The organism is Kitasatospora cinereorecta (assembly GCF_024172095.1).
GTDB lineage: Bacteria > Actinomycetota > Actinomycetes > Streptomycetales > Streptomycetaceae > Kitasatospora > Kitasatospora cinereorecta.
The window spans coordinates 1,119,288-1,160,779 of sequence record NZ_JAMZDX010000004.1; the positions used below are offsets into that span (position 1 = coordinate 1,119,288).

Consider the following 41,492-nt stretch of genomic DNA (forward strand, 5'->3'; position numbering starts at 1 on the left):
TACGCCGCCTTCCGCGGCCGCTCCGTCCTGGTCGTCCCGGCCCACGACGCGGTGATCCCGTCCGGTGTCACCACCCGCATCGAGGACGCCCTCCGGCAGCGCTCGACGTACTCCCGGCTGACCTTCCCGAACTCCCCCCACCAGCTCGCCACCTGGCTCGCCGACCATCCCGCCGACCGCGACCACCTGGTCGGGCTCTCCCTCGCCCCGGCGGACGGCCGCCCGCAGGGCTGACCGCGCCCGAGGACGCGGACGCCGCCGCACCGGGGTCGGTGCGGCGGCGTTCCGGCCGGTCAGAGCGCGGCGGCCAGGCGGGTGCCCTGGTCGATGGCGCGCTTGGCGTCGAGTTCGGCGGCGACGTCGGCGCCGCCGATCAGGTGGGGCTCGAGGCCGCGGTCGCGCAGGTCCTGGTACAGGTCGCGGCGGGGCTCCTGGCCGGTGCACAGGACGACGGTGTCGACCGGGAGCAGCTGCGGCTCGCCGTCGACGGTCAGGTGCAGGCCGGCGTCGTCGATGAGCTCGTAGGTGGCGCCGGCGACCATGGTGACGCCGCGGTGCTTGAGCTCGGTGCGGTGGATCCAGCCGGTGGTCTTGCCGAGGCCGGCGCCGACCTTGCTGGTCTTGCGCTGGAGCAGGTGGACCTGGCGCGGGGAGCGGCGGCGGACCGGCCGGGCGAGGCCGCCGGGGGTGGTGTGCTCGGTGTCGACGCCCCACTGCTCGAAGAAGACGGCGGGGTTGCTGCTGGCCTGCTCGCCGGGGTCGGTGAGGTACTCGGCGACGTCGAAGCCGATGCCGCCGGCGCCGAGGATGGCGACGCTGTCGCCGACGGCGGCGCCGTCGCGCAGCACGTCGAGGTAGCCGAGCACCTTGGGGTGGTCGATGCCGGGGATCTCGGGGGTGCGGGGGGTGACGCCGGTGGCGAGCACGATCTCGTCCCAGCCGCCGTCCGCGAGGGTGTCGGCGGTGACGGCGGTGTTCAGCCGGACGTCCACGCCGTGGGCGTCGAGCTGGTGGCGGTAGTAGCGCAGGGTCTCGTCGAACTCCTCCTTGCCGGGGACGCGGCGGGCGATGTTGAGCTGCCCGCCGATCCGGTCGGCGGCGTCGAAGAGGGTGACGGCGTGGCCGCGTTCGGCGGCGGAGACGGCGAAGGCGAGGCCGGCCGGGCCGGCGCCGACGACGGCGAGGCGCTTGCGCAGGCGGGTCGGGGAGAGCACGAGTTCGGTCTCGTGGCAGGCCCGCGGGTTGACCAGGCAGGAGGTGATCTTGAGGCTGAAGGTGTGGTCCAGGCAGGCCTGGTTGCAGCCGATGCAGGTGTTGATGGCCTCGGGGGTGCCGGCCTTGGCCTTGGCGACGAAGGCGGGGTCGGCGAGCATCGGGCGGGCGAGCGAGACCAGGTCGGCGTGGCCGTCGGCGAGGAGCTGCTCGGCGAGTTCGGGGGTGTTGATGCGGTTGCTGGTGACCAGCGGGATCGAGACCGCGCCCATGACCTTCTTGGTGACCCAGGCGAAGGCGCCGCGCGGGACCGAGGTGGCGATGGTGGGGATGCGGGCCTCGTGCCAGCCGATGCCGGTGTTGATGATGGTGGCGCCGGCCGCCTCGATCTCCTTGGCGAGCTGGACGACCTCCTCGAGGGTGGAACCGCCGGGGACGAGGTCGAGCATGGAGAGCCGGTAGATCAGGATGAAGTCGAGCCCGACCCGCTCCCGGACCCGGCGGACGATCTCGATCGGGAAGCGCATCCGGTCGGCGTAGGCGCCGCCCCAGCGGTCGGTGCGGTGGTTGGTCGGGGCGGCGATGAACTCGTTGATCAGGTAGCCCTCGGAGCCCATGATCTCCACGCCGTCGTACCCGGCCGCCTGGGCCAGGGCAGCGCAGCGGACGAAGTCCTCGATCGTTCGCTCGACCTGCTCGTCGGTGAGCTCGTTGGGGACGAAGGGGCTGATCGGGGCCTGGAGCGGGCTGGGCGCGACCAGGTCCTGGTGGTAGGCGTACCGGCCGAAGTGCAGGATCTGCATGGCGATCCGGCCGCCCTCGCGGTGCACGGCGTCGGTGATGACGCGGTGCTCGGCCGCCTCCTCCTCGGTGGTGAGCATCGAGCCGCCCTCGAACGGCCGGCCGGCCTCGTTGGGGGCGATGCCGCCGGTGACGATGAGGCCGACGCCGCCGCGGGCGCGCTCGGCGTAGAACGCGGCCATCCGGTCGAAGCCGCCGGGCGCCTCCTCCAGGCCCACGTGCATCGAGCCCATGATCACGCGGTTGGGCAGGGTGGTGAAGCCCAGGTCGAGCGGGCTCAGCAGGTGGGGGTAGGTGCTCATCCGGGGCCTCCAGGCACGGGGGTGGTCATGCCTACGGTAGGGCCGGATACCCACGGGTTGCAACTAGTTGCATATCGCGGATGTCCGGCCCCACCGCTTACGCCGGGCAGCCGCTGTCGGCGATCACGAAGTACCCGGCCGAGGTCTCCTCCAGGGTGTGCGTGGTGTAGAGGTTCCACAGGCCCATGCTCTGGTTCGAGCCGTTGGCGTAGGCGTACCCGCCGCTCTGGTGCGCCCGCCCGGCCGCCACCTGGTTGTAGTTGTTGTCGGTGTGGCAGGTGGGCCGGAAGCCGGTGGTGGTCGCCGTCACCGCCGCCGACCGGGCCCCCTCCGCGCCGGTGGAGTCCACGGCCGCCACGGTGTACGCGTACGCGGAGCCCGCGGCCAGCCCGGTGTCGGTGTACGCCGTCCCGGTCGCGGAGCCGACCCGGGCGGAGCCGCGGTAGACGGCGTACGAGGCCGCGCCGGCCACCGCCGACCAGCTCAGCGAGGCGGTGGTGTCGGTGGCGCCGGTGACGCCCAGGCCGCTCGGGGCGGGCAGGCCGGTGGTGCCGCCGCCCGGGGCGGAGCCGTCGAGGCCCCAGAACAGACCGGTCCGGTACGTCGAGCAGATGGTGTCCAGGTAGTACGTGCCGGTCGCGCCGCACTGCCCGGTGCCGCTGCCCGGGTCCACCGCGAGGCCGTGCGCCATGCCGGCGATCGAGTACAGCTCGACCGCGGGCCGTCCGGCCGCGTCGTCGTACTCGCTGAGCGTGGTACCTCCGTTCAGGCTGAGGGTCGCGGACGCGGTCTGCCCGATGCCCCACACGTCGGTCCACTGGTCGCGCAGCTCGGTGCCGTTGACCGGTTTCACGGTGGTGTCGGCGGTGCCCTGCCAGATCGCCACCCGCGGCCACGGCCCGCTCCAGCCGGGGTACGAGCCGCGCACCTTGTCGCCCCACTGGCGCGGGGTCAGGCCCTGGTCGTTGTACTGGCAGCCGGACGCCGCCGTGGAGGAGGTCGCGCACTGCGCCGGGATGCCGGAGTCGACCGCGCCGCCGGCGAACACGTCCGGGTAGTCGGCCAGCAGGTCGGCGGCCATCCCGCCGCCCGCCGACAGGCCGGTCACGTACACCCGGCCGGGGTCGCTGCCGTACAGCGCGAGCGCCTTGTCGACCATCTGCTTCACCGACAGCGCCTCGCCGTTGCCCCGGGTGGACTGCGCCGGGTTGAACCAGCGGAAGCAGGACAGTGCGTTGTTCGCCGAACTCGTCTGCGGGTAGACCACCGCGAAGCCCCACTGGTCGGCGTACTGCGCCCAGCCCGCGTGCCCGTGGTAGTCGCTCGCGCTCTGCGAGCAGCCGTGCAGGGCCACCACCAGCGGGCGCCCGCTCGCCAGGCCGGTCGGCGCGTAGGCGTACATCGCCAGGTTGCCGGGGTTGGAGCCGAAGCCGGTCACCTGGGTCAGCGCGGCGGCCGAGGCGGTCGGCGCGGTGGCGGTGAGCAGCCCGGCGGCGAGCGCGAGGGCGCCGACGGCGGCGGAGATGAGTCGGTGGAGGCGGCGGGGTCCGGTCCGAGATGCCATGGGGACGCTCCGGGGTGGGGGTGGGGGTTGTGACGTGCATCATCGGAGCCCCGCCGCCCACCCGGTAATGGTCGTGCGATCCATCTCGCACTCCGCTCACATGTGACGCTCCGCCACCGCCCGGCGCCGCGGCCGGATCCCGCCCAGCGCCAGACCCGCCGCCGTCCCGAGCAGGGCGCCGCCGAACGCCAGGGCCGACGCCGCCGACCAGCTGGGCACGGTGCCGTGGGCCCACAGCAGGTACGGCGCCAGGGCCGCCGCCCCGAACACCGCGCCGAGCAGCACCGGCCCCGGGGAGGGGCGGCTCAGCCCGCCGAGTTCGCGCCACAGCAGTCCCAGGAACAGGAGCAGCCACAGCGACAGCACGGACACCACGGCGAGCGTCAGCGCGCCCGGCACCCGCCAGTACAGCCACGCCGCCAACATCCAGGCGAGCAGCAGCGCCTCACTGAACGCCAGGCCGCCGGCGAACCGGCGGCGGCGGTCGGGCGGTGCGCTGCGCACCCGGCGGGCGCCGACGGCGGCGAGAGCGGCTGCCCAGCCCACGGTGACGGCCACCGGCAGGCCCCTCCCCCAGTCGCGCGGTACGGCTGCGACGGCTGGGCGCTTCGGGTACCGCCGCACCGACCAGGAGCCGTCCGGCCCGCGGACGGCCAGTCCCCACCCCGGGTACTGGGCGAGCACGAACTCGCCGCCGTCGGTGTCGACCAGCAGCACCTGTGCCGGTCGCAGGTAGTCGCGGAGGGTGTCGTCCCACTGCGGACGGTCCGGATCGGCCGAGGTGCCCGTCGAGGTCGGCGCCGGGTGGGGCCTGGCCGGGGAGAGACCCCACGCGGGGAACGGGTCGAAGGCGGGCTGCCAGCTCGCCCCGCCGTCCTCGCTCACCTCGACCGCCGAGTGGTCGTCGAGCAGCCGGTAGCAGCGGGTCACGAGGGTCCGGGAACAGTGGCCCGCGGCGGGCGGCGGGCTGTCGTCCCGCGGGCCCGGGTCCTGCTCCAGCAGCGTCCAGGTGGTGCCGCCGTCGTCCGTGGTCCACCGGTCCTTGTCGACGTCCAGCACCGGGCGGCCCGCGGCGCTCCACAGCTCGTAGTGCTTGGGTATCTCGGAGGTGGCCGCCATCGCCAGGACCGCCAGCGGGACCGCCACCACCGCCAGCGACTCCCGCCAGCGGGCGGGGCGGCGGCTGCGCCGCCACAGCCACCAGGCCACCGCGAGCAGCGGAAGGGCCATCAGATCGGCCGGATCGCCCTTGATCCGACTGGGGACGCCGCTCGACGACCAGATCGCGGAGGCGATCGCACCGCCCGCCGGCCCGGACTTGGCCAGCGTGAACGCCACCGCCGTACCGGCCACGCCGAACAGCGCCGGCCCGTCGCCGCGCAGCCGCAGCAGGGGCGTGACCAGCAGCGCCAGCATCGGCGGCGCGACCAGCATCCACGCCAGGTCGCTGAGCTTGCCGGTGACCGCGCCCGGCCACCGCTCCTTGCCCACCCCGTCGTTGAACAGCAGCACCAGCACCGCGAGCACCGTCCCCGGCTGCCCGCTCCAGCGCAGCACCGCCCGGACCGCGGCCCATTCCCCCGTCGTCGCCATGGCGTACGAGTCTCCCGCTCCCCGATCACGCTTCCGGCACGCCGAGGTCCCGGTCCGCTTCCGTCCGGGTGGACCTCGGCGGGTGGGCGCGAGTGTTGCCGCCGCCTTCGGGCGGCCGCGGCCGATGGTGGTCGATGGTGGTCGACGATCCGCCACCGTCCGGAGGTCGCCATGCGCATCCTGTTCCTCGTCAGCGCGTTCAACAGTCTCAGCCAGCGGCTCCATGCCGAACTGCGGGACCTGCGGCACACCGTCGAGGTCCACGTGGCCGGGGACGAGGGGGCGCTCCGCGCGGCGCTCGACCGGTTCGGGCCTGACCTGGTGCTGGCGCCGATGCTGAAGTCGGCCGTCCCCGAGGACGTCTGGTCGGCGTACACCTGCCTGATCGTCCATCCGGGCCCGCCGGGCGACCGGGGTCCTTCCTCGCTCGACCGGGCGGTCCAGGACGGGGTCGCCGAGTGGGGGGTGACGGTGCTCCAGGCGGAGCGGGAGATGGACGCCGGACCGGTCTGGGCGTCCGCGTCCTGTCCGCTGCCGCCGGGATGCGCCAAGAGCGACCTGTACCGGGGCGAGGTGGCGGACGCGGCGGTGGCGGCCGCGCTGCTCGCCGTGGAGCGCTTCGCCGCCGGCGGGTACCGGCCGCAGCCGCAGCACGGCCCCGGCTGGCGGGAGCCGATCCGCACCCGGCCGTACCTGCGCCAGGAGCAGCGCCGGATCGACTGGTCCGCCGACCCGACCGAAGCCGTGCTGCGCCGGCTGCGCGCCGCGGACTCCCAGCCGGGCGTGCTGGACGAGCTGCTGGGCGCCGAGTGGTACCTGCACGGCGGGCACCCGGAGCCGGAGCTGCGCGGCCGCCCGGGCGCACTGCTCGCCACCCGGTCCGGGGCGGTGTGCCGGGCCACCGCGGACGGCGCGGTGTGGATCCCGGAGCTGCGCCGGCGGCGCACCCCGGGCGGACCGGAGACCTTCAAACTGCCCGCGGTGACGGCGCTCGGGGCGCTGCTGCCGAGGGTGCCGGAGGTACTGGCCCCGCTGATGGGGGCCGAGGGCCGCGCCCCGGCCTGGACGGACATCGGCTACCGCGAGGAGGGCCCGGTGGGCTTCCTGCGCTTCTCCTTCCCGGGCGGCGCGATGTCCACCGACCACTGCCGGCGGCTGCTGGACGCGTACCGCTTCGCGCTGGGCCGGCCGACCTCGGTGCTGGTGCTGGGCGGCGGGCGGGACTTCTTCTCCAACGGCATCCACCTGAACGTGATCGAGGCGGCGGCCGACCTGGCCCGCGAGTCCTGGGCGAACATCACCGCCATCGACGACCTGGTGGCGGAGGTGCTGACCACGACCGACCGGCTGGTGGTGGCGGCGCTCGGCGGCAACGCGGCGGCCGGCGGGGTGATGCTGGCGCTGGCCGCCGACGAGGTGTGGTGCCGTCAGGGCGCGGTGCTCAACCCGCACTACCGGCTGATGGGCCTGTACGGGTCGGAGTACTGGACGTACAGCCTGCCGCGCCGGGTGGGGGCGGCCGAGGCGGAACGGCTGACCGAACGGGCGCAGCCGGTGTCGGCCGAGGCCGCGCACCGGATCGGCCTGGTGGACCGGGTGCTCGCCTGTGCGCCGGCGGACTTCGGTCCGACGGCGGCCCACCTGGCGGGCCTGCTGGCGGCCTCGCCGACGGTGCAGGACCGGATCGCCGCGAAGAAGGCGGCCCGCGACGCGGACGAGCGGGCCCGGCCGCTGGCCGCCTACCGGGAGGAGGAGCTGGCGGTGATGCGCCGCCAGTTCCGCGACCCCGCCGCGCCGTACCACGCCCTGCGGGCCGCCTTCGTCCGCAAGCGCCCGGCACCCGCCGGGGCGGCCGCCCTGTGCTCCGGGGAGCACTGACCCGAACGGCCCCGCCGGGTTGCGTCCCTTCGGGCGACCCCTTCGGCTTTCCGGACCGGCGTTCGATCCGAAGCGTTGCTATGACTGTCTTTGAGCCATTTCGTCCGGCTCCCATCCCCGAGGAGGCATCCTCATGGGTGCTGCAACAACCGACACCGACGTGGTGCACATTCTCTGGATCAACGCGGGGCTCAGCTGCGACGGCGACTCGGTCTCCCTGACCGCCGCCATGCAGCCGAGCATCGAGGAGATCGTCACCGGCGCACTGCCCGGCCTGCCCAAGGTCGCGGTGCACTGGCCGCTGATCGACTTCGAGTGCGGCCCGGTCCAGGGCGCGGACAACTTCGTCGAGTGGTTCTTCAAGGCCGACCGCGGCGAGCTGGACCCGTTCGTCCTGGTCGTCGAGGGGTCCATCCCCAACGAGAAGATCAAGAAGGAGGGCTACTGGTGCGGGTTCGGCGACGACCCGGCGACCGGTCAACCCATCACCACCAGTGAGTGGCTGGACCGGCTCGCCCCAAAGGCGACCGGGGTGGTGGCGATCGGCACCTGCGCCACATACGGCGGTATCCACGCGATGGCCGGCAACCCGACCGGCGCGATGGGCGTGCCGGACTACCTGGGCTGGAACTGGAAGTCCAAGGCCGGCCTGCCGATCGTCTGCGTGCCGGGCTGCCCGATCCAGCCCGACAACTTCGCCGAGACGCTCACCTACCTGCTGTACCAGCTGGCCGGCTCGGCGCCGATGATCCCGCTGGACGACAAGCTGCGGCCGGCCTGGCTGTTCGGGGCCACCGTGCACGAGGGCTGCGACCGCGGCGGCTACTACGAGCAGGGCCAGTTCGCCACCGACTACGGCACGCCCGAGTGCCTGGTGCGGCTCGGCTGCTGGGGTCCGGTCGTCAAGTGCAACGTCGCCAAGCGCGGCTGGATCAACGGCGTCGGCGGCTGTCCGAACGTCGGCGGCATCTGCATCGCCTGCACCATGCCGGGCTTCCCGGACAAGTTCATGCCCTTCATGGACCCCCCGCCCGGCTCGCGGGTCTCCTCCGGCGCCAGTTCCGTCTACGGGTCGCTGATCCGCCGGCTCCGCGACATGACCCAGAAGACCGTCGACAAGGAACCGAAGTGGCGCCACACCGGCGGCCGGCTGACCACCGGTTACCGCCCGCCCTGGTGACGTCCGAGGGCCGCACGCCCACCGGCGTGCGGCCCGTCGCCGCCGACCTCCCCCACCCGTAGAGAAGGGCACGACACAGACGATGGCAACGACCACCCCGGCGGCCGGCGACGGCAGCGGCCTGACGGAGATGTCCTGGGACCCGATCACCCGGATCGTGGGCAGCCTGGGCATCCACACGAAGATCGACTTCAAGCAGAAGCGGGTCGCGGAGTGCTACAGCACCTCGTCCGTGTTCCGCGGCTACAGCGTCTTCATGCGCGGCAAGGACCCGCGCGACGCCCACTTCATCACCAGCCGCATCTGCGGCATCTGCGGCGACAACCACGCCACCTGTTCGGTCTACACGCAGAACATGGCGTACGGCGTGAAGCCGCCGCACCTCGGCGAGTGGATCATCAACCTCGGCGAGGCCGCCGAGTACATGTTCGACCACAACATCTTCCAGGAGAACCTGGTCGGGGTCGACTACTGCGAGAAGATGGTCCGCGAGACCAACCCGGGCGTCCTGGAGCTGGCCGAGCGCACCGAGGCGCCGCACGCCGGCGACCACGGGTACAAGACCATCGCCGACATCATGCGCTCGCTCAACCCGATCGAGGGCGAGTTCTACCGCGAGGCGCTGCAGGTCAGCCGCTACACCCGGGAGATGTTCTGCCTGATGGAGGGCCGCCACGTGCACCCCTCCACGCTCTACCCGGGCGGCGTGGGCACGGTGGCCACCGTCCAGCTGTTCACCGACTACCTGACCCGCCTGATGCGGTACGTGGAGTTCATGAAGAAGGTCGTGCCGCTCCACGACGACCTGTTCGACTTCTTCTACCAGGCCCTGCCCGGCTACGAGGAGGTCGGCCGCCGCCGGGTGCTGCTCGGCTGCTGGGGCAGCCTCAACGACCCCGACCACTGCGACTTCACCTACCGCAACATGACGTCCTGGGGCCGGAAGATGTTCGTCACCCCGGGCGTGGTGGTGGACGGCAAGCTGGTCACCAACGACCTGACCGAGATCAACCTCGGCATCCGGATCCTGCTCGGCAGCTCGTACTACGAGGACTGGCAGGGCAAGGAGATGTTCGTCACCCACGACCCGCTGGGCAACCCGGTCGACCCGCGCCACCCGTGGAACCAGCACACCATCCCGCAGCCGCAGAAGCGCAACTTCGACGACAAGTACAGCTGGGTGATGTCGCCGCGCTGGTTCGACGGCAAGGACTACCTCGCGCTGGACACCGGCGGCGGCCCGATCGCGCGCCTGTGGTCCACCGCCCTGTCCGGCCTGGTCGACATCGGCTACGTCAAGGCCACCGGCCACAGCGTCGTGATCAACCTCCCCCGCTCGATGACCAAGCCCGAGGTCACCTTCGAGTGGAAGATCCCGCAGTGGAGCAACGCCATCGAGCGCAACCGCGCCCGCACCTACTTCCAGGCGTACGCGGCCGCCGCCGCCCTGCACTTCGCCGAGAAGGCGCTGGACGAGGTCCGGGCCGGGCGCAGCCAGACCTGGGAGCGGTTCGAGGTGCCGGACGAGTCGATCGGCTGCGGCTTCACCGAGGCGGTGCGCGGCGTCCTCTCGCACCACATGGTGATCCGCGACGGCAAGATCGCCAACTACCACCCGTACCCGCCGACCCCGTGGAACGCCAGCGTCCGCGACAGCTACGGCACCCCCGGCCCGTACGAGGACGCGGTGCAGAACACCCCGATCTTCGAGGAGAACTCCCCGGAGAACTTCAAGGGCATCGACATCATGCGCGCGGTGCGCAGCTTCGACCCGTGCCTGCCCTGCGGCGTGCACATGTACGTCGGAGGCGGGCGGACCGTACAGACCATGCACGTGCCCACCGGCCTGAGCGGGCTGACCGCATGACGGCGGAGCAGACCGGGCTGCGGATCCAGGAGGCGCTGGACGCCCTGGCCGGCAGCGGTGCCGAGGAGGCCGGCGAGCAGCTGGTCCGCGACCTGATGGCGTTCTACGGCGAGGGGCTGGCCCGGCTGGTGCCGGCGGTGCCCCCGCCGACCCTGGCGCGGCTGCTGGACGATCCGGCGGTGGCCGGGCTGCTGCTGCTGCACGACCTGCACCCCGAGGACCTCGACGCCCGGATCTCCCGGGCGCTCGACGCGCTGCCGGAGCAGGTCGAGCGGGTCGGCTTCGACCCGGCGAGCGGCACGCTGCGGCTGCGCCGGACCGCCTCCGGCTGCGGGTGCGGCGAGCAGGAGGTGGAGGCCGCGCTCGCCTGCCACGCGCCCGAGGTGACCGCCGTCGAGCTGGAGCGCGGTCCCCAGCTGCTGCAGATCGCCACCCGTCCGCCGCTGGCCGCGGAGGCCCGATGAGCACCCGTCACATCTCCCGCGCGGGCACCTCGCTGCTGCGCCGGCTGCGCGAGCCGGCGCCGCCGCAGCCGGAGCGCTGCGAGTTCTGCGGCCGCGACCTGCCGCCCGGCCACCGGCACCTGGTGGACACCGAGGAGCGGGCGCTGACCTGCGCCTGCACCGCCTGCGGGCTGCTGTTCCAGCAGGCGGGCGCGGCCGGCGGCCGCTACCGCAGCGTGCCCGACCGCTACCTCACCGACCCGGACCGGGTGCTGGACGAGCGGGCCTGGTCGGTGCTGGGCATCCCGGTCGGCACCGCGTTCCTGTTCCGCAACGCCCGGCTGGAGCGGCTGGTCGCCCTCTACCCCGGTCCGGCCGGTGCCACCGAGGCCGAACTGGACGACGCCGCCTGGCAGGGCGCGCTCGGCGACAGCCGGCTGGCCGCCGCCCTGGAACCGGACGTGGAGGCCCTGCTGCTGCGCCGCACCGGCCACCGGGTGGAGTGCTACCTGGTGCCGATCGACGTCTGCTACGAGCTGGTCGGCCGGCTGCGGCTGTGCTGGCACGGCTTCGACGGCGGCGCCGAGGCGCGCGCCGAGCTGGACTCCTTCTTCGCCCGGTTGGCCGACCGGGCCCGCGACCTGCCCGCGGAGGTGGTGGCGTGACCGCGCTGTCCTTCACCTGCACCGGCGTGCGCTCCGACCCGTACGCGGCCTCGCCGACCCTGGTGTTCCGGCTGCGGATCACCGGGCCGCCCGACACCCGGGTGCACGCCCTCGCGCTCCGCTGCCAGCTGCGCATCGAACCGGGCCGCCGCCCGTACGCCCAGGCCGAGGGCGGGCGGCTGACCGACCTGTTCGGCGAGCGGGAGCGCTGGGCGACCACGCTCAACCCGATCCAGTTCGCCCAGGTCTCCCTGCTGGTGCCCGGCTTCACCGGGGAGACCGAGGCGGACCTGGTGGTGCCGTGCAGCTACGACCTGGAGGTGGCCTCGGCCCGCTACTTCCGGGCCCTGGACGGCGGCGAGGTGCCGCTGCTGCTGCTGTTCTCCGGCACCGCGTTCGCCGGCCCGGCCGGCTTCCAGGTCACCCCGGTGCCGTGGGACCGGGAGACCACCGTACGGATGCCGGTCCGGGTCTGGCGGGAGGCGATCGAGCAGCACTTCCCCGGCTGCGGCTGGCTGCGGCTGCCCGACGACCTGATGGACGCGCTGCTCGCCTACCGCTCCCGCCGGGCCCTGCCCTCCTGGGAGGCCACCGTGCGCGAACTGCTGGCCGCCGCCCCGGTCGCGGAGGTGGTCCGGTGAACGCCTTCCCCGCCGACATCGAGACCGGCTTCGCCGCCGCCCGGCAGATCGCCGACGCGGTGCTGCTCGAGGGCTACGTGCTCTACCCGTACCGCGCGTCGGCGGCCAAGAACCGGCTGCGCTGGCAGTTCGGCGTGCTCGTCCCGCCCGAGTACGGCGAGGTGGGCGGCGAGCACGTCCAGCAGCGCACCGAGTGCGTGATGGAGCCGCGCCACGACGACCGGCTGGCCGTCGAACTGCGCTTCCTGCGCCCCCAGCGGCGGACCGTGGAACGGTCCACCCCGGCCGGCGGGTACGAGCCCGTGGAGCGGCTGGAGCTGGCCGACCGGGTCCTCGTCCCGTGGGACGAGGGTGTCGAGGAGCGGATCGAACTGCTCGTCCCGATCGGCGAGTTGGCCGGCAACGGGGTACTGCGCGGATTCCGCCTGCCGGCCGCCGCCGAGATGGAGCTGATCCGCGAGAACGGCGTCGCCCTCGGCCGGGTGCTGCGCCGCCGCGAACAGATCGACGGCCTGCTGCGGTTGACCACCGAGGACCTCCCCGGACCGTACCGGGCCCAGCGGTTGACCGTGGTGGTGGAGAACGCCTCCACCTGGACCCCGGCGCCGGACGCCCGCCGGGAGGACGCGCTGCCGCGCTCGCTGGTCTCCACCCACCTGCTGATCGGGCTGGAGCACGGCTGGTTCCAGTCCGTCACCGACCCGCCGGAGTGGGCCCGGGCCGCCGTCGACCGGTGCCGCAACGAGCACACCTGGCCGGTGCTGGCCGGACCCAACGGCGGGCGCCGGGTCATGCTCTCCTCGCCGATCATCCTGGAGGACCACCCGCAGATCGCCCCGGAGAGCCCCGGCACGCTCTACGACTCCACCGAGATCGACGAGATCCTCGCCCTGCGCACCGCGGCCCTGACCGACCACGAGAAGCGCGAGGCCCGCGGCACCGACGAGCGGGCCGGCGCCGTCATCGACCTCGCCGACTCGATGCCGCCCGAGGTGCTGGAGCGCCTGCACGGCGCGGTCCGCGGGCTGCGCGAGATCACCGGGGCCTCGCCCGAGGCCGAACAGCCCTGGTGGGACCCGGGCAACGACTCCGCGGTCGACCCCGAGCGGGACCGGGTGGTGATCGACGGCCGCTCGGTCGGCGCCGGCAGCCGGGTCCTGCTGCGGCCCGGCCGACGGCGCACCGACGCCCAGGACCTGTTCCTGCACGGGCGGACCGGGATGGTCGAGGCGGTCCTCCACGACGTCGACGGCTCGGTCCACCTGGCCGTGACGGTCGAGGGCGACCCGGGCGCCGACCTGTGGCGGGCGCAGGGGCGCTTCCGCTACTTCCAGCCGGACGAGGTCACCCCGCTGGGCGACCCGCTTCCCGAGCGCGGCCCGCGGGCCGGGCACGGGCCGCTGGAGGGCGTGGCTCCCGGGGAGGGCATTGCTTCCGGGGAGATCGGGTGAGCGCGGACCCGGGCGGCGGCGCGGGCCGGGTGCTGGTCGCCGGGGTCGGCAACATCTTCCTCGGCGACGACGGGTTCGGGGTGGAGGCCGTCCGCCGGCTGTCCGCGCACCCCGTGCCGGACGGCGTCGAGGTCGTCGACGTGGGCGTACGCGGGGTCGACCTGGCGTACCGGCTGCTCGACGGCTACCGCACCGCGGTCCTGGTGGACGCCACCGCCCGCGGCGGGGCGCCCGGCACCGTCTACCTGATCGAGGCCGCCGCCGAGCCGGTGGAGGCACCGCTGCTCGACGGCCACCGGATGGGGCCGGACGCCGTCCTCGCCCTGCTCACCACCCTCGCCGCCGGCACCGGTTGCGAGCCGCCCGGCCGGGTACTGGTGGTCGGCTGCGAACCGGCGTCGCTGGAGGAGGGCATCGGGCTCAGTGCCCCGGTGGCCGCCGCCGTCGAGGAGGCGGTCCAACTCGTGCTGCGGGTCGTGGATGAGGCCGCGCGGCCCAAGAGAGAGGCGTCAGCATGCTGAAGAACCTGGTCTGTACGGCCGTGGTGGTCGCGGTCGGGGCCCTGGTCTGGCAGAGCCTGCCGGACATCAAGCGCTACCTCGCCATCCGGCGGATGTGAGGCGCGGATTGCTGCGAACGGTGTAGCCCCGGGCGCGGTGGCGGCGCGGCTTCGAGCCGTGACCGCCACCGCGCCCTGTAATGGGGGCCGGTTGCCGCGGATCGTGGGAAGGGGGCCGATGCACGAGATGTCGATCGCCGCCGCCGTCGTCGAGCAGGTGGACGAGGCCGCGCGCGAGCACGGCGCGCCCGGCGTCGCCCGGGTCCGGCTGCAGGTCGGCGAGCTGGCCGGGGTGGTCCCGCAGGCACTCGACTTCTGCTTCGAACTCGCCTGCACCGGAACGCTGGTGGAAGGCGCCGCGCTGGAGACCGAACAGGTCGCGGCGCGCGCCCGGTGCACCCCCTGCGCGACCGAATGGGCGGTCGGCATGCCACCGGACCTCGGCTGCCCGAGCTGCGCCGGCGGCGACGTCGAACTGCTGAGCGGCCGCGAGCTGCAGATCCTCGACGTCGAGTGGGCCGCGCCCGCGGGCGTCGGGGCCGATCAGGAAGAAGGCTGATGCCGATGTGCCGCACGGTCGATCTCCGTCAGGCGGTGCTGGCCCGCAACGACGACAGCGCCCGCGAGCTGCGGGCCGCCCTGGCCGCCCGCGGGACAGTGGCGGTGAACCTGCTCTCCAGCCCCGGCAGCGGCAAGACCGCTCTGCTGGAGGCCGAGTTGGGCCTGGCCCGCGAGCGGGGCGTCCCGGTCGCGGCGCTCACCGCCGACCTCGCCACCGAGAACGACGCGCTGCGCCTGGCCCGTTCGGGAGCACCGGTCAAGCAGGTGCTCACCGACGGGCTCTGCCACCTGGAGGCGGTGATGCTCGCCAAGCACCTGGACGGCTGGCTGCCCGAGGACACCCGGCTGCTGTTCGTGGAGAACGTCGGCAACCTGGTCTGCCCGGCCTCCTACGACCTCGGCGAGTCGCTGCGCGTCGTCCTGGCCTCGGTGACCGAGGGCGAGGACAAGCCGCTCAAGTACCCGACCGCGTTCGGGCTGGCCAACCTGGTCGTGGTGACCAAGGCCGACCTGGCGGCCGCCGCCGAGTTCGACGAGGCCGCGTTCCTGGCCGCCGTCGCCCGGGTCAACCCCGGGGTGGAGGTGGTCTTCACCTCGGCCCGGACCGGGCAGGGCGCGGGCCTGCTGCTGGACCGGGCGCTGGCCGTCCTGGACGGCGCCCGGCCGCACCGGCCGGTGATGGCCGCCGCCGCACCCGACCACGGCCACGGCCACGGCCACGGAGGACACCACCACGGGCCGGTCGCGGTGGAGGACCTCGCGTGACGAGCGGTCGGCGCACGCCCGACCTCGAACGGCGCCGGGTCGCCGTCCGCGGCCTGGTCCAGGGCGTGGGCTTCCGGCCGTTCGTCTTCACCCTGGCCGGCGAACTCGGCCTGGCCGGCAGCGTCACCAACACCGGCGAGGGCGTCCTGGCCGAGGTGGAGGGCGACCGCGCGGCACTGGACGCCTTCTGCCGCCGCCTGGCCGGCGACGCGCCCCCGCTGGCCCGGGTGGACTCGGTCGAGTACGCCCCGCTGGCCGCCACCGGCGCCGACGGCTTCACCATCGCCCCCTCCCGCGCCGACGGCCCGCGCACCGCCCTCATCCCGCCGGACGTCGCCGTCTGCGCCGACTGCCTCGCCGAACTGGCCGACCCCGCCGACCGCCGCCACCGGCACCCGTTCATCAGCTGCACCAACTGCGGGCCCCGGCACACCATCGTCACCGGCCTGCCGTACGACCGGGCCCAGACCACCATGGCCGGCTTCCCGATGTGCGCCGACTGCGCCCGGGAGTACGGCGATCCGGCCGACCGGCGCTTCCACGCCCAGCCGGTGTCCTGCCACGCCTGCGGCCCCCGGCTCTCGCTCACCGTGCCCGGACGCCCCGACCTCGCCGGCGAGGACGCCCTCGGCGAGGCGCGGCGGCTGCTGGCCGGCGGCGCGATCCTCGCTGTGAAGGGCCTCGGCGGCTACCACCTGGCCTGCGACGCCCGCAACGCCGACACCGTCGCCCTGCTGCGCCGGCGCAAGCAGCGCGGCGACAAGGCCTTCGCCCTGATGGCCCGTGACCTGGCCACCGTCGAGGCGCTGGTGGACCTCGGCCCGGTGGAACGCGAGCTGCTCACCGGCCCGGTCCGCCCGATCGTGCTGCTGCGCCGCACCGGCCCGCTCCCGCCCGCGCTCTCGGCCGCCGTCCCCCGCACCCCGGACCTCGGGGTGATGCTGCCGTACACGCCGCTGCACCACCTGCTGCTCGCGGCGCCCGGGCCCGACCTGCTGGTGATGACCAGCGCCAACCTCTCCGGCGAGCCGATCGTCACCGACGACGCCGAGGCGCTGGAGCGGCTCGCCCCACTGGTGGACGGATGGCTGGCCCACGACCGCCCGATCCGGGTGCCCTGCGAGGACTCCGTGGTGCGGGTGGTGGACGGCGAACTGCTGCCGCTCCGTCGCTCCCGCGGGTACGCGCCGCTGCCGCTGCCGCTCCCCGTGCCGGTCCGCCCCGCCCTGGCCGTCGGCGGCGACCTGAAGAACTGCTTCGCACTCGCCCGCGGCGGCTACGCCTGGCTGTCCGGCCACATCGGCGACATGGACGACCTGGCCACCTTGCGCGCCTTCGACCACGCCGTCGACCACCTCGGCTCGATCACCGGCGTACGGCCCGAGTTGCTGGTCACCGACCGCCACCCCGGCTACCGCTCGGTCCGGCACGCGGAACGCGCGGCGGCCGGCCGCCCGGTCCACCGGGTGCAGCACCACCACGCCCACATCGCCGCCGTGATGGCCGAGCACGGGCTGGACGGCAGCCGGCCCGTCCTCGGCCTCGCCTTCGACGGCACCGGCTACGGCGAGGACGGCGCGGTCTGGGGCGGCGAGGTGCTGCTCGCCGACTACGACGGCTTCCGCCGCCTCGCCCACCTCGGCTACGTCCCACTGCCCGGCGGCGACGCGGCCGTGGAGCGCCCGTACCGGACCGCGCTGGCCCACCTGCGCGCCGCCGGCCTCGCCTGGACCCCCGGGCTGCCCCCGGTCGACGCCTGCCCACCCGACGAACTGCGGATCCTGGACAAGCAGTTGGCCCGCGACCTGAACTGCGTGCCGACCTCCAGCATGGGCCGGCTGTTCGACGCCGTCTCCTCGCTCGCCGGGATCTGCCACCGCTCCGGCTACGAAGCCCAGGCGGCCATCGAACTGGAGGCCGCGGCAGCCGAGTTCGGCCCCGCAACCGGGCCTGGCGGCGGGTACGCCTTCGCGCTGCAACCGGCCGCGTCCGGCTGGATCGCCGACCCCGGCCCGCTGCTCGCCGCGGTGGTGGCCGACCTCGCCGCCGGCGCGCCCGCCGGGCTGGTCGCCGCCCGCTTCCACACCGCGGTGGCCGACCTGGTCCGCGCGGTCTGCGCGGCCGCCCGGGAGCGGCACGGCACCACCACGGTGGCGCTCAGCGGCGGGGTGTTCGCCAACGCGCTGCTCTCCTCGGCCTGTGCACAGGGCCTCGGGGAGGACGGATTCACCGTGCTGCGGCACCGCCGGGTGCCGCCCAACGACGGAGGGCTGGCCCTCGGCCAGCTGATGGTGGCCGCCCGCTCGGCGGCCGCCCGGGAGGAGTGACAGCGGATGTGCCTGGCGGTGCCCGGCAGGGTGACGGAGGTCGCGGAACGCGACGGAACGCTGATGGCGGTGATGGACTTCGGCGGCGTGGTCAAGGACGTCTGCCTGGAGTACCTGCCCGACCTCGCGGTCGGCGAGTACGCCATCGTGCACGTCGGCTTCGCGCTGCAGCGCCTCGACGAGGAGTCGGCCCGGCGAACGCTCGACCTGTTCGCCGAACTCGGCTTGCTGCAGGAGGAGTTCGGCGACCCGTGGGAAGCGGCGCGAGCGGCGAAGGAGGCAGGGCGGTGAAGTACCTGGAGGAGTTCCAGAACCCGGAGCTGGCCCGCGGTCTGCTCGCGGACATCAGGGCGACGGTGACCCGCCCGTGGGCGCTGATGGAGGTCTGCGGCGGCCAGACGCACACCATCATCCGTCACGGAATCGACCAACTGCTGCCCGACGAGGTCGAGTTGATTCACGGACCGGGCTGCCCGGTGTGCGTCACCCCGCTGGAGGTGATCGACAAGGCGCTGGAGATCGCCGCCCGTCCCGGAGTGATCTTCTGCTCCTTCGGCGACATGCTCCGGGTGCCCGGCACCGACCGCGACCTGTTCCGGGTCCGCGGCGAGGGCGGCGACGTCCGGGTGGTCTACTCGCCCCTGGACGCCCTGCGGATCGCCGAACAGAACCCGCAGCGCGAGGTGGTGTTCTTCGGCATCGGCTTCGAGACCACCGCCCCGCCCAACGCCATGGCCGTCCACCAGGCCCGCAAGCGCGGCATCCGCAACTTCAGCATGCTGGTCTCGCACGTCCGGGTGCCCCCGGCGATCGACGCCATCATGAACTCCCCCGACTGCCGGGTGCAGGGCTTCCTCGCCGCCGGCCACGTGTGCAGCGTGATGGGCACCGGCGAGTACCCCGAACTGGCCGAACGGCACCGGGTCCCGATCGTCGTCACCGGCTTCGAACCCCTCGACATCCTGGAGGGGATCCGGCTCACCGTACGGCAGTTGGAGCGCGGCGAGCACACCGTCGAGAACGCGTACGCCCGTGCCGTCCGGCCCGAGGGCAACCCGGCCGCCCGGGACATGCTGGAGGACGTCTTCGAGGTCGCCGACCGCGCCTGGCGCGGCATCGGCGTGATCCCCGCCAGCGGCTGGCGGCTGTCCGAACGCTACCGCGACCACGACGCCGAGTACCGCTTCGACGTCCACTCCATCGCCACCTGCGAACCCGCCCGGTGCCGCAGCGGCGAGGTCCTCCAGGGTCTGATCAAGCCCCACCAATGCGAGGCCTTCGGCGCCGACTGCACCCCGCGTACCCCGCTCGGCGCCACCATGGTCTCCAGCGAGGGCGCCTGCGCCGCCTACTACCTCTATCGCCGGCTCGGCACCCCGGCCGCACCCCGGGAGGCGAGCCCCGTTGGCTGACACCTTGGCTGACACCGAAACGCTCACCGGCCCGGCGCCGACCGCCGCACCGGACTTCGCCGGCTACAGCTGCCCGCTGCCGCTGCGCGACCACCCCCGCGTGGTGATGGGCCACGGCGGCGGCGGAGCCCTCTCCGCCGAACTCGTCGCCCACCTGTTCGCCCCCGCATTCGGCAACCCCCTGCTGAACGGCCTCGCCGACTCCACCGTCGTCGAACTCGGCGGCGCCCGACTCGCCTTCTCCACCGACTCGTACGTGGTCCGACCGCTGTTCTTCCCCGGCGGCTCCATCGGCGACCTCGCCGTCAACGGCACCGTCAACGACCTCGCCATGAGCGGCGCCCGCCCGGCGTACCTCTCCTGCGGGTTCATCCTGGAGGAGGGCGTGGAGACCGCCGTCGTCGCCCGGGTCGCCGACGCGATCGGCGCCGCCGCCCGCACCGCCGGCGTCCAGATCGCCACCGGCGACACCAAGGTCGTCGAAGCCGGCCACGGCGACGGCATCTACCTCAACACCGCCGGCATCGGCCTGGTCCCCGCCGGCGTCGACATCCGCCCGCAACGCGCCGCCCCCGGCGACGTGGTCATCGTCAGCGGCGAGATCGGCCTGCACGGCGTGGCCATCATGAGCGTCCGGGAGGGCCTCGAGTTCGGGGTCGAGATCGAGAGCGACTGCGCCGCCCTCGGCGGCCTCGTCGACACCATGCTCGCCGTCACCCCCGACCTCCACGTCCTGCGCGACCCCACCCGCGGCGGACTCGGCGCCGCCCTCAACGAGATCGCCTCCGCGGCCGGCGTCGGCGTCGAGATCCGCGAACGCGCCGTCCCCGTCCCCGCCGCCGTCGCCAACGCCTGCGCCGTCCTCGGCCTCGACCCCATGTACGTCGCCAACGAGGGCAAGCTCGTCGCCTTCGTCCCGCGCGAGCACGCGGACGCGGTGCTGGCCGCCATGCGGAGCCACCCACTGGGGGCGCGGGCCGCCGTCATCGGCGAGTGCGTGCCCGACCACCCCGGCATGGTCGTCGCCCGCACCGCCCTCGGCGGCACCCGGGTCGTCGACCTCCCGATGGGAGAGCAACTCCCGCGTATCTGCTGACAATTGGCGCCGACCACAGGGGCGCGAGGAACTGCGCGACCAGCCATCGCTCTACCTGAGTGCATGGTCGGCCGCGCAGTTCCTCGCGCCCCTGACAATGGATGCTCTCTGGTGCACCGCGCAGCCGACTTGTACGGTGGCGCCGGGAGGTCCGGGGGATGACTGGTGGTCGGCTGCTGGCGGTGAGCGACCTTCACGTGTCGCACCGCGAGAACCGCGAGATCGTCAAACAGCTCGAACCGTCCTCCGACGACGACTGGCTGCTCGTCGCCGGCGATGTCGCCGAACTCACCACCGACATCGAGTGGGCGCTCACCCACCTCGCCGACCGCTTCGCCCACGTGGTGTGGACCCCCGGCAACCACGAGCTGTGGACCCACCCCGACGACCCGGTCCAACTCCGCGGCGAGCACCGCTACCGCCATCTGGTGGAGCTGTGCCGCGGTCTCGGCGTCACCACGCCCGAGGACCCGTACCGGCTGTGGAACGGCCCCGACGGCCCGGTCCGGATCGCACCGCTGTTCCTGCTGTACGACTACACCCTGCGCCCGCCCGGCGCCGCCACCAAGGCGGAGGCGCTGGCGATGGCGTACAAGGCGGGCGTGGTCTGCACCGACGAGTTCCTGCTGCACCCCGACCCGCACCCCACCCGCGACGCGTGGTGCCGGGCCCGGGTGGCGGCGACGGAACGGCGGCTCGCGGCGTGCGACCCGGGCATCCCGCTGGTGCTGATGAACCACTTCCCGCTCGTACGCCAGCCCACCGAGGTGTTGCGGTACCCGGAGTTCGCGCAGTGGTGCGGCACGGAGCTGACCGCCGACTGGCACCTGCGCTTCCGGACCTCCGCCGTGGTCTACGGCCATCTGCACATCCCCCGGCAGAACCACTTCGACGGCGTCCGCTTCGAGGAGGTCTCGCTCGGCTACCCGCGCGAGCGCCGTCGTCACCCGTCCACCCGACCGCTGTTGCGCCAGGTGCTGCCCGCGCCGGCCGGCTCCTGACCTCGCCCGCCTCCGGCGCCGAGCGCGTACGGTGGTACCGACCATGCGGGGCACGCCGTCGAGGGAGCCGATGAGCATTAACCAGCAGGGCCTGTTCCGGCTGCGCAACGTCGCCACCGGCGAGTTGCTGGAGGTCGCCGAGGGCTCCTCCCGCAGCGGGGCCCGGGTCCGCCGGGCACCGGACGACGGTTCGGCCGCCCAGCGGTGGCGGATCAGCCCGGTCCACCCGGGCGCCGCCCTCTACCACCTGGAGAACGCGGCCAGCGGCAAGCGCCTCGACGTGAGGGGCGCCGCCACCGAGAACGGCGTCCCCGTCCAGCAGTGGTCGGCCAACGCGTTCGGCGCCCAGGAGTGGCTCCTCGAACGGCACGACGACGCCCCGGACACCTACACCCTGGTGGCCATCATCAGCGGCAAGAACCTCGACCTCACCCCCGAAGGCCTCGCCCACCAGTGGGAGGACACCGACTCCCCCACGCAGTGGTGGCACCTCGAACCCGCCTGACCGGCCCGGACGCTACCCGGGCGGCCGCACCCACGGCGCGAGTCGCTCCCCCGGGCCGAGCGGCTCCCGCCAGTACCGGTACACCGTCCCCGGGACGACGTCGAGCCCGCCTGCCGCGATCAGTCCGGTGACCGGCCCGGTCCCGCCTGCGTCCGCCTCGAAGGCCACCAGGACCGCCGGCGCCGCCCCGAGTTGGCGGATCACCCGGGCCCGTTCCTCCGCCGTCGGCTCCCGGAACACCGGGTCCTGGAAGAAGCCCGGGCAGCAGACGAGGAGCGGGGCGGCGAAGACCAGCTCCAGCCCGTGGGCGTAGGTCAGGTCGTGGCCGGCCCCGAGCCTCAGCCGTCCCGGGTCCCAGGACACCACGTCCCAGTCCCACCAGGAGCCTTCCGGCAGCTCGACCACCATGGACGGTCTCCGGACGTCCTCAGCCGAGGATGCCGCGGCGGTAGGCGGTGGCGACGGCGGCGGCGCGGTCCTTGGCGCCGAGTTTGGCGAAGATGTGGCTGAGGTGGGTCTTGACGGTGGCTTCGCTGACGAAGAGGGCGGCGGCGATCTCGCGGTTGGAGGTGCCCTCGGCGACCAGGCGCAGGACGTCCTGCTCGCGGCTGCTGAGGCTGGTGGCGCCGTCGTCGGCGGGGGTGCGGACGTGGGTGACCAGCCGGGAGGCGACGGCCGGGGAGAGGACGGTGCGGCCCGCCGCGGCGGCGCTGACGGCGGTGAAGAGCTCGTCGCGCGGCGCGTCCTTCAGCAGGTATCCGGTGGCCCCGGCCTCGATCGCGGGCAGGGTGTCGGAGTCGGTGTCGTACGTGGTGAGCACGAGCACCCGGGAGCGCAGCCGACGGCGGGTCAGTTCGGTGATCGCCTCGACTCCCCCGCCGCCGGGCATCCGCAGGTCCATCAGGACCACGTCGGGGTCGAGTTCGGCGGCCAGGGCGACGCCGTGGACGCCGTCCGCGGCCTCGCCGAGCACGCGGAAGTCCTCGCTCGCGGCGAACATGCCGCGCAGCCCGTCCCGGACGACGGGGTGGTCGTCGACGATCAGCAGGGTGATGGGTGCGGTGTGGTCAGCCATGGCGCACCAACGGTACGCGGGCGCTGATCGCGGTGCCGTAGCCGGGTTCGGATTCGACCTCGAGGACGCCGGCGACGCGCTCCGCGCGGGCCCGCATCCCGGCGAGTCCGAAGCCGCCGTGGACGGTGGGTGCGGGCCGGTGGGCCGGGTCGAAGCCGCGGCCGTCGTCGCGGACGTCGAGGCTGACTTCGTCGTCCATGAAGGTCAGGGTGACGCCGACCCGCCCGGCGCGGGCGTGCCGGGCGGTGTTGGCCAGTGCCTCCTGGGCGATCCGCAGCAGGGTGCCTTCGAGTTCGGCGTGCAGCGGTGCGACGGTGCCGGCGACGGTGAAGGCGGCGGGCACCCCGGCGGCGGCGGACCAGCCGTCGACGACCTTGGCGAGCGCGGCCGGCAGGTCGTCGTGTTCGAGTTCGCTGGGGCCGAGGTCGCGGACGGAGCGGCGGGCCTCGCCGAGGCTGTGCCGGGCGAGCGCGGCGGCCCGGTCGAGGTGGGTGCGTGCGGCGTCCGGGTCGGGGCTGTCGGTGGCGGCCTGGAGTTGGGTGACGATGCCGGCGAGGCCCTGGGCGATGGTGTCGTGGATTTCGGCGGCGAGCCGGCGCCGCTCGTCGGCGACGCCCGCTTCCCGGGCCTGGACGAGGAGTTGGGCGTGCAGCCCGGCGTTCTCCCGGAGGGCCCGGGCGAGCCGGGCGTTGGCGTCCTCGAGTTCGGCGATGGCGGCGGCCTTGGCCCGGACGTTCTCGGCCTCCTGCGCGGACAAGTGCTGGAAGGCCAGCGACAGCGAGGAGTTGAGGGCGAAGAGCGCGGCGAACGCGATCCAGTGGGTGCGGTCGACCGGCGGCAGTCCGCCGGACTGGGAGCCGGCCATGGTGGCGGCGGTGACCACCAGTCCGATCCGCACCGCGCGGCGGGGCAGCAGCCGGTCGGCGTCGAAGTAGCCGAGCACGGCGTACACCGCGAAGAAGGGGTTGAGCCAGGTCAGGACGGCGGCGAGGACGGTCCGCAGGACGTAGTGGACGACGCCGGCCGGCCGGCCCGTGCCGCGCCCGAGGTGCAGCACCAGGGCGGTGGCGACCAGTCCGGCCGCGGTGAGCTGCGCGGCCCGGCTCATCAGCAGGCCCGCGGTGGCCGCGGACAGCAGCGTCCCGGCGGCGAGCAGGGCGTACGGTCCCCAGCGGAAGAACCGGTCCCACCGCACCTCGACCGTCCCTGCCCGGTCCGTCCCGACCCCGCCCGCTCCGACCTCCACCGTCGACTCCATCACCTCTCCCTCCCCGCGCCGCTGCGTCTCACTCCCAGCGGAACCAGCGGGCGGCCGCCCCCAGCAGGACGATAGCCCACGCGGCGAGCACGCCCAGGTGCATCCAGCCCGGCCAGTCGCCGGCCGAGGCGCGGGACAGGGCCTGGGCCGCGGCGCCGAACGGGGCGACCTCGACCACCCGCTGGAGCAGCGCCGGCATCTGCTGGACGGGCAGCCACACCCCGGCGGTGAACATGGTCGGGAAGAACACCACCGAGCTGACGGCGGCGCAGATCCGGGTGGTCCTGGTGAGTGCGGCGATGGTGGAGCCGAGGGCGAGGGCGGCCAGGGCGGCGAGCGCGAGGGCGAGCAGGTAGCCGAGGGGCCGGCCCGGCAGCGGGACGTCGAAGGCGATCCGGCCGACCGCGACGACCAGGGCGGCCGAGCCGAGCGCGACGGCGCCGTGCAGGGCGATCTGCGCGGTGAGCAGGGCGGCGGGCCGGATCGGAGTGGTGGCCATCCGGCGCAGGATGCCGCGTTCGCGGTAGGCGCTGATCACCTGGGGCATGGCCTGCAGTCCGGAGATGATCAGCGCGAGCAGGACGGAGACGGGGACGTACAGGTCGATGGTGCGCCGTCCGCCGAGCGCGGGGCTGGGGTCGCGGAAGGCGGGGATCAGGCCGAGGACGACGAGCAGCAGTGTGGGGAAGACGGCGATCCAGAAGATGCTGGCGGGTTCCCGGCGCAGCAGTCGGGCCTCCGACTTCAGCACGGCGAGCGGGACGGACACGGTGGGGGTGGTCATCTCAGGCCTCCGTGGCGGTGGTGCGGTCGGGGACGGCCGGCGCGTCGTCGCCGGTCAGGTCGAGGAAGGCGTCGTCCAGGCCGACGTCGGTGACGCGGAGCCGGTCGGCGGTGACGCCGTTGCGGGCGAGCAGGCCGACCAGGGCGTCGACGGTCTCGTCGGTGCCGTTGATCACCAGTCGACCCTCGCGCTGCCGGACGGCGGCGACGGCCGGCAGTGCGGCGAGTTCGCGTGGGTCGAGCGGGCGCGAGGGGGTGAGCGAGATCTCGGTGTTGGCGCTGGACCGGGCGACCAGGCCGCTCGGGGTGTCGAGGGCGGCGATCCGCCCGTCGCGCAGGACGGCGATGCGGTCGCACAGCCGCTGGGCCTCGGCCATCAGGTGGGTCACCAGCAGGACGGTCACGCCGCTGTCCCGGACGTCCTCGATGAGCCGCCAGGTGTCCTGGCGGGCACGCGGGTCGAGGCCGGTGGTGAGTTCGTCCAGGACGACCACCCGGGGGTTGCCGACCAGGGCGAGCGCGATGAACAGGCGCTGCTTCTGACCGCCCGACAGCTTCGCGAAGCGCTGGTCCAGGTGGCCGTCGAGGCCGAGGCGCTCGGCGAGGGTGCGCCAGTCGGCCGGGCGGCGGTGGCAGAGGCTGTGGAGTTCGAGCGCCTCGCGGACGGTGATCTTCGGCTGGAGTTCGCTCTCCTGGAGCTGGGCGCCGAGCAGGCGGGTGATCGCCTCGCGGTCGGTGTGCGGGTCGAACCCGGCGACCCGGACCCGGCCGCCGTCGGGGCGGCGCAGGCCCTCGACGCACTCGACGGTGGTGGTCTTGCCGGCGCCGTTGGGGCCGAGCAGTCCGAAGATCTCCCCCTCCCGGACGGTGAAGGACACTCCGTCGACCACGGCTCGGCCGCGGTAGGACTTCCGCAGGTCGTGGACCTCGATGATGGCTGTGTTCGGCATGCATCGAGAATCCCGCCGCGCCGCGTCCGCGACCATCGGCCGCCCGGCCAGAACCGCCATCAGCCGATCGGCTGATGCCGCCCCTCCCCCACCCGGCACCTGCCGTCAGCCCATCGGGCCGTCGGAGGACCGTCAGCCCGTCACCGCGTCAGCCCGTCACCGCGTCAGCCCGTCACCGCGTCGGCCCGTCGCCGCGTCAGCCCATCAGCGCGGCGGGCGGTTTCCCGTCGGGCGCTTCGCCCTCGACCGCCTCGCCGTCGAGCGGCTGCTCGGCCCAGATGGTCTTGCCGCGGCGCGAGAAGCGGGTGCCCCAGCGATCGGCCAGGTGCCCGATGATGAACAGGCCGCGGCCGCCCTCGTCGGTGCTGCGCGCCCGCCGCAGGTGGGGTGCGGAGTTGCTGCTGTCGGAGACCTCGCAGATCAGCTCCTGGTCGAGGATCATCCGCAGCCGGATCGGCGGGGTGCCGTAGCGGATGGCGTTGGTGACCAGCTCGCTGACGATCAGGTTGGTGGAGTCGACCAGGTCGCCCAGTCCCCAGGAGCCGAGTTGCCGGGCCACCCCTCGCCGGGCCTCACGGACCACGGCGGGGTTGTCCTGGAAGGTCCAGGAGGCCACCCGGGCGGTCTCCAGCGCGTGGGTGCGCACCAGCAGCAGCATCACGTCGCTCTCCGGCTGGGCGGGGACCAGGGCGTACGCGGCGCCGTCGCAGAGGGCGCGCAGGTCCTGGTCGGTGCGGGCGAGGACGTGGCGCAGCCGGTCGAGCGGGCCGACGCGCTCGGCCGGGCGGGCGGTGAGCAGGCCGGGGGTGTAGAGCGCGAGCAGGCTGCCCTCGGACAGTTCCAGGACGGTGTTCTCGCACCAGCCGTCGCCCCGGCCGAGCGGCGGGCCGGTGTCGATGTCGTACACCATGGGGGCGCCGTCGGGGCCGATGGCGAGCGGGGCGGGGTGTCCGGCGGAGGCGGCGACGCAGGTGCGGTCGACGGGGTCGTAGACCAGGTAGAGGCAGGTGGCGATGGGGCCGGGGGTGCCGGGGCCGGGTTCGGCCTGTTCCGCGGCGAGGACCCGGGCGGTCTCGTCGAGGCGCAGCAGCAGCTCGTCCGGGGGGAGGTCCTGGACGGCGAGGGTGCGCAGCGCGGTGCGCAGCTGGCCCATGGTGGCGGCGGCCTCGATGCCCTCGCCGGCGACGGCGCCGATGGCGAGGCCGACCCGGGCGCCGGAGAGCGGGATGACGTCGTACCAGTCGCCGCCGGTGCCGATCCGGCCGGTCAGGTGCAGGTGGGCGGCTTCGACGCCGGTGAGTTCCGGTGGTTCCTTGGGCAGCAGGTGGCGCTGGAGGATGGTGGCGGTGTGGCGTTCGCGGGTGTAGCTGCGGGCGTGGTCGATGCCGAGGGCGGCGCGGGCGGCGAGTTCCCCGGCGAGGTCGAAGTCCTCCCGGCTGAAGGGCTCCCGGCGGCGAGTGCGGTAGAGGGCGGCCAGGCCGAGGACGGTGTCCTGGACGGTGAGCGGGAGCACGATCATCGAGTTCACCCCGGCGTCGGTCAGCCGGCGGGCCCGTTCGGGGTCGACGGCCAGCCACGGGTCGTCGAGGCGGAGCTCTTCGATCAGCCGGGGCCGGGCGTCGTCCATGGCCTGGGTGAAGGGGGTGGGGATCGGGAAGGTGCTGAGTTCGCCGGGTAGGACGGCCCCGCTGCTGCCGTGCAGGGAGCGGAAGGAGGCGCGGCGCATCGGTGTCTCGGCGGCGACCGGTCCCGGGCGCGGGGGCCGACCGCGGATGGCCTCGTCGACCAGGTCGACGGCGGCCGCGTCGGCGAAGCGGGGGACGGTGACGGCGGTGAACGCCTCGGCGGTGCCGGTGGCGTCGAGCGAGGTGCCGAGCTGCCGGTGGGCGGCGTGCAGGATCTCCAGGCGGTCGAGGGCGGCCTGCCGATCGGTGATGTTCTCGACGGCGGCGACGCCGAGTGCTCGGCCGCTGTCCAGCCGGAGCCGGAACAGGGAGGCGGAGACCACCAGCTCGTGCTCGGGTTCCTCGGGGTTGCGGCCGCGTACCACCAGGCCGCGTACCGGGGCGCCGTCGTCCAGCACCCGCCGGGCCAGGTTCTCGAATTCCACGGAGTGGAAGCTCGGCGCGAAGTCGGCGATCCGGTGGCCGACGATCCGCTCGGCGGGGATCCCGCGGACCCCCTGCCCGGCCGGGTTGTAGCGGACCACCCGCAGCTCCTCGTCGAACACGAACAGGCCGAGCGGTGCCTGGGCGAACAGCGCCTCGAACACGGCGGACGGCACGTCGTCCGCGTCGTCGTCCAGCAATCTCCCACCTCCGCCCGTCCCCCCCACCCTGGCAGAGGCCGCCGGAGCAGGCATCTCGGCGCAGCCGGGAGCGGATCCGACCGGCAGGGATCCGACCGGTCCGGAAAATCGCGTGACACTTTTGACGCGGTTGACGCGTCCATAATGACTGACGGACCGTCGCATGATCTTGGAGTACTACTTGACCGCGCACCTGTCACGGCGCAGCCTGCAGCGCCGTGCCCTGCCGCTTGCCGCCGTAGCCCTGGCCGGCACCCTGCTGGTCGGCTCGGCCCAGGCCGACAGCCCGACCCCGGCCGACCCGACCCTGACGGCCGACCTGGACGCCATCCTGTCGGACGCCCGGCTGGCCAACGCCCAGGCCGGCGTGGTGGTGGTGGACGCCGCCACCGGGCAGCCGGTGTACCAGCACCAGCCGAACGCCCTGCTCACCCCGGCGTCCACGATGAAGACCGTCACCTCGACGGCCGCCCTGGACCTGCTCGGCGCCGACCACCGCTTCACCACCGAGGTCCGCACCGCGGGCACCCGCCGGGGCGGCGTCCTGGTCGGCGACCTGGTGCTGCGCGGCGGCGGCGACCCCAGCCTGCGGCCGCAGGACCTGGACGACCTGGCGGCCAAGGTGGCGGCGGCCGGGATCACCACGGTGACCGGCCGGGTGCTGGCCGACGGCAGCCGCTACGACAACACCCCGCTCGGCCCCGGCTGGGCCTGGGACGACGAGCCCTACTCGTACAGCCCGCAGATCTCCGGGCTGACCCTCGCCCCGGACGCCGAGTACACCATGGACGCCGTCCAGGTCACGGTCACGCCCGGCGAGGCCGGCAAGCCCGCCCAGGTGGCGCTCAACCCGGCCGAGGCCCCGATGAAGCTCTCCGGCCAGATCACCACCGGTGCGGCGGGCAGCGGCAGCAGCGCGGACGTCGAGCGCAAGCGCGGCGTGAACGAGCTGGCACTCACCGGCAGCGTGGCGGCCGGTTCGGCGCCCGCCGTGTTCTGGACCACCGTGGAGAACCCGACCGTCTACACCGGCGACGTGTTCGCGGGCGCGCTCGCCCGGCACGGCGTCCGGGTGGTGCGGCCGGTCGCGCAGGCCACCGGCAGCGAGACCTCGGACGCCCTGGCCAGTCACGACTCGGCCACCATCGGTGAGCTGATGGCGCCGATGCTCAAGCTCTCCAACAACGGCATCGCCGAGCACCTGACCAAGGAGATCGGCAAGGTCAAGGGCGGCCAGGGCAGCTGGACCGCCGGTCTGACCCAGATCAAGGCGTACCTCAAGGCCAACGGCCTGGAGCTGCCGGCCGGCCGCCAGGTGGACGGCTCCGGCCTGTCCCGCTACGACCTGATCACCCCGGCCAAGATGAACGGCCTGCTGCAGGTCGCCCGGACCAAGCCGTGGTTCCAGCAGTGGTACGACGCGCTCCCGGTGGCCGGCAACCCGGCCCGGATGGTGGGCGGCACCTTGACGGCCCGGATGCGCGGCACCGCGGCCCAGGACAACGTGCACGCCAAGAGCGGCTCGATGAGCGGCGTGGACAACCTGGCCGGCTACGTCACCGCGCCGGACGGCCGGCAGCTGGTCTTCACCGTCATGGTGAGCAACTTCGCCGGCACCAGCCCGCGCCCGCTGATCGACGCGATCGCCGTCCGCCTCGCCACCGGCCACCCGGCGGCGCCCTCGACCGCCCCGTCGACGGCTCCGGCCGCGCCGAAGTCGCTGACCGCCCCGGGCGCCCGGGCCGCGCAGGACGCCCCCGCCGCCGCCCCTGCGGACGCCCCCGAGGGCGGCACCCGCTGGGAGGACTGCGAGCAGCTCGCCCGCTGCTGAGGTTTGTCCCACCAACCCCTGCCGGGCCGGCGGCACAGCCCTCGGCCCGGCAGGGGCGCAGGCCCTAAACTGGGCGGCCCCCGAGCCTTGGAGCTCGGGACGGGCGGGAGGAGGTCGGGGTGGGCGACGACGCGACGAGAGCGGCGGACGGACGGCTGATCGATGCCGTCGAGCGGATCGGGGACGCCGGCCGGGCCATGCTGCGGGAGGCGGCCAAGCGGGAGGGCCTGTCGCTCACGCAGGCCCAGCTGCTGCTGCGGGTGACCACGCCGTCGGCCGGGCCGCAGAGCACCGGCAGTTTCGCCCGCTGGCTGGAGGTCTCCGCGCCGACCGTGAGCGACGCGGCGTCCGCCCTGGTGCGCAAGGGGCTGCTGGAGGCGGTCCCGGGGGTGACCGGGAGCGGCCGTTCCTCCTGGGTGCCGACCACGGCCGGCCGGGAGGCGGCCGAACGGCTGCACACCTGGCGGGACCCGCTCACCGCGGCGCTGGCCGCCTGCGCTCCCGAGGAGCGGGCCGTGGCGCTGCGGGTGCTGCTGGAGGCCGTCGCCTCGCTGCACCGTACCGGCCGGATCACCGTCGCCCGTACCTGCCTGACCTGCCGCTTCTTCCAGCTCGACCGTCCCGGGGACGCCTCCGGCGACTGGTGCGGCCTGCTGGCGGCGCCGCTCGCCCCGGCCGATCTGCGGGTGGACTGCCCCGAGCACCAGCCGGCCGCCGCGCACCGCTGATCCACCGTCACTTTCCTTTTCCCACCCACGGACAGGCGCTTGCGCGCCCTGCCGCAGCTCGGTAGCGTCCTTCTCGTTAGGAGTCCTAATCTCGATTCCCGCGACCCGAGGACGGCCATGACGCACGCGCCCATTCCCGGCTACCACTACGACGACCCCGCCCGGCCCGCCTCGCCGGTCTCCACCGGCGAGCTCGAGCAGCTGGCCGCCGCCACCCTGTTCACCGACGCCGACGTCGCCGCCCTCAAGGTGGCCGGCGAGGTCCTGGCCGACCAGGTCGAGCAGATCCTGGACGTCTGGTACGGCTTCGTCGGCTCCCACGGGCACCTGCTCGCCTACTTCTCCACCCCGGAGGGCACCCCGATCGGCGAGTACCTGGGCGCCGTCCGCCGCCGCTTCGGCCAGTGGATCACCGACACCTGCACCCGCCCGTACGACGCCCGCTGGCTCGCCCAGCAGGAGGAGATCGCACTGCGCCACACCGCCGAGCGCAAGAACGCCACCGACGGCGCCCGCTCGGTGCCGCACGTACCGCTGCGCTACCTGATCGCCTTCATCCACCCGATCACCGCCACCATGCGGCCCTTCCTGGCGGCCAAGGGCCACCCCGAGGCGGAGGTGGAGGCGATGCACCAGGCGTGGTTCAAGGCGGTCACCCTCCAGGTGGCGCTCTGGTCCCGCCCGTACGCGAACGCCGCCTGGTGACGCCCGGCGGGGCTCACCGCGCGCGGAAGGCGATCAGCGCGATGTCGTCCCGGACGTCCGCGACCTCGGTGATCAGCCGGTCGCACAGCTCGCCGACCGGCAGCGCCCGGGCCCGCGCCGCGGCCTCGCGGAGCCGGGCGATCCCGTCGGCCAGGTCCTCGCCCGGGACCTCCACCAGCCCGTCGGTGTAGAGCACCAGGGTGTCCCCGGGGCCGATCGACTGACGGTGGGTCTGCCGCGACCGCAGTGGATCCACGCACAGCGGCACGTCCGCCTCGGCGCTCTCGAGCAGCCGGGGCTCGCCCTCGGCCGGGACCAGCAGCGGCGGCGGGTGCCCGGCGTTGGACCAGGCCGCCTCCCAGCTCCCGTCCGCCCCACGCCGCAGGTGGGCGTGGACGGCGGTGGCGAAGGCGGCCACCCCCAGCCCCTCGGCGGCCGCGTCCAGCTGGGCGAGCGCCTCCGCGGGCGAGCGCCGGTGGGTGCGGGTGTACGCCACCGAGCGGAGCATGCTGCGCAGCTGGCCCATGGTGGTGGCGGCGGCGAGGTCGTGGCCGGCCACGTCGCCGATGGTGAGCGCGAGCGAGCCGTCGGGGAGGGTGAAGGCGTCGTACCAGTCGCCGCCCACCTCGGCGGTCCGGCTGCCGGGCAGGTAGCGGGCGGCCAGGTCGGCGCCCTCCACCTTCGGCGGGGCGGTGAGCAGGGCGCGCTGCAGCACCAGGGCGGCGTGCCGGGTGCGCTGCAGTTCCAGGGCCTGTCGCAGTGGCCCCTGGGCCTTCTGCAGCACCTCGCGCATCAGCTCGATGTCGGCCCGGCCGGGCGGCGGGCTGCCGCCGCAGCCGGCTGCGGCGGCCAGGGCCACCACCGTCCCGTCCACCTCGATCGGCAGCAGGGTGAGGCTGGTGGCCGCGGCGGCGACCAGCCACCGGGCGGACATCTCCGGCACGGCCCCGGACGGGACCTCGCCGGCCGGGAAGGTCAGCAGCAGCGGCCACCGCTCGGTCACCGCCTGCCGCGCCTGCACCCCGAGCCGGTACGACTGGCGGACCAGCGGCGGCAGGGTGGGCAACCCGGGCCGGGCGACCGAGGCGATCCGAATGCCGACCAGCGGGTCGTCCGAGCCGCCCTCGTCGGGGCGGGCCAGCAGGAACACCGCGCAGGCGTCGGTGAGTTCGGGCACCACAGCGGCGGCGGTGGCGGCGAAGGCGTCCTCCGGGCGCTCGGCCTCGGTGACCTCGCCGGCCCGGGCCAGCAGGCGTTCGCGGAGCCGGGCGCGCCAGTGGTCCTCGATGTCGGTGGTGGCGCCGATCCACTCGACCAGCCGGTCGTCCCGCAGGATCGGCACCGCCCGCGCCTTGACGTGCCGGAAGTCGCCGGTGGCGGTGGCCACCCGGAAGGTGTGCTCCATCATCGACGGCCGGTCCGCCGCCGCCTCGGCCCAGGCCTCGACCAGCCGCGCCCGGTCGCGCGGGTGGATGGCCTCCAGCCACCCCTCGTCCATCGTCTCCCGCCACGGCCGGCCGGTGAACTCCTGCCAGCCCGGTACCAGCTCGGTCATCACACCGTCCGGCTGGACCAGCCACACCATCTGGGAGACCGCCGAGACCAGCGCCTCGTACCGCTCCAGCGCGTGCAGCCGTTCGATGGACAGCAGCTGCGCCTGGTGCGCCGAGTGGACCTGTTCGGTGGTGTCGATCGCGGCGATCAACACCCCGGCGCCGAACCGCGAGACGGCCGGCGAGCAGCTGTGCACGAAGTGCCGGTGCCCGGCGGCATCCGGGTCCTCGGCGGCCTCCGGGGCGTCCACCGTCAGGTGGGAGGTGACCTGGCGGGCGGTGCCGTCGGCGAGGACCAGGTCGAGCGTCTCGACCAGCCGCTCGGCCCCGGCCTCGCCGAACACCTCGCGGGCGGGCAGGCCGAGCGGGCGGTCGCCGAACAGATCGCGGAACGCCTCGTTGGCGTACACCAGCCGGTGGTTCCGGCCCGCGGTCAGCGCGATCACCGCGATCGCCCGGTCGAACACCTCCGGCGTCAGCTGCGGCTCCGGCACCCGCGCCCGACCTCCTCCTTGGACCCGTCCGCTCGCCGGACGGGCACGCGCACCGCTGCCGGGCCGTCAGGCCAGCAGCTTGTCCTTGGCCTTCTGGTACTCCTCCTCGGTCAGCGCACCGCTGTTCTTGAGGTCGGCGAGCTTGGCCAGCTGGTCGGCGTGGCTGGTCCCGCCGCCGCCCGTACCCGTACCCGCACCCTCGCCGCCCGGTCCCGCGGCGTCGCGGATGTACGCCTTGAAGGCCGCCTCGTTCTGCTGGGCCTGCGCGATGTCACGCTGGCTCATCGAGCGGCCGCGGGCGATCAGGTAGACCAGGACGCCGAGGAACGGCAACAGGATGACGAAGATCAACCAGCCCGCCTTGCCCCAGCCGCCCATGTCGTGGCTGCGGAAGATGTCAGTGATGATCTTGAAGAGCAGGAAGAACCACAGGATCCACAGGAAGAACCAGAGCATCGTCCAGAACACGTTGAGCAGCGGGTAGTCGTCCACGGGGGGTCCTTTCACGAACTCAACCGAGCACATGAGTCGTATCACCACCAAACGGACACCGCATCCCGACCACCGGGCCCGGCGGACCGCTGCGAGCCCCGCATCCGGCGTACCGGTGGGATCAGCCGCGCCGGGGGCTTCGCACCAGGCCGGCGACCGAGAGCAGGCCCCAGCCCACCGAGACGGTCAGCGCCATCGCCCGGTGCCGGCGCCGCGGCAGGGCGCCGGTCAGCACCAGGGCATCGCCGAAGTCCGACGCGATCCGCAGCAGGGTGGCGGTGCGAAGGCTCCGGTCGTCGGGGGCCAGGGCCATCGCCAGGCCGCAGGCCGCGTCCCGCAGGGCCAGCGGCCGGATGCAGGCCGCCACGTCCCGCGGCACCGCGCCGTCGGGGCCGGCCAGCCCGGAGGGCGCGGCCAGCAGCGCCGGCCGGGCGGCGACCGCCAGTCCGTAGGCGGCCGTCGCGGCGCCGGTGGCCCTGAGCAGCGGACGGTCCATCCTCGGCACCTCTCCGGGTACGACGGGGGTACGACGGTCGGGCGGACTCCGGCGGGCCCACCCCGCCCCCGCACCGGGCGGACGAGTGGCGCGCCGGGTGCGCCGGCCTGATGCGGCGATCGTACGTCGGCCCTCGGCCCGCCCCGCGCCATTCCACCCGGCGCCGTGTCGCCGTCGGCCGATCGGTCCCGGCTGGGTCAGGATGGTCCAGCGCCGAGCACGCAGGAAGCGGCCCGTCCGTGCAGGCCGCCGACGGAAGGGAGCCGACCCGGTGGGATCTGGCCCGGTGGGATCTGGCCCGGTGGGATCTGGTGCAGCGTCCACGGACGTCGTCGTGGTCGGCGCAGGCCCGGCCAGCCTGGCCTGCGCGCAGGACCTGGCGGCCGCCGGACTGCGGGTACGGGTCCTGGAGGCGGCGGACGCGGTCGGCGGCCGGATGCGCACCGACGTCCGCGAGGGCTTCCGGCTGGACTGCGGGTTCCAGGTGTTCAACACCGGCTACCCCCAGGTCCGTCGGCGCCTGCGGGCGTCCTCGCTCGACCTGCGCCGCTTCACCCCGGGCTTCCTCCTGGTCGGCTCCCGGGGCCGCTTCCGGTTCGCGGACCCGCTGCGCCGCCCGACCCAGGCGGCGGACCTGCTGCGGGGCCGCCTCGCTCCGCTGCGCGACACCGTCGCCCTCGGCCTGGTGAGCGCCCGGGACCGCGTGCTGCCCGCCCGGGTCCTGCGGGCCGAGCGCGACGTCCCGACCGTGCAGGCGCTCCGCTCGGCCGAACTCTCCCCGGGCACCGTCGACCAGGTGCTGCGGCCGTTCCTCGCCGGGGTCTTCCTGGAGGACGCGCTGGTCACCTCCAGCCGGGTCTTCCACCTCTACTGGCGCAGCCTGATGCGCGGCACGATCGGCCTGCCCGCCCGCGGCATCGGGGCCGTGCCGCAGGCCCTCGCCGCGGCGCTGCCCCCGGATACGGTCACCCTCGACACCGCGGTGGCCGAACTGACCGACACCGGCGTCCGGACGGCCGACGGCGGCGAGATCCCCGCCCGCGCGGTGGTGGTCGCCACCGACGCCACCGCCGCCGGAGTGCTGCTGCCCGGACTGCCCGTCCCGGCGCTGCGTGCGGTGACCACGCTGTACCACGTCGCCGGGCGCAGCCCGCTGCCCGAACCGACGCTGCTGGTCGACTCCGACCGGCAGCTGCTCAACTCGGTCGTCCTCTCGGAGGTCGTCCCGGAGTGCGCCCCGGCCGGTACCGCGCTGATCTCGACCTCCGTCCTCGGGACGGACGTCGACGAGCCGTCCGTCCGGGCCCGGCTGGCCGAGCTGTACGGGTGCGACACCGCCGGGTGGCAGCCGCTGGCGGAGTACCGGATCCCGGGCGCGCTGCCCGCGATGCCCGCGCCGCACCCGTTGACCCGCAGCTGCCGGTGGGCGCCGGGCCGCTACGTGTGCGGCGACCACCGGGCGACCGGTTCCGTCCAGGGCGCCCTGGCCTCCGGGGCGCGCGCCGCCCGCGAGGTACTGGCCGACCTGCGGCCCGCCTGACACGGCCCGCCGGTGGGCTCAGCCGGCCTCGGGCACCGCGTCCGGACCGCCGGCCGCCTTCGCCGGTGCTGCCGCCCGGGCCCGCTGGGCCGCCGTCACCCGCTGCACCAGCCACACCGCGAGGCCGGCCGCGACCACGTGGATCGCGGCGCTCAGCGCGTCGTACCCGAGGGAGCCGGTGACCCGGCCGATGACCGCGACGCCGACCGTGTTGGCGAGCCAGGCGACCCACCAGGTCTCGACGAGCCAGGAGCCGGCGCCGCCGCTCGCCCGCCAGACGTCCAGCACCACGCGGCGCGGGATCCACCACATCGCCACCGGGATGAACCACCCGCCGATCGCGTAGCCGGCCGAGTGGTGCTGGGTGCCGGGGGCGAACGCCTCGGCGTTGAGCCGGCAGCGGTGCAGCCAGGCGAGGAAGCACCCGCAGGCGGCGAGCATCAGCGGCAGCGCCAGCGCGACCGTTTTGAGGAAGAACTCCGACCGGGTGCCGCCGGCGATCGCGTCCCCGACGAGCAGCAGGGTGTAGAGGACGATCGCCACCTGGGTGGCGATCGCCCACCGACCGGGATCGGCGACCGTCGGGTGGGCGGGCGGAGCGGGGTTCACGCGGAAAGCCTCCGGTTCGGGGACGTGCGGTGGATTTCACGCGCAAGATCGCCCGCACTCTAGAGATCATCGGCCCGCGGTGTCCACGGGGAGTGCCGCGCAGCGGGGCTCAGCGGTCCTGCCGGGAGATCCGCCAGGCCAGCACCACGACCAGGAAGGAGGCGACGGAGAAGCCGGTGCACCACCAGGCGGTGTCGGTGCTGCCCTTCATCCAGGCGTCGGTGGCCACGGTCAGTGCCCAGAGCTGGCCGATCACCACGGTGACCGCGAGCGCGACCCGGGCGCTGAGCGCGGCGGAGCGTTCGGGCTGCTGGTCGGTCCCGGCCCCGGGGCCCGGGCCGGTACGGGTGACCCGGGGGTCGGCGTACCCACTGGTGGCCCGGATCTGCGGGTAGCGCTCGTGGACCGGCCGGTTGAGGTCGGGCTGGTCGCTGCCGGGGTGGTAGTTCTCCGGGTAGTGGCCCTCGGGAACGCTCATGACGCCCCCTCGTCGGCCCGGCACCCGGCCGCCCCGGCGAGCGCCGGGTCGCTCGCGCGCAGGCCCCGGCACAGCCCGGACCGCTCGCTCTCCCCCGAGCGCGCCGTGCCGATCGCCCAGACGGCGCCCTGGGCGTCCTCCACCATGATCACCTTGGGCAGCGGCCGGGGCGGCGGCCCCGCCGTCACCTCACCGGTCCGTACGTCGAACACCCCTTCGTGGCACGGGCAGTGGAGTTCACCCTCGGTGCCCCGGTCCTGCTGCCAGAGCACCCCGCAGGCCAGGTGGGTGCAGATCGCCGAGTAGCCGACCACCGTGCCGTCGGCGAGCTTGACCGCCAGCGCGCGGTCGTCCTCGCCGGGGTAGCCGAAGGCGACCGCCTGACCCGGGGTGAGCGCATCGGCGACCTTCAGCGGTGGGGCGCTGCCGTCGCCGTGGCGGGACAGCACCCCGGCCGCGACCACGGTGGAGCCGACCACCAGGCCGCCGGAGACGGTGGCGACGATCCGCAGGTAGTCGCGCCGGGTGGTGAGCGAGTCGGCGCTGATCCGGTCGCGCAGGGCGGCCCGCTCCTCCTCGTCGGGGGCGCTCGGCTCGGTGGTCACAGCGCGGCTCCGTTCCCGGGCGTGGGCCGCCCGTTGACCTCGATCAGGTTGAGCGTCCCGCCGGGGACGGGCTCGCGTCGGTCGGCGGGCACCACCATGGCGACCCCGGTGGCCACCGTGGTGCCGCCGAACGCGAACAGCGTGGAGACCTCCACCCCGGGCCGCTCGGCCTGGAGCTCCTCCACCGTCCCGTAGAACAGCGCGCCGGTCGGGCAGACGGTGGCGCACATCGGGGCCAGGCCGTAGGAGGTGCGGTCGTAGCAGAGGTTGCACTTCATCTGCAGCTTGGCCGCCAGGTCGATCTTCGGGACGCCGAACGGGCAGGCGTTGACGCAGTTGGCGCAGCCGATGCAGCGGGTGGGGTCGGCCTCCTGGACGACCCCGTCGGCGGTGATCAGGATCGCGTCGGCGGGGCACACCTCGGCGCACGGCGCGACCGGGTCCTCGCAGTGCATGCAGACGGTGGGCAGCGAGGCGACCGAGGTGCCCTCGTCCGGGTAGTCGAGGTGGATCATCGACCGGCCGCGGTGGGAGTCGCACTCGCGGCAGGCGGAGACGCAGGCCTGGCAGCCGATGCAGCGGCCCGGGTCGATGAAGATGGTCCGTCCGAGCATCCCGGTCAGCCCCTCTCGGCGGTGCCGCGGCCCTGCGGGGCGGTCGGCGGCAGCGGGTCGGTGCGGGAGACCTGGGCCTCGGGGTACGCCTCTCGGCCGGGCGGGACGGGCGGCGCGGGCACCTCGTCCAGCGCCTCGGCCGGATCGATCCGCACCGCGCAGACCTTGTACTCGGGGATCTTGGACCGCGGGTCGAGCGCGTCGACGGTCAGCTCGTTGGCGGCCACCGGGACGGGCCAGTGGTAGGGCACGAAGACGTGGTCGGCCCGGATCGCCTCGGTGACCAGCGCGGGCAGCACCGTGGAGCCGCGCCGGGTGGTCACCCGGACCGGGTCGCCGGTGCGGAAGCCGTGCGAGGGGTGCACCTCGACCCAGGGGCGCGGGGTCTGCTCGACCAGGCCGCCGAGCCGGCGGGTCTGGTTGCCTGACAGGAAGTGGGCGACGGTCCGCCCGGTGGTGAGCGTCATCGGGTACTGCTCGTCGTACGGGTCGGCCGGCGGGTGCCACTCGACCACCTGGAGGTGCACCTTCCCGTCCGGGTGGTACGTCCGGCCGTCCTCGAACAGCCGGGGTGTGCCCGGGTGGTCGGGGCCGGGACAGGGCCAGGCGATGCCGCCGGTCTCCTCCAGCCGCTCGTAGGTGATGCCGTAGTAGTCGATCACGGTGCCGGCCGAGGCGCGGCGCAGCTCGTCGAACACCTCCCGGGACCCCTCGAAGGCGAACTTCTCGCCGACGCCGAGCCGGCGGGCCAGCTCGCACAGCACCCAGGTGTCGGTGCGCACCCCCTCCGGCGGTTCCTGGGCCTTGTTGTGCTTGACCACCCGGGCCTCGGCGTTGGCCATCACGCCCTCGTCCTCGGCCCAGGTGGTGACCGGGAGGACCACGTGCGCGTCGGCGGCGGTCTCGGAGAGGAAGAAGTCGAGCTGGGCGTGGAACTCCAGCGCGTCGTAACCCGCCCGCACCGAGCGGAGGTTCGGCAGCGAGACGAAGGGGTTGTTGCAGACGCCGATCAGGCCGCGGATCTCCCCGCGGCCCATCTGGCCGACCATCTCCACCATCGAGGTCCCGGCGGGCGGCAGCTCGTCCTCGTCGATGCCCCAGATCGCGGCGATCTGCCGGCGGTGCGCCGGGTCGTTGATGGAGCGGCCGCCGGGCAGCAGGTCGGCCTTCTGGCCGTGCTCGCGGCCGCCCTGGCCGTTGCCCTGGCCGGTGATGGTGCCGTAGCCCGCCCCGGGCCGGCCGAGGTTGCCGGTGGCGGTGCACAGGTTGATGACGGTGAGGCAGTTCTCCACGCCCTGGGTGTGGTGCTCGATGCCGCGGGCGTGCCAGGCCATCGCCCGCGGCGCGGTGGCGAACATCCGTGCCACCTCGACCACTTGGCCGGCCGGGATGCCGCAGGTCTCGGCTGCGCGCTGCGGCGGGTACGCCTCGACGGTGCGCCGCACCTCCGCCCAGCCGGTGGTGCGTTCGGCGAGGAAGGCCTTGTCGGTCAGGCCCTCCTTCACCACGACGTGCAGCACCGCGTTGAAGAACACCGCGTCGGTACCGGACCGGAGGGCCACGTGGACGTCGGCGGTGCGGGCGATCGCGGTCTCCCGCGGGTCGACCACGATCAGCTTCGCGCCGCGGTCGCGGGCGCCCCAGACGTACTGGGTCATCACCGGGAAGCACTCGCCGACGTTGGAGCCGGCGATCAGCAGGCAGTCGGTCCGCAGGATGTCGGCGAACGGATTGGCCGCCCGGTCGATGCCGAAGGCCAGCTTGTTGGCGCCGGCCGCGCTGACCATGCACAGCCGCCCGTTGTAGTCCACGTGCCGGGTCCGCAGCGCCACCCGGGCGAACTTGCCGACCAGGTAGGTCTTCTCGGAGAACAGGCTGGCCCCGCCGAGCATCCCGAAGGCGTCCCGGCCGTGCTCGGCCTGGATCCGCCGGATCCGCTCGGCCGTGTGGTCCAGCGCCTCCTCCCACCCCACCTCGCGGAACGGCTCGTCCCGGGAGGTGCGCAGCAGCGGGGCGGTCAGCCGGTCGGGGTGGTTGACCTGCTGGTAGGCGTTGATGCCCTTGGGGCACAGCCGCATCCGGTTGATGTCGTGGTTGCGCGGCTCCACCCCGAACACCTTGCCGTGGCGGTCCACCCGCAGGTACATCCCGCACTGGACGCCGCAGAAGCAGCAGTGGGTCGGCACCAGCGTCTGCTCGGTCTGGTCGGCCCGCCAGCCGGCCGCCGGCAGCCCGCCGGCGTCGCGGAAGTTCCGGGAGCCGGCCGGCGCCAGCGAGGGGTCGAGCGGCAGCCGGTCCCCCCTCACCTGAACCCCCGCTTCACGCCGGACAGGTACGCGCCGCCGCGCAGCACCCGCTTGCAGCGGGGGCAGAACTCGGCCCACTCGTCGAAGCCCAGCCGCAGGTCGCGCATGGTGCCGCGGAGGTTCTCCACGTACGCCACGGTGTCGATCGGCCGGCCGCAGCGGCGGCAGGCCAGCACCTCGCCGGCCGGGTCGTCCCGGCGGCGCGAGGTGTACTTGAACAGCTGCATGCCGACCGCGGCCGGGCGCTGGACGATGTGGAAGAACTTGCCGAACGGCAGGTAGACCAGGGTCAGCACGACCGACGCCATGTGCAGCACCGCGAGGAACTCGTACCCGCCGCCGTCCAGCACCGTTTCGGAGAAGGTCAGCAGCAGGCCGGTGACCGAGACGGTGAGCAGGGCCAGCAGCGGGACCAGGTCGTAGCCGAAGCGCTGGCCGGTGATCGCCTCGCGGTCGCGCATCCGCCGCCACAGGAACCAGCCGGCGCCGGAGATCACCAGCACGGCGGCCAGGTCGAGCCCGTGGAAGAGGATCCAGCCGAGGGTGCCGGAGGAGTCGAAGCCGAACACCTCCACGCCCCAGATCCGCATCTGGTAGCCCGGCCCGGTGGCGGAGGCGGCGGTGAAGGTGAACCAGCCCCAGGTCAGCGGGAAGGTGATCGCCGCGGCCAGCAGGCAGCCCCAGAAGATCAGCTGGTGGGCGGCCCAGCGGGCGTGCGAACGCGCCCCCAGGAAGCGCTGGAAGCCCAGGTAGGTGGCGATCATCCGGGGCAGGGCGGTCGGCGAACGGCGCAGGTTCTCCCAGGACAGCGCCGCCCGCCAACCCTCGCGCAGCAGCCGCCGGG

The 41,492-nt window shown here is 74.2% G+C and carries 40 protein-coding genes (1 of these 40 only partly in view); 22 read left to right on the forward strand and 18 right to left on the reverse strand.

Features of this window, described 5'->3' with window-relative positions; all coding sequences use genetic code 11:
- Window positions 1–234, forward strand: the end of a protein-coding gene (locus FHR36_RS25555; RefSeq protein ID WP_253800538.1) for an alpha/beta hydrolase. It extends 495 nt beyond the left edge of the window; the window shows 234 of its 729 coding nt (coding positions 496–729); the start codon falls outside the window, past its left edge; its stop codon occupies window positions 232–234.
- A gap of 59 nt (window positions 235–293) precedes the next feature.
- Here the strand turns inward: FHR36_RS25555 and FHR36_RS25560 are convergent, their stop codons facing one another.
- The 3 genes from FHR36_RS25560 to FHR36_RS25570 all read right to left on the reverse strand — a co-directional run bounded on the left by FHR36_RS25560 (window position 294) and on the right by FHR36_RS25570 (window position 5,472).
- Complete coding sequence (locus tag FHR36_RS25560; protein ID WP_253800541.1) at window positions 294–2,315, reverse strand: oxidoreductase; 2,022 nt, start codon at window positions 2,313–2,315, stop codon at window positions 294–296.
- Window positions 2,316–2,412: 97 nt separating this feature from the next.
- On the reverse strand, window positions 2,413–3,879 hold the full coding sequence (locus FHR36_RS25565; protein ID WP_253800543.1) for an extracellular catalytic domain type 1 short-chain-length polyhydroxyalkanoate depolymerase: 1,467 nt from the start codon (window positions 3,877–3,879) through the stop codon (window positions 2,413–2,415).
- Between the two features lie 96 nt (window positions 3,880–3,975).
- The gene (locus tag FHR36_RS25570) at window positions 3,976–5,472 is read right to left on the reverse strand and encodes a hypothetical protein (RefSeq protein WP_253800545.1); all 1,497 of its coding nucleotides are present in this window, start codon (window positions 5,470–5,472) and stop codon (window positions 3,976–3,978) included.
- A gap of 171 nt (window positions 5,473–5,643) precedes the next feature.
- Here FHR36_RS25570 and FHR36_RS25575 point away from each other — a divergent pair, with 171 nt between their 5' ends.
- The 17 genes from FHR36_RS25575 (at window position 5,644) to FHR36_RS25650 (ending at window position 21,823) form a co-directional block, all read left to right on the forward strand.
- A complete protein-coding gene (locus tag FHR36_RS25575; RefSeq protein WP_253800547.1) occupies window positions 5,644–7,350 on the forward strand; it encodes a hydrogenase maturation protein in 1,707 nt (568 codons plus the stop codon).
- 133 nt (window positions 7,351–7,483) lie between these two features.
- Window positions 7,484–8,530, forward strand: coding sequence for an NADH-quinone oxidoreductase subunit B family protein (locus FHR36_RS25580; protein WP_253800549.1), 1,047 nt, complete (start codon window positions 7,484–7,486; stop codon window positions 8,528–8,530).
- An 82-nt stretch (window positions 8,531–8,612) separates the two neighbouring features.
- Window positions 8,613–10,397: a nickel-dependent hydrogenase large subunit gene (locus FHR36_RS25585; protein WP_253800551.1), complete on the forward strand. Its 1,785-nt coding sequence runs from the start codon at window positions 8,613–8,615 to the stop codon at window positions 10,395–10,397.
- Window positions 10,394–10,861 carry a NifU-related iron-sulfur-binding protein gene (locus tag FHR36_RS25590; RefSeq protein WP_253800553.1) on the forward strand — a complete coding sequence of 156 codons (468 nt, stop codon included), beginning with the start codon at window positions 10,394–10,396 and terminating at the stop codon, window positions 10,859–10,861. The genes FHR36_RS25585 and FHR36_RS25590 overlap by 4 nt, the downstream gene beginning before the upstream one ends.
- A complete protein-coding gene (locus FHR36_RS25595; protein WP_253800556.1) occupies window positions 10,858–11,505 on the forward strand; it encodes a DUF5947 family protein in 648 nt (215 codons plus the stop codon). Before FHR36_RS25590 ends, FHR36_RS25595 begins: the two co-directional genes overlap by 4 nt.
- Window positions 11,502–12,146 carry a DUF6084 family protein gene (locus FHR36_RS25600; protein ID WP_253800559.1) on the forward strand — a complete coding sequence of 215 codons (645 nt, stop codon included), beginning with the start codon at window positions 11,502–11,504 and terminating at the stop codon, window positions 12,144–12,146. Before FHR36_RS25595 ends, FHR36_RS25600 begins: the two co-directional genes overlap by 4 nt.
- Window positions 12,143–13,597: a hypothetical protein gene (locus FHR36_RS25605; protein ID WP_253800561.1), complete on the forward strand. Its 1,455-nt coding sequence runs from the start codon at window positions 12,143–12,145 to the stop codon at window positions 13,595–13,597. The genes FHR36_RS25600 and FHR36_RS25605 overlap by 4 nt, the downstream gene beginning before the upstream one ends.
- Window positions 13,594–14,118, forward strand: a complete 525-nt coding sequence (locus FHR36_RS25610) for a hydrogenase maturation protease (RefSeq protein ID WP_253800564.1) — start codon at window positions 13,594–13,596, stop codon at window positions 14,116–14,118. The genes FHR36_RS25605 and FHR36_RS25610 overlap by 4 nt, the downstream gene beginning before the upstream one ends.
- Window positions 14,112–14,216 (forward strand): DUF6893 family small protein, encoded by a 105-nt coding sequence (locus FHR36_RS40380; RefSeq protein ID WP_380231794.1) that lies wholly within the window; start codon window positions 14,112–14,114, stop codon window positions 14,214–14,216. The genes FHR36_RS25610 and FHR36_RS40380 overlap by 7 nt, the downstream gene beginning before the upstream one ends.
- 118 nt (window positions 14,217–14,334) lie before the next feature.
- Complete coding sequence (hypA, locus tag FHR36_RS25615) at window positions 14,335–14,715, forward strand: hydrogenase maturation nickel metallochaperone HypA (RefSeq protein WP_253800567.1); 381 nt, start codon at window positions 14,335–14,337, stop codon at window positions 14,713–14,715.
- Between the two features lie 5 nt (window positions 14,716–14,720).
- On the forward strand, window positions 14,721–15,482 hold the full coding sequence (hypB, locus tag FHR36_RS25620) for a hydrogenase nickel incorporation protein HypB (protein ID WP_253800750.1): 762 nt from the start codon (window positions 14,721–14,723) through the stop codon (window positions 15,480–15,482).
- Entirely contained in the window at window positions 15,479–17,809 is a 2,331-nt protein-coding gene (hypF, locus tag FHR36_RS25625) for a carbamoyltransferase HypF (RefSeq protein ID WP_253800569.1), read from the forward strand. Before hypB ends, hypF begins: the two co-directional genes overlap by 4 nt.
- A 6-nt stretch (window positions 17,810–17,815) precedes the next feature.
- Entirely contained in the window at window positions 17,816–18,100 is a 285-nt protein-coding gene (locus FHR36_RS25630) for a HypC/HybG/HupF family hydrogenase formation chaperone (protein WP_253800572.1), read from the forward strand.
- A complete protein-coding gene (gene hypD, locus FHR36_RS25635) occupies window positions 18,097–19,221 on the forward strand; it encodes a hydrogenase formation protein HypD (RefSeq protein WP_253800574.1) in 1,125 nt (374 codons plus the stop codon). The genes FHR36_RS25630 and hypD overlap by 4 nt, the downstream gene beginning before the upstream one ends.
- A gap of 4 nt (window positions 19,222–19,225) precedes the next feature.
- The gene (hypE, locus tag FHR36_RS25640) at window positions 19,226–20,317 is read left to right on the forward strand and encodes a hydrogenase expression/formation protein HypE (protein WP_301330543.1); all 1,092 of its coding nucleotides are present in this window, start codon (window positions 19,226–19,228) and stop codon (window positions 20,315–20,317) included.
- A gap of 158 nt (window positions 20,318–20,475) precedes the next feature.
- Entirely contained in the window at window positions 20,476–21,318 is an 843-nt protein-coding gene (locus tag FHR36_RS25645) for a metallophosphoesterase family protein (protein WP_253800576.1), read from the forward strand.
- A 70-nt stretch (window positions 21,319–21,388) separates the two neighbouring features.
- Complete coding sequence (locus FHR36_RS25650; RefSeq protein WP_253800578.1) at window positions 21,389–21,823, forward strand: RICIN domain-containing protein; 435 nt, start codon at window positions 21,389–21,391, stop codon at window positions 21,821–21,823.
- A 12-nt stretch (window positions 21,824–21,835) separates the two neighbouring features.
- On the opposite strand, the gene FHR36_RS25655 is transcribed toward FHR36_RS25650, so the two are convergent.
- The 6 genes from FHR36_RS25655 to FHR36_RS25680 form a co-directional block, all read right to left on the reverse strand.
- Window positions 21,836–22,231 (reverse strand): hypothetical protein, encoded by a 396-nt coding sequence (locus tag FHR36_RS25655; RefSeq protein ID WP_253800581.1) that lies wholly within the window; start codon window positions 22,229–22,231, stop codon window positions 21,836–21,838.
- A gap of 19 nt (window positions 22,232–22,250) precedes the next feature.
- Window positions 22,251–22,898, reverse strand: a complete 648-nt coding sequence (locus FHR36_RS25660) for a response regulator (RefSeq protein ID WP_253800584.1) — start codon at window positions 22,896–22,898, stop codon at window positions 22,251–22,253.
- Window positions 22,891–24,156, reverse strand: a complete 1,266-nt coding sequence (locus FHR36_RS25665; RefSeq protein ID WP_253800585.1) for an ATP-binding protein — start codon at window positions 24,154–24,156, stop codon at window positions 22,891–22,893. The genes FHR36_RS25660 and FHR36_RS25665 overlap by 8 nt, the downstream gene beginning before the upstream one ends.
- 28 nt (window positions 24,157–24,184) lie before the next feature.
- The gene (locus tag FHR36_RS25670) at window positions 24,185–24,940 is read right to left on the reverse strand and encodes an ABC transporter permease (RefSeq protein WP_253800587.1); all 756 of its coding nucleotides are present in this window, start codon (window positions 24,938–24,940) and stop codon (window positions 24,185–24,187) included.
- Window position 24,941: 1 nt separating this feature from the next.
- On the reverse strand, window positions 24,942–25,889 hold the full coding sequence (locus FHR36_RS25675) for an ABC transporter ATP-binding protein (protein ID WP_253800589.1): 948 nt from the start codon (window positions 25,887–25,889) through the stop codon (window positions 24,942–24,944).
- A 196-nt stretch (window positions 25,890–26,085) separates the two neighbouring features.
- A complete protein-coding gene (locus tag FHR36_RS25680; RefSeq protein ID WP_253800591.1) occupies window positions 26,086–28,197 on the reverse strand; it encodes a SpoIIE family protein phosphatase in 2,112 nt (703 codons plus the stop codon).
- A gap of 163 nt (window positions 28,198–28,360) precedes the next feature.
- Between FHR36_RS25680 and dacB the strand changes: the two genes are divergently transcribed.
- The 3 genes from dacB to FHR36_RS25695 all read left to right on the forward strand — a co-directional run bounded on the left by dacB (window position 28,361) and on the right by FHR36_RS25695 (window position 31,461).
- Complete coding sequence (gene dacB / locus FHR36_RS25685; protein ID WP_253800593.1) at window positions 28,361–30,028, forward strand: D-alanyl-D-alanine carboxypeptidase/D-alanyl-D-alanine endopeptidase; 1,668 nt, start codon at window positions 28,361–28,363, stop codon at window positions 30,026–30,028.
- A gap of 119 nt (window positions 30,029–30,147) precedes the next feature.
- Window positions 30,148–30,756, forward strand: a complete 609-nt coding sequence (locus FHR36_RS25690) for a MarR family winged helix-turn-helix transcriptional regulator (RefSeq protein WP_253800596.1) — start codon at window positions 30,148–30,150, stop codon at window positions 30,754–30,756.
- A gap of 117 nt (window positions 30,757–30,873) precedes the next feature.
- Window positions 30,874–31,461, forward strand: coding sequence for a protoglobin domain-containing protein (locus FHR36_RS25695; protein WP_253800599.1), 588 nt, complete (start codon window positions 30,874–30,876; stop codon window positions 31,459–31,461).
- 13 nt (window positions 31,462–31,474) lie between these two features.
- On the opposite strand, the gene FHR36_RS25700 is transcribed toward FHR36_RS25695, so the two are convergent.
- The 3 genes from FHR36_RS25700 to FHR36_RS25710 form a co-directional block, all read right to left on the reverse strand.
- The gene (locus FHR36_RS25700) at window positions 31,475–33,508 is read right to left on the reverse strand and encodes a SpoIIE family protein phosphatase (RefSeq protein ID WP_253800601.1); all 2,034 of its coding nucleotides are present in this window, start codon (window positions 33,506–33,508) and stop codon (window positions 31,475–31,477) included.
- A 66-nt stretch (window positions 33,509–33,574) separates the two neighbouring features.
- Window positions 33,575–34,000 (reverse strand): SHOCT domain-containing protein, encoded by a 426-nt coding sequence (locus FHR36_RS25705; RefSeq protein WP_253800604.1) that lies wholly within the window; start codon window positions 33,998–34,000, stop codon window positions 33,575–33,577.
- A 121-nt stretch (window positions 34,001–34,121) separates the two neighbouring features.
- Window positions 34,122–34,496, reverse strand: a complete 375-nt coding sequence (locus FHR36_RS25710) for a hypothetical protein (protein WP_253800605.1) — start codon at window positions 34,494–34,496, stop codon at window positions 34,122–34,124.
- Window positions 34,497–34,797: 301 nt separating this feature from the next.
- On the opposite strand from FHR36_RS25710, the gene FHR36_RS25715 reads away from it, so the two are divergent.
- A complete protein-coding gene (locus tag FHR36_RS25715; RefSeq protein WP_253800606.1) occupies window positions 34,798–36,036 on the forward strand; it encodes an NAD(P)/FAD-dependent oxidoreductase in 1,239 nt (412 codons plus the stop codon).
- Window positions 36,037–36,054: 18 nt separating this feature from the next.
- On the opposite strand, the gene FHR36_RS25720 is transcribed toward FHR36_RS25715, so the two are convergent.
- From FHR36_RS25720 to FHR36_RS25745, 6 genes are all read right to left on the reverse strand, one after another.
- Window positions 36,055–36,645 carry a DUF4328 domain-containing protein gene (locus FHR36_RS25720; protein ID WP_253800609.1) on the reverse strand — a complete coding sequence of 197 codons (591 nt, stop codon included), beginning with the start codon at window positions 36,643–36,645 and terminating at the stop codon, window positions 36,055–36,057.
- A gap of 109 nt (window positions 36,646–36,754) precedes the next feature.
- Window positions 36,755–37,123 carry a hypothetical protein gene (locus FHR36_RS25725; protein WP_253800611.1) on the reverse strand — a complete coding sequence of 123 codons (369 nt, stop codon included), beginning with the start codon at window positions 37,121–37,123 and terminating at the stop codon, window positions 36,755–36,757.
- Window positions 37,120–37,728, reverse strand: a complete 609-nt coding sequence (locus FHR36_RS25730) for a Rieske 2Fe-2S domain-containing protein (RefSeq protein ID WP_253800612.1) — start codon at window positions 37,726–37,728, stop codon at window positions 37,120–37,122. The genes FHR36_RS25725 and FHR36_RS25730 overlap by 4 nt, the downstream gene beginning before the upstream one ends.
- Window positions 37,725–38,342 (reverse strand): 4Fe-4S dicluster domain-containing protein, encoded by a 618-nt coding sequence (locus FHR36_RS25735; RefSeq protein WP_253800613.1) that lies wholly within the window; start codon window positions 38,340–38,342, stop codon window positions 37,725–37,727. Before FHR36_RS25735 ends, FHR36_RS25730 begins: the two co-directional genes overlap by 4 nt.
- A gap of 5 nt (window positions 38,343–38,347) precedes the next feature.
- Window positions 38,348–40,648 carry a molybdopterin oxidoreductase family protein gene (locus FHR36_RS25740; RefSeq protein ID WP_253800614.1) on the reverse strand — a complete coding sequence of 767 codons (2,301 nt, stop codon included), beginning with the start codon at window positions 40,646–40,648 and terminating at the stop codon, window positions 38,348–38,350.
- Window positions 40,645–41,492, reverse strand: an 848-nt coding sequence (locus FHR36_RS25745) for an MFS transporter (protein WP_253800615.1), incomplete at its 5' end; no start/stop codon positions are given. The genes FHR36_RS25740 and FHR36_RS25745, both read right to left, overlap by 4 nt.

Coding starts and splice junctions, on each gene's coding strand:
- FHR36_RS25570 (WP_253800545.1), bottom strand. CDS start 5,472: ATGGCGACGACGGGGGAATGGGCCGCGGTCCGGGCGGTGCTGCGCTGG.
- FHR36_RS25585 (WP_253800551.1), top strand. CDS start 8,613: ATGGCAACGACCACCCCGGCGGCCGGCGACGGCAGCGGCCTGACGGAG.
- FHR36_RS25725 (WP_253800611.1), bottom strand. CDS start 37,123: ATGAGCGTTCCCGAGGGCCACTACCCGGAGAACTACCACCCCGGCAGC.
- FHR36_RS25675 (WP_253800589.1), bottom strand. CDS start 25,889: ATGCCGAACACAGCCATCATCGAGGTCCACGACCTGCGGAAGTCCTAC.
- FHR36_RS25670 (WP_253800587.1), bottom strand. CDS start 24,940: ATGACCACCCCCACCGTGTCCGTCCCGCTCGCCGTGCTGAAGTCGGAG.
- FHR36_RS25650 (WP_253800578.1), top strand. CDS start 21,389: ATGAGCATTAACCAGCAGGGCCTGTTCCGGCTGCGCAACGTCGCCACC.
- FHR36_RS25695 (WP_253800599.1), top strand. CDS start 30,874: ATGACGCACGCGCCCATTCCCGGCTACCACTACGACGACCCCGCCCGG.
- FHR36_RS25665 (WP_253800585.1), bottom strand. CDS start 24,156: ATGGAGTCGACGGTGGAGGTCGGAGCGGGCGGGGTCGGGACGGACCGG.
- FHR36_RS25735 (WP_253800613.1), bottom strand. CDS start 38,342: ATGCTCGGACGGACCATCTTCATCGACCCGGGCCGCTGCATCGGCTGC.
- FHR36_RS40380 (WP_380231794.1), top strand. CDS start 14,112: ATGCTGAAGAACCTGGTCTGTACGGCCGTGGTGGTCGCGGTCGGGGCC.
- FHR36_RS25575 (WP_253800547.1), top strand. CDS start 5,644: ATGCGCATCCTGTTCCTCGTCAGCGCGTTCAACAGTCTCAGCCAGCGG.
- hypB (WP_253800750.1), top strand. CDS start 14,721: ATGTGCCGCACGGTCGATCTCCGTCAGGCGGTGCTGGCCCGCAACGAC.
- hypA (WP_253800567.1), top strand. CDS start 14,335: ATGCACGAGATGTCGATCGCCGCCGCCGTCGTCGAGCAGGTGGACGAG.
- dacB (WP_253800593.1), top strand. CDS start 28,361: ATGATCTTGGAGTACTACTTGACCGCGCACCTGTCACGGCGCAGCCTG.
- FHR36_RS25560 (WP_253800541.1), bottom strand. CDS start 2,315: ATGAGCACCTACCCCCACCTGCTGAGCCCGCTCGACCTGGGCTTCACC.
- FHR36_RS25630 (WP_253800572.1), top strand. CDS start 17,816: ATGTGCCTGGCGGTGCCCGGCAGGGTGACGGAGGTCGCGGAACGCGAC.
- FHR36_RS25710 (WP_253800605.1), bottom strand. CDS start 34,496: ATGGACCGTCCGCTGCTCAGGGCCACCGGCGCCGCGACGGCCGCCTAC.
- FHR36_RS25645 (WP_253800576.1), top strand. CDS start 20,476: ATGACTGGTGGTCGGCTGCTGGCGGTGAGCGACCTTCACGTGTCGCAC.
- FHR36_RS25655 (WP_253800581.1), bottom strand. CDS start 22,231: ATGGTGGTCGAGCTGCCGGAAGGCTCCTGGTGGGACTGGGACGTGGTG.
- FHR36_RS25565 (WP_253800543.1), bottom strand. CDS start 3,879: ATGGCATCTCGGACCGGACCCCGCCGCCTCCACCGACTCATCTCCGCC.
- FHR36_RS25580 (WP_253800549.1), top strand. CDS start 7,484: ATGGGTGCTGCAACAACCGACACCGACGTGGTGCACATTCTCTGGATC.
- FHR36_RS25595 (WP_253800556.1), top strand. CDS start 10,858: ATGAGCACCCGTCACATCTCCCGCGCGGGCACCTCGCTGCTGCGCCGG.
- FHR36_RS25590 (WP_253800553.1), top strand. CDS start 10,394: ATGACGGCGGAGCAGACCGGGCTGCGGATCCAGGAGGCGCTGGACGCC.
- FHR36_RS25660 (WP_253800584.1), bottom strand. CDS start 22,898: ATGGCTGACCACACCGCACCCATCACCCTGCTGATCGTCGACGACCAC.